Here is a 57173-nt window from a genome sequence, read left to right as displayed (position 1 = left end):
TCGGCAGGCCCGAGCCGCGCTCCGTACCGGCGAACGTGAGGGTTCCCCACGACGGGTGGTCGTCGTTGTAGCCCTCGACCACGCGCGTCCCGCCCGCACCCCGGAAGATCACCTTCTCGGTGTAGGGGGCGGACTTGCCAAGGCGTCCCGCGTAATGGGCGTAGGCCATCTCCCACAGCGGCCGGAACACTCCGCGCTGCCGGTTGGAGACGGCCGTCTTGATGTACTTGCCGGTCCGGTCGAGGTCGGGGACGAACGGCACGGCGTCGTCGCCGAGGTTGTAGCGGGCGAAATACTCGAAGTTGGCGAGGATCCGGTCCTCCGCGTGGCCGAAGAGGTCCACGCCCTGCTGCCAGGCGACCTGGGCGGCGTCCGCGAGCAGTCCGACCGCGAGCTGCTCGTGGGCCTGGTCACGGCCGGACTCCTGGCCCTGCCCGGCAGCCGTGACGATGCGGCCCAGGACGGAGCCGTTGCCGGCGCCGGCCGTCGCGAACCGCATGGCGTCCTCGAACATCACCCGGTCGTCGCAGAACACGGCGATGGCGAGGATCGTACGGAGCGCGGCGAGGTCCCAGTTGCCGTTGGCGTACAGGCAGTAGCCGGAGACGGACGGATACCACACCTCGGTGAAGGAGCGGACGCAGCGCTGCACCGATGCCTCGGGCCAGCCGTCGTAGCCGCTGTGCCGGAGGATCTCGGCGGCGTTGACGAGCTTGAAGCCCTGCAGGCCGGCGCCGAGCTGCCCGTCCGCGCCGGTGATGCCGGTGAGGGAGGCGGCCCAGGCGTCCAGGATGTCACGAGCCTTGTCGGCGTGGCGTACGTCGCCGGTGATCGCCCACATCAGGGCGTTCTGGTACGCGGCAGCCGCGTCGGAGGCGGCCTGGTTCGTGAAGTTGGTCGGACCGCGGCCCCAGGTCGTGATCTGCCCGGTGTTCTGGACGGCGTAGGTGTGCTGGGAACGGGCGTGGGCAGCCATCGCGGCGAAGCCGGACGCGATCGGGTCGCGTCCAGCCGCGACCGCGGACTTCATCCGGTCGAGATCCGCGCGGGAGTGCAGAAGACCGGGATGCGCGAAGGCGAACGCCTCATCCGCGTTCGAGGCTCCTTCCGGGTCCAGGGCCCACGCGGGCGTGGCGGAAGCGGACAGCAGCCCGCTCGCGGCCACGGCCGCGAGCCCTGCCGCACCGAGGAACGACCGCCGGTTGAGGGGAAGCACGGTCGACTCCTCGCTCATGCCGGGTGCCCGACGGTGAGGGAGAGGGACTTCGTCGCCGTGCCCACGGTGTTCGTGGCCGAGACGGTGACCGTGTACGTACCGGGGACCTGCGGGGTCCCGGAGATCAGACCGGTGTTCTTGTCGACCGTGAGCCCCTTCGGCAGACCCGCGGCGTCGAACGACGTCGGCAGCGCGGTCGCGGTGATCAGGTGGTTGACGATCTGGCGCGCGGTGGCCGTGGCCTCGCCCGCACTGGTGATCTCCGGGGCGACGGTGGACGCGGCGGTGGCGGAGTCCAGGAAGCGCAGGTCCTTCACGTGTTCGTTGACGAACATCGGGACCATGTCCTGGGTCAGGTACCAGCGCGGCTTCTGCATCGTGTCGGCGATGACCGTGCCGTTGATCGCCAGGTTCTGGAAGGTGACGTTCTTGACGGGGCGGTCCGCGTCGTAGCCGACGATGACCGACATATTCGCGTTCTTGCCGTCGTACTTCAGGTTCCGAACGTACACGTTCTCGATGCCCCGGCCCGGCGAGGCGTTGTACCTGTTGGCCATGACGCGCATGTTGATCAGCTGGCCCCAGCGGAAGTCCTCCACCCGCACGTCCTGGATGCGGACATTGCGGATGAGGTTGCTGTCGCCGGTGTTCATGGCGAAGCAGCCCTGGTAGAGGATCTGGGGCTCGCGGTGGTCGAGGACGTCGATGTTGCTGAACACGATGTTCTCGATGACCTCGGGCTTGTCCGGGTTGCCGTGCGTGCCCATGTTGACCGGGTGCGCGACGTCGGCCCAGAGGACGCAGTCACGTACGGTGACGTTGCGGGTGTCGCCGTAGTAGTCCCAGCGGTGGGCGTAGATGGCGATGCAGTCGTCGCTGTTGCGCATGAAGACGCCCTCGATCAGGACGTCCTCGCTGCTGAACACATCGATGCCGTCACCCCACTGGCCGTGGCTGTAGGAGTGCAGATTGCGGACGGTGACCTGCTTGGACTGGCCGATCGTGCAGGCGTAGCCGCTGCGCGGGTTGAGCACCATGATGCCGTCGATCTCGATGTTCTTGGAGAACGCCGCCAGGATCCCGCCGTCCGCGTTCCACAGGATGCCCCGGCCGAGCAGCCGGGCGTTCTCGACGTTGCGGAACTCCACCCGGGCCTTCAGCACCGCGCCGCCGGCAAGGTACACCGTCTTGCCGCTGGGCACCATCACCACGTTGCCGGCGACGGTGTGCAGGCCGGGGCCGAAGTAGATGACGTCGGGGTCGCCGGGCTCCGGCCGCTGCGCCTCGATCGGGTTGGCGTGCAGCTGCAGGTTGTCGAAGATCTCGCCGTTGATCTCGATGGAGAGGTTGCGGGGCTCGCTGAGGGTGAAGCGCACGGTGTCGCCGGCTACTTCGTGCTTGATGTCGTACGACAGCGGGCGGATCCGCGCGGAGCCGATGGCGCCCTTGGACGAGGTGACCTCGACCTCCACGGTGCCGTTGAAGTCGAAGGTGGCGACCGAGGTGTTCCGGACGATGCCGGAGCCCGTCTTCTCGTTGATGGTCTTGGTCTGGCCACGGAGGACAGGTACCGGTTGCCATTCGCCGTTCGGCGTGCGCGCCTTGATGGAGAAGCTCGTGTTGGTCGGGACTCCGGCCGGGATGGGGTACACGACCAGCCGGTCGGCGACCTCGGGCCTGTCGTCTGCTCTCGCGGTGCCGGCCAGCGCGCCGACCAGGGAGTACGCGGCAGCGCCAACGCCAGTGGCCTGGATGAAGGTGCGCCTGGTCAGCCCGATGCCGTGGGGGTCGGTCATTGGGGGGTTCCTCCGGGTGGGGGGTCGAATGCTCCGGGGACATAGAAATCGGTTGCTATGCCATGCGTAGATATATCGCGGATGCCGCTCGGAGGGAACCTGTTGACCGAAACTTTCGCACAGGCCGGCTTTCGCCTCTGTGCGTGAAACCCTCAGGTGCCCTGCGCCTCTGCTCGCGCTCTAGGCTCGACAGCGTCCGGGGCTTTCCAGGGCGTCGCACCAGCGCGCGATGAGCTGCCATGGCCACAACGCCCGCTTGCGCCGAGCCGCGCTGCGGGGCAAGCGGGCGTCATGGTGTCAGGGCTTCGGGATGCGGTAGCGCAGGTGGGTCACGGGCGCGGTCCCCGCCACGGGTTCCCCCACAGGGATCAGCTCGGCCCGTTCCCCAGCGAACAGCGGTGTGCCCGCCCCCAGCAGCAGGGGGACGAGGTGGAGCCATATCTCGTCGAGCAGGCCTGCCCTGAGCAGTTGCCGGGCGACGTCCGCACCCAGCACCAGGACGTCCTTGTCCCCCGCGGCGTCCTTTGCACGTCGGACTGCCGCCTCCAGCCCATCGAAGGCGAACGTCCCGCCGTTGTCGCCGAGGAGGTCGTCCCTGGTTCGGTGGGTGACCACGAAGCTCGGGACGCCGGGCCATGGCGTGCCGCCCCACGGGCCCAAGCCGAGGTCGAAGGTACGCCGTCCGATGACGGTGGCCCCTACCGCCGCGTCCACCTGCCGGCGGATACCGATGTCGACCCCGTCATCCGGCCCCTTCGCGGCCATCCACTCGTGCAGCCGTTCGCCGCCGTCCCCCATGGGTTCCGCCTCCCGGACGTTCGGTCCGGCCGTGAACCCGTCCAGGGACATCGACACATCCAGCACGACCTTGCTCATCGCGGGCCTCCTTCTGCTCCACCGGCGCCGCCCTCCGGCGCCGTCACGAGAAGGTCGGAGCCAGTCTGGCCGTCTCGACACCACCACGGGAAATCAGTGGGGGCGAGGTGAGGCGTACTCGAGCCGGGGACGGCTCCTTTGCGGTCGCGATCACTCGATCAGGTCGCAGAGACCTGGTCCCATGTCATCACCCACCATGCCCAGGGCGGTCTCGGCGCGGGAGGCAAGGACGAGAGGCGGGACCCCGGCCACCAGGTCGGCGTGCGTCAGCCGGTCGAGTGCGGCTCCCACCAGGGGTGCGGTCACCCGGAGGGCCGCCTGGAGTGCCACCCCGCCCGTCGAGCCGCCGTGCAGGACGATGTTGCGGCTGCGGTAGAGCCTGCGCAGGGAGATCTCTACATAGCGGCGCACCCGGGCGAGCACCGGGGCCGGGTCGGCGAGCAGCGCCCGCATCCGGGCGACAGCCGCGATGTCGCTCCTCCGGCGCCAGGAACGTTCCAAGGGAAGCGAATGACCCTGTGCCAGCTCAGTAGCGATCAAGATGGCGCGTTCCCGGTTGGAGGCGCACTGCTCCAGCCGTTCGGCCAGATCTCCGTCTCCTGTGCGCCGGATGCGATAGGAGAGCGCGGTCAGCTCGGCCCGCGGCCAGGAGCAGGTGACGAGCGCGGCCGCGCGTGAAGCGGCGACGACGCGCTCTCGCTCGTCGGGGTCCCGCGCCTCGGTCAACAGCGACTCCAGAGCGCTCCACCCGCCGGCGACGGCCGGGGCGAGCGGGCCGTGGTTGAGGGCCGAGGCGATCTCCAGCGCCTCGTCCACGGCGCTGCGCCGCCGGTCGGCGAGGCGCTGCGGCTCGGCTCCGACCACGTAGAGCTGACGTTCGGCGGCCAGGGACAGGACCCGGGCGCCCCGTGCGGGCATCCGGAGCGGCATCGCGCTGCCCTGGTTGAGCACGATGGCCGTGTCGAACGGCGTCACCGACCCGGTCGAGGCGAAGCGGGCGCGCGCCTGAAGGCGCTCGACCAGATCCGAGACGATCTCCAGTGCCCGCTCCGCGTCTCGTGCCTCGACCTCGTACGAAAGGGCGCCGATGACGTGAGCGGTCGGCTTCGCTCCGGCGGAGGCCATGAGCTCCGTGGCCTCACGCGCGCCGATCCAATGGGGCAGCTCCGCGGCCAGCTCTTCCCAGTTGTGCAAGGTGGCGAAGGGAACGACCACCGTCCAGCAGGTCGGCGGCAGTGTCAGCAGCCCGGCAGCCTCGCTGATCAGCTCTGTGGCCGACAGGCCGAGCCTGTCCTCACGGAGCCAGCGGTTGAGGCCGTCCATGCTGTGCCCGCTGTCGAGCAGATGAGAGGCGACCGCTCTGGCGACCTTCTCCGGCGGTGGCGGGTCGGCCTCGGCCACACACGCGGCCCAGCGGACGAGGTAGCCGGGACGGCCCAGGTCGATGAGGTGGCGCAGCTTCCTGCGGCCGTCGCTGGCGACCGTCAGTGTCGTCCGCAGGCATTCCTGGAGCTCCCGCCGGAAGGCCTTCGAGCCGAGTGCCGGGTCGTTGCCCAGAAGTCGCTCCATCTCATGCCGTTGCCAGTCGAGCGCCGACTGGGAGAGCACCCGACGGTCCACCCATGCGCCCGCCTCATGCAGTTCCTCCAGAGCCAGAAAAGAACTGACATCCCAGAGCCGGAGAGACCAGGGAGCCCTGGGCCTGCTGAAGTCCAGCATGCGTGTGGCGACATGCCGGGAGTATGACGATGAGGGATCCCGTCCGGGGGACGTGCTGTGCATCCTGCGACCTCGGGGAGCTGCGAACCTAGGGTGTTGCTTTGACTACTCAGAGCATAGGAGAGCGGCGGGATCTGTGTTTGCTGTACAATAAGAATGCCGCATAAGACGGCGCAGGCTTCTCCGGGGCTACGGCCCCCCAGAGGGCGTGATCGTAGAGATCACGCCCTCTGTTTTTTGGCCGGGCTCAGATGCCGTCGCGCCGCTACGCGGCTGAGCGCGGGGGTCGGCGAACGTCCTACTGCCGGAATGGTATTCGGGGGCCCGTCCGAACGCTCTGCTCAGATGAGCGACAGGGGAGCGGAAACGTGGGCGTAGCACAGCGGCCGGGGGTGCTGCCGGCCATAGGCTCGGATCTCAGGGTGGCGCTCGCGCTGGGTGAGCGTGCGCTGCAGGTGAACGGGGATCTGCAGACGGCGCGGCGCTGGTTCGACGCCGCCTACCGGCAGGCGGAGGTGTGCGGCGATCCGATCGCGCTCGGGGTGGCCGCCCTGGGGCTGGGCGGGGTGTGGGTGCACGAGCACCGTACGTGCGCCGAATCCGAGATGGTGCGTGCCCGCCAGCGGCACGCGTTGTCGCTGCTGGATCCCGCGTCGCCGCTGGCCTTTCGGTTACGGGTGCGGATGCGGGGCGAGGAGGACTACCGCGCAGGCGGGCACGTGGCGATCATGGGGTTGCTGCGGCAGGCCAGGGACTCCGGGGATCCGCTGGCGCTGGCGGAGGCGCTGAGCCTGGCGCACCACTGCCTGCTCGGGCCCGAGCACGGGGCGACCCGGCTGGAGCTGGCCAGGGAGCTGATCGGCCAGGCGGCGGTCACCGAGCGCAGGGGCGACCTGATGATGGGCTTGCTGTGGCGGACGGTTGATCTCTATCTGGCCGCCGATCCGCATGCCGAGCGGTGCCTGGAGGAGCTGCGCGGTCGGCTGCACGCGAACACCTATCTCGCGGCGGGGTACGTCGTCAACGCCATCGACGTCATGCTGACCATCCGGGCCGGACGGTTCGGGGAGGCGGAGCAGCTGGCGGGGGAGTGCTTCGAACGCGGCGTCGCGGCCGGCGACATGGACGCCACCGGCTGGTACGGCGGCCAGCTCGGCGCCATCCGCTGGTACCAGGGCCGGACCGCCGAGACGCTGCCCGCGCTCCAGGACCTGGTCAGCTCGCCCACGCTCAGCCCGATCGACAACTCGTACGTGGCGGCTCTTGCGCTGGCCTCGGCGACGGCGGGGGACCGGCGGTCGGCGGCCGGGCACCTGGCGCGGCTGCGCGGGCGGGATCTGGGGGACCTGCCCAGGTCGAGCAGCTGGCTGGTCGCGATGTACTGCGTCGTGGAGACCGCGCACCTGCTCCAGGACGCCGCCACCGCGGCGCAGGCGTACGCGTTGCTGAGCCCTTTCGCGGACCTCCCGGTGATCGGCAGCCTCGGCGTGGTCTGCTTCGGCTCGGTGCACCACGCCCTGGGCATGGCCGCGCTCACCATCGGTGACCTGGAGCGGGCGGTCGGGCACCTGCGGACCGCCGTGCAGACGAACCTGGCACTGGGGCACTGGCCGGCGGCCGCGCTGTCCAGGTGCCGGCTCGGGCAGGCGCTGGCGCTGCGCGACGGGCCGCGGGACGAGGCGGCGCTCGCGGAGCAGGTCGCCGCCGCGCGGGAGGCCAAAGAACTGGGCATGGTGCTGCCCGCCGTGGTGGGGCGGGCGGACGGCGGGCGGCGCGCCTGCCGCTTCCACAGGCAGGGGCGGCATTGGCAGGTCGAGCTGGGCGGGCGGGTCACGCTGGTGGAGCACAGTGTGGGCATGGCGTACCTGGCCGCGCTGGCCGGCAATCCCGGGCGCGAGATCCTGGCCGCCGACCTGGCCGCGGGGACGTGGTCGCGCGGAGCCGAGGACGTCTCGGCGCAGCCGGTGCTCGACGACCTGGCCAGGGACGCCTACCGGGAGCGGCTGGCGCAGCTGCAGACCGAGATCGACGAGCTCGAGGCCATGAACGATCTGGCGCGGGTGGCGGCGCTGCGGCTGGAACACGAGTGGCTGGTGGCCGAGCTGTCCGCGGCGACCGGCATCGGCGGGCGGTCGCGGCCGTTCGCGGGTAACGAGGAGCGCGCCAGGATCGCCGTCGGCAAGGCCATCAGGCGGGCGTTGTCGCGCATCGCGGCCGTGGATCCGGTGATGGGGGAGGAGCTGCGGGCCACCGTGCAGACGGGCCTGCGCTGCAGTTACCGTCCCCGGTGACGCCGGCGCGCGAGCCGGTGGCCGCATCCCCATGGTGGAATACAGGGTGGGCAGTGTTGGACAGGAAGAGAGCCACCCATGGAACACCGCATGTTGGGACGCACCGGACGCCAGATCGGCGTCGTCGGCCTCGGGGCCTGGCAGCTCGGCGCCGACTGGGGTGAGGTCTCCGAAGACGAGGCCTTCGCCACGCTCGAGGCCGCCGTGGACGCGGGCGTCACCTTCATCGACACCGCGGACGTGTACGGCGACGGGCGCAGTGAGCAGATTGTCGGCAGTTTCGCCAAGGGCCGCCCCGAGCTCACCGTGGCCACCAAGATGGGCCGGCGCGTGGAGCAAATCCCCTCGAACTACGTGATGTCCAACTTCCGCGCCTGGAACGAGCGCTCCCGCCAGAACCTCGGCGTGGACACGCTCGACCTGGTCCAGTTGCACTGCCCGCCGACCCCTGTGTACGCGGCGGACGCCGTGTTCGACGCCCTGGACACGCTGGTGGCCGAGGAGAAGATCGCCGCGTACGGGGTCAGCGTGGAGACCTGCGAGGAGGCGCTGACCGCGATCGCCCGGCCAGGGGTGGCGAGCGTGCAGATCATCCTGAACGCGTTCCGCCTCAAGCCCCTGGAGCAGGTGCTGCCGGCCGCGCGGGCGGCAGGGGTGGGCATCATCGCCCGGGTTCCGCTGGCCAGCGGCCTGCTGTCGGGCCGGTACGACGAGCACACCACGTTCGCGCCCGACGACCACAGGACCTATAACCGGCGCGGGGAGTCCTTCGACGTCGGCGAGACCTTCTCCGGCGTGGACTTCTCCACCGGCCTGGAGGCGGTCCGCCGCCTGGCGCCCCTGGTGCCGGAAGGCGTGACCATGGCCCAGTTCGCGCTGCGCTGGATCCTGGACCAGGAGGGCGTCTCGGTGGTCATCCCGGGGGCGCGCAACCCCGCCCAGGCAACGGCGAACGCGGCGGCGGCGTCTGTCGCGCCGCTCCCCGCCGAGACGCTCGACGCGGTGCAGGCCGTCTACGACGAGCTCATCCGCCCCCAGATCCACGACCGCTGGTAGATCAGGCTCTCGCATGGTCACCAGAGCTGACGTCGCTCGCCTCGCCGGTGTCTCGACCGGCACCGTCTCGCATGTGCTCACCGGGGCGCGGTCGATCCGCCCGGAGACCCGCCGCAAGGTGCTCGACGCCATGGAGCAGCTCGGCTACACCCCCAACGCCATGGCCAGCGCCCTCGCCGGGGGCCGCAGCCGGATCATCGCGATCGTCTTCCCCTCCCAGCCGCGCACGATCGTCGGATCGGACCTGGAGTACGTCCTGGCCGCCACCGACGCCGCCCGCGCGCGGGGCTTCCACGTGGTGCTGTGGACCTCAGGCCCGGACGACCTGCACGAGCTCCGCCAGCTGGCCAAGGCCGGGCTCGTCCAGGGGTTCCTGCTCATGCAGGTCACGCTCACGGACGAGCGGGTGAGCTTCCTCCAGTCGGCCGGCATCCCGGTCGGGCTGATCGGGCGCACCCACACGCCCGGCCACGTCCCCTACGCGGACGCCGACTTCCCGCAGATCGCGCGCATGGTGGCCGAGCATCTCGCCGGGCTCGGACACCGGACGATCGGCATGCTCAACGCGCCATACGAGCGGGGCTCGCACGGCATCGGCGCGGCCGTGCGCTTCGCCGACGACGTCCGCCGCGCCTGCGCGGACCTTGGGCTCGGCTGCACGATCGTGGCCGGCGAGCACACCGTCAGGGCGGGCCGCGCCGCGCTGCGCGAGCTGCTGGACACGGCGCCGGAGACGACGGCGATCATCTCCTACAACTGGGAGGCCACGCTGGGCGCGATGCATGAGGCGCGCGCGCTCGGGCGGCCCATTCCCGAGCGGCTGTCGCTCGTGTTGTGCTCCAACGGCGAGCCGGAGTCGACCGATCCGGAGCTGACGACGGCCACCCCGCCCGCCACGGAGATCGCCACCGCCGCTGTGGAGGCCCTCATCGACCACCTGGCCGACCCGGACAGCCCGCCGGCGCAGCGCCTGGTCCCGAGCGTGCTCGTGGAACGCCACAGCACCGCACCCGCCGTACGCTGAGGGGCATGATTCGTCCCGCAACGCCCGCTGACGTGCCCGCGATCCTCGACATGATCCGTGAGCTCGCCACATACGAGAAGGCCGCCCACGAGGTGCGCGCCACCGAGGAGGACTTGCGCACAGCGCTCTTCGGCGACTCTCCCGCCACCTTCGTCCACATCGCCGAGCAGGACGGCGAAGCCGTCGGCTTCACCCTGTGGTTCCTCACCTTCTCCACCTGGAGGGGCGTGCACGGCATCTACATGGAGGACCTCTACGTACGCCCCCAGCACCGCGGCGGCGGCCACGGCCTGGCGTTGATGGGGGAACTGGCCAGGATCTGCAAGGAGCGCGGATACCAGCGCTTCGAATGGTCGGTGCTCGACTGGAACGAGCCGAGCATCGGCTTCTACGACAAGCTCGGCGCGCTCAGGCAGGACGAGTGGCTGAAGTACCGGCTGACCGACGAGCCGCTGCGGCGTCTGGCCGAGCGGCAGGACTGAGGACCAGGCCGCGCAGGTCACGCACGGTGACGTGACCTGCGTGACATATATGCGTTAAACCCCGGCGTGCGTCCTGGGCCTGATGCGCTGGGTCTCCTCGAACCTCTCCATGCTCGGCTCCTCGACGTCACGACGCGTCTCCTCCATGCGCAGCGCGACTCCGATCGCGAAGAACGTGGGCGCCCACTCGCCGACGAAGAGCCCCCACCGGTCGGCGCGATCAAGGCCTGAGTATTCGGTGCTCCGTGAGGCCATCCAGGACGTGCAGGCCAGCCCGATCGAGCACAGCCCCGCGAGATACATGTGGTTGGACCTGATGCCCATCTTGTGCAGCGTTTTGATCATGGTTCCCCCCTTGCTGTGAGAGCTGGTACCCGGGGGGCGCGGCTGTAACCGAACATTACGATCGTGTTTCCGGTGTGACGCTTGTGCGCGGCTTGTTACAGCGGTGAATCACATGTAACGAGCGCACAGCCACGGACTGTCAAAGTGCGTAACGAGCCATTCCTACCTTGGAGATCCCCGGACGCCGAGTGTAGGAGAGATCGATGGCGCGCTGGATCGCCGACTGGCACCCCGATGACCCAGCTTTCTGGGAGAGTTCAGGCAAGCGCGTTGCGCGCCGCAACCTGATCTTCTCGATCGCTGCCGAGCACCTCGGCTTCACGGTGTGGACGCTTTGGAGCATCGTGGCCACCAAAATGGGGGTCTACGAGTTCACCACGGACCAGTTGTTCTGGCTGGTCGCCCTGCCGAACCTGATCGGGTCCGTGCTGCGGATCCCGTACACGTTCGGTCCCGCCAAGTTCGGCGGACGCAACTTCACCGTCGTCAGCGCACTGTTGCTGCTCATCCCGGCCATCGGCCTCGGGATCGCGGTCAACAACCCGACCACGCCGTACTGGTTGTTCCTCGTGATCGCGGCGCTGGCCGGGTTCGGTGGCGGCAACTTCGCCTCCAGCATGGCCAACATCACCTACTTCTACCCCCGCAGCAAGCAGGGGGTGGCGCTGGGGCTGAACGCCGCGGGCGGCAACATCGGCGTCAGCTCCGTGCAGCTCGTCATGCCGCTGGTCATCGGCACCCTCGGGCTGGCCGCCGCCGGCTGGTTCTGGCTCCCGCTCATCGTCGTGGCCGCCGTCTGCGCCTGGTTCTTCATGGACAACCTGACCAGTGCCAAGGCCAACCCACGTGAGCAGTTCGCGGTGGCCGGCAAGGCCCAGACGTGGATCATGTCCTTCCTGTACATCGGCACGTTCGGCTCGTTCATCGGCTACTCCACCGCCTTCCCGCTGCTGAGCAAGAGCCTGTTCCCCGAGGCTCCGTTCGCCGTCGTGGCCTTCGTCGGGCCGCTGGTCGGCTCGCTGGTCCGACCGGTCGGCGGCTGGCTGGCCGACAAGCTCGGCGGCGCCCCCGTCACGCTGTGGAACTTCGCCGCGATGGGCGGCGGCGTGCTGCTGGTCTGGACGGCCAGCTCCTCCGGTAACTTCTGGTTGTTCTTCCTGTCCTTCCAGCTGCTGTTCCTCACCTCCGGCATCGGCAACGGCTCCACGTACCGCATGATCCCGGCGATCTTCCAGGCCAAGGCGGTGGCCGAGCGCGGCGAGGGCGAGGAAGCCCTCCTGTACGGCAAGCGTCAGGCCTCGGCCGCCATCGGCATCATCTCGGCGGTCGGAGCGCTCGGCGGGTTCCTCATCAACCGGGCGTTCGGAATGGCGTTCGCCGCGGCCGGCACCCCCGCCCCCGCCTTCCTCGCCTTCGGCCTCTTCTACGCCTCCTGCTTCGCGCTCACCTGGTGGTGCTACACGCGCAAGGTCGGCGTCAAGGTCGTGGCCAGCCTCGCTCACGCAAGGGTCTGAACGTGACGGACGCGGTGAAGACGCACTGCCCGTACTGCGCACTGCAGTGCGGCATGGAGATCGGTCCTGAGCTGGCCATCCAGCCCAGGACCGACATCCCGGCCAACGCCTCGGGCGCGCTGTGCCAGAAGGGATGGACGTCGGGCGAGCTGCTCACCAACGGCGAGCGCCTGACCTCCCCCCTTCTGCACGGCGAGCCCGTGGAGTGGGACGTCGCGCTCGACTACGTCGCGTCCCGGTTGTCCGCCATCCGCGCCGAGCACGGCCCCGACGCCGTGGCCGTGTTCGGCGGGGGTGGCTTGACCAATGAGAAGGCTTACACGCTCGGCAAGTTCGCCAGGGTCACGCTCGGCACCAGCCAGATCGACTACAACGGCCGCTTCTGCATGTCCTCGGCGGCCGCCGCGTCGATCAAGGCGTTCGGCATGGACCGCGGGATGCCCTTCCCGATCACCGACCTGGCCGAGTCCGACATCGTGCTGCTGGCCGGCGGCAACGTCGCCGAGACCATGCCGCCGTTCGTCCGGCACCTGTCGGGCCCCCGGATGATCGTCATCGATCCGCGGCGCAGCCAGACCGCCAAGCTGGCCTGGCTGCACCTGCAGCCCACGCCCGGCACCGACCTGGCGCTCGCGCTCGGGCTCCTGCACATGGTCATCGCCGAAGGGCTCGTGGACGAGGAGTACGTCGCCGCCCGCACCACCGGGTTCGACGAGGTCCGCACCTCGCTCGCCTCCTGGTGGCCGGAACGGGTCGAGCGGGTCACCGGAGTGCCCGTCTACCGGATGCGGCAGGCGGCTCGGGCCATGGCCGCGGCGAGCAAGGCGTACATCTTGACCGGGCGCGGCGCCGAGCAGCACGCCAAGGGCACCGACACCGTCACCGCGTTCATCAACCTCGCCCTCGCGCTCGGCCTGCCGGGCCGGCACGGCTCCGGCTACGGCTGCGTGACCGGGCAGGGCAACGGGCAGGGCGGCAGGGAGCACGGCCAGAAGGCCGACCAGCTGCCCGGCTACCGCAAGATCGACGATCCGGCGGCCCGCGAGCACGTCGCCGGCGTGTGGGGCGTGCCCGCCGAGTCGCTGCCCGGGCCGGGGCGGTCGGCGTACGAGCTGCTCGACGCCCTCGGCACCCCGGGAGGCCCGCGGGCGATGCTGCTGTTCGGGTCGAACCCCGTGATCTCCGCGCCGGCCGCCGAGCACGTCGCCGAGCGCATCGCCTCCCTGGACCTGCTCGTGACGTGCGACTTCGTCATGTCGGAAACCGCCGCCATGGCCGACGTCGTGTTCCCGGTGACGCAGTGGGCCGAGGAGACCGGCACCATGACCAACCTCGAGGGCCGCGTCCTGCTGCGCAACCGGGCCGTCCCCCCGCCGGACGGTGTCAGAAGCGATCTCGACGTGCTCGCCGGCCTGGCCGAGCGGCTCGGGCACCGCTTGGAGACCGACCCGGTCAAGGTGTTCGACGAGTTGCGCCGCGCCAGCAAGGGTGGGCCCGCCGACTACTCAGGCATCACGTACGAGCGCATCACCGAGGAGAAGGGCGTGTTCTGGCCCTGCCCCTCGACCGAGCACCCGGGCACGCCCCGCCCGTTCCTGGACTCCTTCGCCACCCCGGACGGCCGCGCCAGGTTCGTGCCGGTCCAGCACCGCCCGGTGGCCGAGGAGATCGATGAGGACTATCCCGTCTACCTGAGCACGGGACGGGTGCTGGCGCACTACCAGAGCGGCGCGCAGACGCGCAGGATCGCCTCGCTCGTCAAGGCCGCGCCCGAGCCGTTCGTCGAGATCCACCCGGACCTCGCCGAGCAGCTCGACATCTCGGCCGGCGACGTGGTGCGGGTCACCAGCAAGCGCGGCGAGGCCAAGGCCGTCGCCAGGATCAGCGACGCCATCAGACGCGACACCGTGTTCATGCCCTTCCACTGGGAGGGCGCCAACCGGCTCACCAACCCGGCTCTCGACCCGACGTCGAGGATGCCGGAGTTCAAGGTCTGCGCCGTCAGGGTGGAGAGGGACTCATGAGGCTCGTCGTCGTGGGGAACGGGATGGCCGGTTCGCGGCTGGTCAGCGAGGTGCGCACCCGCGACCCCCACATGAAGATCACGATTTTCGGCGCGGAGACGTGCCAGCCGTACAACCGGGTGCTGCTGTCCAACGTGCTGGCCGGCAGCTCGCGCCCGGAGCAGGTGCGGCTGCTCGACTCCTCCTGGTACGCCGCCCACAACGTCGAGGCCGCCTTCGGCAGCTCGGTCGCCCACATCGACAGGGAGACCAGGCACGTCGTCACCGAGGACGGGCGGCGCGAGCCGTACGACCTGCTGGTGCTGGCCACCGGCAGCGACGCCATCGTGCCGCCGATCCCCGGCGTGGAGCGGGCGATCCTGTTCCGCACCCTCGACGACTGCGAGCGCATCATGCGCGTGGCCGAGCAGGCCCGCCGGGCGGTCGTCATCGGCGGCGGGCTGCTCGGCATCGAGGCCGCCCGCGGCCTGGCCGGGCGCGGCCTGCCCGTCACGCTCCTGCACCTGGCCGGACACCTCATGGAGCGCCAGCTCGACGTCGAGGCCGGCGAGGTGCTCGGCGAGACGCTGGCCGGGCTCGGCGTCGAGATCCGCACCGGCGTATCCACCTCCTCCGTGGACGCCGACGGCGTCCGGCTCGACGACGGCGAGCTGATCGAGGCCGACCTGGTGGTGCTGGCCTGTGGCGTGCGCCCCATCACGGGCCTGGCCGCCGAGGCCGGGCTGGAGGTGCGGCGCGGCGTCGTCGTGGACGACGAGCTGCGCACCGACGACCCGTCGATCTTCGCCATCGGCGAGTGCGCCGAGCACGACGGCACCGTGTACGGCCTGGTCGCGCCCGCCTGGGAGCAGGCCTCCGTGGCCGCCGACGTCATCACCGGCGGCAAGAGCCTCTACCGCGGCTCCAGGCTCGTCACCCGGCTCAAGGCCAGGAGCGTCGAGCTGGCCGCCATGGGCGAGACCCAGCTCACCGAGGAGCACGCCGAGGTCGTGCGCTTCAGCCACCGGGCCCGCGGCACCTACCGCAAGCTCGTCATCCGCGACGGCCGCCTGGTCGGCGCGATCCTGCTGGGGGAGAGCGACGCCGTCGGCACGCTCACCCAGCTCTTCGACCGCGGCGGACCGGTGCCGGGCGACCGGGCGGGGCTGCTGTTCCCGGGGCTGTCGTCGGCGCCGGTGGCTGACAGCCCGACGCTGATGCCCGACGCGGCCAAGGTCTGCCAGTGCAACAACGTGACCAAGGGCCAGATCAGGGCGTGCTGGGAAGCGGGGGCGCGGGATGTGGACGGAGTGGCGGCCGCCACCCGGGCCACGACCGGATGCGGTACCTGCCGCGACGCCGTGGAAGGCATCGTGAGCTGGCTCTGCGAGCAGGAAGGGATTTCCGTATGAGCAGGATCGTCGTCGTGGGGTACGGGCCGACGGCCCACCGGCTCGTCGAAACCCTCGTCAGCAAGGGCTTCGACGGGCAGATCACCGTGATTGGGGAGGAGCCGCGGCCCGCGTACGACCGCGTGGCCCTGACCTCCTATCTGTCGGGCACGACCGTGGAGGACCTCACCTACGACGTGCCGGCCGGCACGGTGACGAGGCTGAGCACGCGGGTCACCGGCATCGACAGGGACGCCCGTCTCGTCACCTTGTCGGACGGCGCCACCGAGCCGTATGACGTGCTCGTGCTGGCCACCGGATCGGCGCCGTTCGTGCCGCCGGTGCCCGGGGCCGAGCACGCCTTCGTCTACCGCACGATCGAGGACCTGGACGCGATCAGGGTGGCCGCCAAGGACGCGGTCGAGGGCGTCGTGGTCGGCGGCGGGCTGCTCGGCCTGGAGGCCGCCGACGCGCTGCGGGCGCTCGGGCTGAAGGCGCACATCATCGAGATGAGCCCCTGGCTGATGCCGCGGCAGGTCGACGAGGGCGGCGGCTCGGTGCTCAAGCAGCACATCGAGGGCCTCGGGCTGAGCGTGCACGCCGGCGCCGGCGTCAAGGAGATCGTCGCCGACGACAACGGCCAGGTCATCGGGCTGCGCAAGCCGGACGAGACGCTGGTGGACGCCCAGGTCGTGGTGTTCTCCGCGGGCATCAGGCCGCGGGACGAGCTGGCCAGGTCGTCGGGGCTGGAGGTCGGCGAGCGCGGCGGCATCGTGGTCGACTCCGCGATGCTCACCTCCGACCCCGCCATCTACGCGGTGGGCGAGTGCGCGCTGGCCGGCGGGATGATCTACGGGCTGGTCGGGCCGTGCAACAACATGGCCGAGGTGGCCGCCGACCGGATCATGGGCGGGTCCGCGACGTTCGAGGGCGCGGACATGTCCACGAAGCTCAAGCTGCTCGGCGTGGAGGTCGCGCAGTTCGGGTCCATGACGGGGGCGCTGGACGTCACCTACATGGACCCGGTGGCCGGGGTCTACAAGAGGCTGTTCATCAGCGACGACGCGCAGACGCTGCTCGGCGGCATCTGCGTGGGCGACGCCTCGCCGTACACGCAGCTGCGTCCCTTCGTGGGCAAGGCGCTGCCGGCCTCGCCGTCCGACCTGCTCTTCAGCGGGGCCGGGGCCAGCCTGGACCTGCCGGACGAGGCGCAGGTCTGCTCCTGCAACAACGTGTGCGCGGGCGACATCCGCACCGCCATCGCCGACAAGGGCTGCACCGACGTCCCCGGGCTCAAGGCCTGCACCCGCGCCGGCACCACCTGCGGCAGCTGCGTGCCGATGCTCAAGCAGCTGCTGGAGAAGTCGGGCGTCGAGGTCAGCAAGGCGCTGTGCGAGCACTTCACGTACTCGCGGGCCGAGCTGTTCGACATCGTCCGCGTCCGCAACATCACGACGTTCTCCCAGCTCATCACCGAGCACGGGCAGGGCCGGGGCTGCGACATCTGCAAGCCGGCCGTGGCCTCGATCCTGGCCTCGCTGCACAACGGGCACGTGCTGGAAGGCGAGCGGGCCGCGCTGCAGGACACCAACGACCACTTCCTCGCCAACATGCAGAAGAACGGCACGTACTCGGTCGTGCCGCGCATCCCCGGCGGTGAGATCACGCCGGAGAAGCTCATCGTGATCGGCGAGGTCGCCCGCGACTTCGGCCTCTACACGAAGATCACCGGTGGGCAGCGGATCGACCTGTTCGGGGCCCGCGTCGACCAGCTGCCCGAGATCTGGCGGCGGCTGGTGGAGGCCGGGTTCGAGTCCGGGCACGCCTACGGCAAGGCCCTGCGGACGGTGAAGTCCTGCGTGGGCTCGACCTGGTGCCGCTACGGCGTGCAGGATTCGGTGGGCCTGGCCATCGCGCTGGAGCTGCGCTATCGCGGCCTGCGCTCGCCGCACAAGCTCAAGTCCGCCGTCTCCGGCTGCGCCCGCGAGTGCGCCGAGGCCAGGTCGAAGGACTTCGGCATCATCGCCACCGAGAAGGGCTGGAACCTGTACGTCGCCGGCAACGGCGGCTTCAAGCCCCGCCACGCCGACCTGCTGGCCGGCGACCTGTCCACCGAAGAGCTCATCAGGACCATCGACCGGTTCCTGATGTTCTACATCCGCACCGCCGACCGGCTGCAACGTACCGCCGCCTGGCTGGAGTCCCTGGAAGGCGGGCTCGACTACCTACGGGAGGTGATCATGGAGGACTCGCTCGGGATCTGCGCCGACCTCGACGCGCAGATGGAGCACCACACCGCGACCTACGCCGACGAGTGGGCCGCCACTCTGGACGACCCGGAGAAGCTGAGCAGGTTCGTCAGCTTCGTCAACGCACCCGGCGTCCCCGACCCGTCGATCGTCTTCGAGCAGGAGCGCGGCCAGATCAAGCCGGTGATGGCCCGATGAGCTGGACGCCGATCTGCGACTACGACAAGCTGATGCCGGAGCGCGGCGTGTGCGCGCTGGTGGACGGCCGGCAGGTGGCCGTCTTCCGCACCTACGACGGCACGCTGCACGCGCTGGACAACCTCGACCCGTTCAGCGGCGCGTACGTGCTCTCGCGCGGCATCGTCGGCACCAGGAAGGGTGAGCCGACCGTGGCCTCACCGCTGCACAAGCAGGTGTTCTCGCTGGTGTCCGGGGTGTGCCTGGACGAGAAGGACGTGGCGGTGCCGGTCTATCCGGTACGGGTGGCCGGCGGGTACGTAGAGGTGAGCCTTTAGGCGTACGAAAGGATCAGGCCCAAGTCGTCCGCTCGCACGACGGCTTGGGCCTGATTCTTTGTGTGTCAGCCCTTGCTGTGCTCCACCGGCGGGTAGACGTGCGGGCTCCGGTGGGCCGCCGGCAGGACGCAGCGCCGTCCGGCCTCGACGCTGTCGCAGCGTTCGGCGTCCTCGCGCTGGGGGAGGGGCTCGGGGTTCGCCTGTGTACGTGCCACTGGACGGACGCTATCGGCGACGTCCGGTGCTCTGGTCTCGAGGCGGCAACGATCGCAGCTCTGAACGGTCTCCCTAGAACCGGTCATTTGGTCTAGTAATACCGGTCGAGGTAAAGAGGGCGTGCAAAGTGCCTAAACCGCGCATTCGGCGACGAGTGGCGCGGGCATCAAGCGGCCATGAGCAAGATTTCTCAGCGCAGGGCGCTTCTGATGGCCGCGATCATTCCCGCCATGCTGCTGGCGGGCTGCGCCGCGGGGGGCAGCGGCACGCAAGCAGCTTTGAAGGGGGCGGCGAGTCCGGCGACGCCGACCGAGGACATGATGTCGCCGGAGGAGACCGACACGGCCACGCCCACCGAGACGGACGCCACGCCGACGGAGACGGGCGGGGCCACCGAGGCGCGCTCGGCCGTCGAGGGGTTCTTCAACGCGCTCAAATCGGGGAACGTGGACCAGGTCGTCGGCGCCTTCGCCGACGACGCGGTGGTCGCCGTGAACGGCAAGGCCACGGCGGAGGGCACCGAGGCGATCCGCACGCTCTTCCAGGGCCAGGTCAACGAGATGAAGCAGGCCACCCACACCATCGAGGAGGAGCGCGCGCTCGGCACCGAGAACGCCTTCGTCACCGCGACGAGCAAGCAGGGGCAGAACAACCTTCGCGAGCTGTTCCTGCTCTCGCAGGACGGCGGGGAGTGGAAGATCTCGCACTACATGAACAACAAGGCCGGCTGAACAGGGTGGAGCGGCGCGCCGACGGTGCGCCGCATTCCTGGAACCTTGTCCTCTCAGGCGGTGTATCACCTGCGGAGGTGGTCCCATGAAGAGGATGCCGGCGATGTTCGCCGCCCTGCTGGCCGCCGTGGTGGCGGCTCTGGTCACAGGGACTGTTCCGGCTGGTGCGGCGGGGAACTGGGCGGTGACGTACATGGATCCGCTGCCGGGCCGGTTCGACGGCGGCACGCCGTATGCGCTCGGGTTCTGGGTGTTGCAACACGGCAACCACCCGTACGAGGGGCAGCTCGGGACCGTCGGGCTGCGGCTCACCCGTGAGGACGACGGGAAGAGCCTGATGTTCGAGGGCACGGCCCTTCCCGAGGCCGGGCATTACGCCACGTCGGTGGTCGTGCCGGAGGGCGTGTGGAAGGTCGAGGGCATCCAGGGAATGTTCATGCCGCACGAGGTGGGTCGGCTCAGCGTTCCCGGCGGGCTGAAGATCAAGCCCGTGCGGCAAGAGGTGATCGAGGGCTTCGTGTCGCAGCGGACGGACTATTGGGACGCCGTGCGCCCGCCCGGGTTCCCCGACCTGCCGGGAGACAAGGTGACGGCCGGGACCGGCCCCGGCTCCGGCCAGGAAGTCGCCACGGCGGCGCCCCTGGCGGCCACGGCGGCGCCTCAGAAGGTGGCGGCGGCCCAGGAGCAGGTCTCCGGCGGGATCCCCGCGTACACACTGGCTCTCGCGGCCCTCGGGGGCGCGCTGCTCGCGGTGGCGGCGCTGCGCCTGCCGGGCCGCAAGGACACGGCGTCGACCGGCGCATCTTGACGATGAACCTGCGGATCTCGCGGAGGTCGCGCAGCCTGTGCTCGTACGTCGCCCCGGCCATGGCCGCTCGTGACAGAGGCCGGTCGGGGCGGCGTCAGAGCTCGCGTTCCTGCGCGTCCAAGATGGCGACCGACACCGCGACCGCCCTCGCCGGATCCCCGTCCTCGATCGCCCGCAGCAGCTCCTCGTGCGAGGTGTCCGGCTCCAGCATCGCCTCCTCCTGATCCCGCACGCTGTCGCGCAACGCGTCGCTCATGCTCCGGTAGAGGTCGGCGAGCAGCGCGTTGTGCGCCGCGTCGGCCACCAGCACGTGGAAGGCGACGTCCGCGTCCGCGTAGCCGTCCAGATCACCCGCCTGCCCCGCCGCGTCCCGCCGGGCCAGCGTCTCGCGCAGCGCGACCAGGTCCTCCTCGCTGCGCCGGCCCGCCGCCAGCCGGGCCGCGACGAGGTCGAGCCCGCGGCGCACGTCGATGATGTCCATGGCGGCCGCCGTGTCCAGCCGACGGCGCAGCGCGACCTTGGACTCGTCGGTGGCGGTCACATAGGTGCCGTCGCCCTGCCGGGTGTGCAGCAGCCCGGCATGGGCCAGCACCCGGACCGCCTCGCGCACGGACAGCCGGCTCATGCCCAGGCTCTGGGCGAGCTGGCTCTCGGACGGGATCTTGGTGCCGACCGGCCACGCCCCGCGGGCGATCTCCCGGCGGAGCTCGTCGATGGCGGCGTCAACGAGCGAGGTCCGAGCGACGTTTCGCATGCAATCCTCTTCCCATTTCGGCTGGGGAGTCCCACCTTAAGCGGTGATCAGGCCAGCTCGGCGGCCAGGCGCTCGATCGTGTCGCGGCCTTCCAGCGGACGCAGCCAGGCGGGCGGCAGGGCGGCGGCGCCGTGCAGTGTGCCCAGCAGGTTGCCGCAGACCGAGCCGGTCGAGTCACTGTCCCCGGAGTGGTTGACCGACAGCAGCAGCGCACGCTCGACGGAGGTCTCGGCCAGGGCGCAGTAGACGCCGATGGCCAGTGCCTCCTCGGCCACCCACGCCCCGCCCAGCGACTCCACCCGCTCGGGGGAAGGCGGGCCGCCGAGCTCGAGCGCCGCTCGCAGCGCCGCCGTGGTCTCCTCGTGCGCCCGGTAGCCGGCCAGTAGCTCCAGCGTGCGGTGCACGGCGGGTTCCAGGGCCTCGCCCGCCATCAGGTACGCGATGATCGCCGCGAACGCCCCCGCCGCCAGGTAGCCGGTGGGATGGCCATGGGTGATCTGCGCGCACGCCGCCGCCGTCTCAAAGGCCGCCCGGGGGTCGGACGGCGTACGGAACAGGCCGAAGGGGGCCGAGCGCATCACGGTGCCGCAGCCCTTCGAGTCCGGGTTCACCGGCCCCGGCTCGCCAAGGGGCGACGGGCCGGGAAAGGGCCGGCGCAACCCCGACAGGCAGGCGTTGCCGGGCGCCCGGCGCGAGTACAGCCAGCCCTCCTCGCGCAGCCGCCCCGTACGGTGCGGCAGGTCGGCGGGCGGGGGAGCGTCGTGGCTCTGGGTGTCGTACCAGCGCAGGTATGCCTGCCGCACGGCCTCGACCACTTCCGCGTCGCTTGCCGCCGATGATCCGCTAGCGTGATCGGCGCGGACGAGGCCTTCGACGGTGAAGAGCGTCATCTGGGTGTCGTCGGTGATGAGACCCGTTTTGCCGCGCCAATCGGCGACATATCCGGAAACGCCATCCGGGCCGTGATGCTTGCGGATCTCCCGCAACGATGCGAACTCGATGGGCGCCCCGAGCGCGTCGCCGATCGCGCCGCCGAGGAGGCAACCCCGGACTCGATCCTGACCATCCATACCCCGGATCTTGTCAGGTCCCGAGCCGTCTGAGAGATTGCCATGTATTTTCGCTCACTCGCACGGAGGTCACGCGTGCCACAATTACGCCCGGCCCTCATCGCCGTCGCCCTCACCCTGGCGATCGCGACGCCCGCGCAGGCCACTGCCGGACCTGCCCTCACCATCGAGAACGGCCGTACGCAGCCGGTCTTCTCCTATGCGGACGCGATCCGCGAGCACGTGTACGTCGAGTCCACCGTCGACAGCGACCTGGACGGCAAGCTCGACAAAGTCCGCGTGGACATCATCAGGCCCAAGGAGTCCGGCCCCGGACTCAAGGTGCCCGTGATCATCGACGAGAGCCCGTACTACGACAACTCGGGCCGCGGCAACGAAGGCGAGCGCAAAGTTTATGACGCCGCCGGAAATGTCGTGAAATTCCCCCTCTTCTATGACAACTACTTCGTCCCCCGCGGCTACGCCGTCCTCAACGTCGACATGCTCGGCACCACCAGGTCCGAGGGCTGCCCCGACATCGGCGGCAAGGCCGACGTGCTGGGCGGCAAGGCTGTCATCGACTGGCTGAACGGCCGCGCCAAGGCGTACAAGGCCGACGGCAGCCCGGCCGTGGCCGACTGGACGACCGGCAACGCCGCCATGATCGGCAAGTCGTACGACGGCACCCTGGCCAACGCCGTCGCCGCCACCGGCGTCGAGGGTCTGAAGACCATCGTGCCGATCTCGGCGATCAGCTCCTGGTACAAGTACCAGCGCTCGAACGGCGTGATCTACAACTACGACTACGCCTCCTGGCTGGCCAACTACGTCGACACCGACCCCGAGGCCAAGTGCAAGCCGGTCCGCGACAAGATGGACGCCGAGGACGGCGACGACACCGGCAACTACAACCCGTTCTGGGCCGAGCGCGACTACATCAAGGGCCTGCTCGGCGACGCCTCCAAGGTCAAGGCCAGCGTCTTCGTCATCCACACCGTCAACGACCTCAACGTCAAGCCGGACAACTTCTCCGCCTGGTGGAAGGCCCTGGCCGACAGGGACGTGCCGCGCAAGATCTGGGTCGGCCAGACCCAGCACGTGGACCCGTTCGACTTCGAAGGCCGCAGAGGGCTCTGGGTGGACACCCTGCACCGCTGGTTCGACCGCTGGCTGCACGGCGTCGACAACGGGATCATGAGGGAGCCCCGCGCCGACGTCGAGGTCGGGCCGGCGAAGTGGATCATCCAGCGCGACTGGCCGGCGCCGTTCGCGATGAAGGCGACGCTGCGTCCCGCGCCCGACGGCTCGCTCGGGCTCAAGCCCGCGACCAAGAACAGCACCGCCTCGTTCACCGACGTCGCCATGAGCGAGACCGCCATGGTGGCCGACGTGGGCACCCCGAATCCGGGACGGGTGGCGTTCACCACCGGCGCGCTCCCGCTCGACCTGCGCCTGTCCGGCACGCCCACAGCCGACCTGCGGGTCAAGCTGGACAAGCCCAACTCTAACCTGACCGCCCTGCTCGTCGACTTCGGCGAGGACACCCGCGTCGACTGGCGCCGCGGCCAGGGCATCACCACGCTCACCGAGGAGGACTGCCACGGCGAGAGCACCGCGGCCGACGACGCCTGCTACAAGAAGGTCGTCACGAACGTGGCCACCCGTCCGCTGGAGATCGTCGCCCGCGGCTGGATAGACGTGCAGAACCGCTTCTCGCTCAGCCAGGCCGCGCCGCTGCCCGTCGGCACGTACGGCACGGTGAAGTGGCTGACGTTGCCGCAGGACTACATCTTCAAGAAGGGCCACAGGATCGGCCTGGTGATCGCGGGCACCGACTCCACCTACAGCGATGAGACCGGAACCGGCGCCGGCGTCACCGTCGACCTGGCCCAGAGCAGTGTCGTCGTGCCGTTCGCGCTGACCACGCCGCTGGCCGACGTGCCGCAGGACAAGGCCAGGTTCCACGGACCCGATCGGATCGAGCTGCCCAAGCCCGAATCCGCGTTCCAGTTCTTCTAAACCGCTCGCGGCCTCGGGCTCTGCGGAGCCCGGGGCCCCTTACCGCCAGTTGCTCCAACGCACACTCGTCAGGCCGGACTCCGCGGCGGTGGTGACCTGGGGCACCCCCGGAGCTCGGGGGTCCTCGAGCAGCACGCTCGGCTGCGAGGCGGCCCTGGTGATCGTGGCCGGGTGCTCGCGAGCGTTCAGCATCGCCCACACCAGCCCGGCCGCCAGCAGACCCACGCCCAGGATCAGCGCGAGCCTGGCCACCGCCCTGATGGGCGCCCCGGCCTCGGGGTCGTCATCGACGGAGCGGTCACGCCAGTATTCCTGCCACTGCCGGCTCTGGAGATCGGCCAGCTCGTCGCTCAGGGTGATCCCGCCGTACCGGATGATCTCGCCCTCGGGCTTGTGGAACCCGTTGCTCTCGCCCTTCAGCGCGGCGCTGTAGACCAGCTTGTCGCCGTTGACACCGCCGCGGAAGGCCCGCGTGCGGCTGGGCGGCGTGAACGGGTGCCGGCCGCGCACGGGGGGTGTGGCGGGTTGCTCCTGGTCGGCGGCAGCCGCGCCCGCCGCCGACCAGGGCTCTCCCGGAGTCGCCGTCGTGGGGTCGGCGACCGGGACGTGAGGGGTGGAGCCGGGACCGGTCTCCACCAGCGTGCGGGCCTGCACAGCAAAGCCGTCCGCCCGCCATACAGGCCCCTCGCCAGGCAGCGGGTGGGCCGAGGCCAGCCGGTTGGGAAGCGTGCCGGGCAACGTCGTGATCGGCAGCCGGCGCAGGAGCGCGCCCGCCGTCATGGTCCTGGGCGCGGCCCGGCAGGTCGCGCAGGACTGGATGTGGCGGCCGATCCTGGCCCTGGCCCGCCGCCCGGGCGCCGCGACCCACTCCGCCATCCGCGCCGTCAGATCCGGGCAGCCGCCACTGCCACGGGCGGCCATGATCGCGGCGAACCACCCCTCGAGGCCGGCCGCGGCCTGCGTCACGACGGCCCGTACCTCGGCCGCGCCGAGCTCGAAGATCACGGCCAGCTCGGCGTCGGACAGGCCGTGCCGCACCGACAGGTCGAGCAGCTCCCGCTGCGGGCGGTCCAGGGACAGCAGCGCCTCGGGCAGCAACTCCGACATGCGTCCTGGGCGTGACCAGGAGCCGATGCTCGCGGGCTTGGCCACGATCGCGCGGTGTGCCCTGGCCACCCCGTACAACCAGGGCCGGCGCAGAGCCGGGTCCATGACGCGGTCGGCGTACAGGTGCGCCGTCAGCAGCGCGCCGGCGACCGCCTGCTCGGCGTCGCCCGCGGCGAGCTCGGTGCGGCAGTAGTCATAGAGCCGGGCTCCATGTTTGTCGCACAGGTCGCGAATGGCCTGGCGAGCGTCGTCCGACAGGGTTCGCCACATCCGGCGCACCTCCTCTCACGTCTTCCCCGGCACCGTCATGTCCAGGAGGGATGCCTGCGCCAGATAGGCCCGGGTCGCGTCGGGGTCGCCGGCGATCGCCCGCAACCCCGCCATGGCCGCGGCCAGCCTGGCGCTGTCGTGCTCGCGCACGCCTGCCAGCCGCGTCTCGCCGCGCGGCACCACCCGCTGCATCAGCACCGAGCGCCGCCGCCAGGCCCACGCCTCCAACGCCGCGGGCGGGGCGAAGCCGCCCAGCACCGCCGCGATCACCTGGCCGACCTCGGCCGCGTCGTGGATTCCCGCGTTCATGTTCAGGCCGCCGACGGTGGAGGTCAGGTGCGCGGCGTCGCCGACGAACATGACCCGCCCGCACCGGTACGAGGTCAGCACGCCCCTCGACAGGCCGAACCGGTCCGCACCCGTCACATGGATCGGCCCACTGGCCCCCGGCAGGGACCGGCGCACCAGCAGCGACAGGTTCGCCGGGGACAGCGGCTCGTGCGAGTCGACGGGGATCTTGAAGATGATCCGCCAGTGGTCCGGCAGTGCGAGCAGCGTGCACGACTGCTGCACGTCCCGCACATACGTCAACGGCGCCAAGCTGGGCAGCAGCCGGTCCAGCGGCGAGTCGGTGAACACCCGCAACGCCTGCGTCGGGTACCCGGACCTGGGGAACGGCAGCCCCAGGGACCCGCGCACCGTGCTGTGCGCGCCGTCGGCGGCGATCATGTACCGGGCCCGCGCCCAGGTGTGGCCGACGCGGACCCGGATCCCTGTGCCGCCTTCCGCCACGCCGTCCACGCGAGTGCCGAACCGCACGTCGACGCCGGGGTAGACGTTGAGCGCCGCCAGCAGCAGCGGCGTGAGCGCGGTCTGGTCGGCGTGGATCCTGAACGGATGCCTGGTCAGCCCGTCCAGCCGGTTCATGCCCATCTCGGCCAGCACGATCCCCGACCGGTCCCGCCACTGCACCCGGTCGACCACGCGGCCCTTGGCGACGAGCTGCGCGGCCACGCCGAGCTCGTCGAGCAGGTCCAAGGTGGCCGGATGGAAGGTGCAGGCCCGCGGCTGCCGGATCGGCTCGCTCTCGCGTTCCAGGACGGTGACCGGGATCCCCGCCCTGGCCAGGGAGAGCGCCGCGGTCAGCCCCGCCGGCCCCGCTCCCACCACGATGACGCCGTTCATGCCGGCCGCCTCCCTTGCGCCGCCATCGGGCGGCGGTAAGGCACGCGGCCGAGCTTCACGTGCTGCCCGACGGCGTGGGACAGGGCCCACCAGGCCGTGCAGAGGTTGGAGGTGAGCAGCAGCCGGTCGTTGCCGGCGCTGAGCGGGCCGAGCACGGGCAGCGTGGCCATGCCGGTGCCGGTGAACACCAACACCGCGTCCCCCGGCACCTCGGCCAGCTCGACCTGGTTGATCAGCTCGGCCGGGGTGACCGCGTACGAGGAGTAGCCGTCCTTGGCCCGTACCTGGACCACCCGGGTGACGTTCAGGCCGGCGGTCTTCCAGAACCGCTCGGCCAGCTCGGTCAGCCACGGCTGGTACGGCGACACCAGCACGATGTCGCCCACCACGACGTGATCCAGCGCCTCACGCGTGGCCAGCGTGGCCGAGGCGAACGGCACCCCGGCCATGGCGCTCAGCTCGGCGCACTGATCGCGGTCCGCATCGGGGCCGAGCAGGTAGCGAGGTTCGCTGCAGGCCATGACCATGGCGCTGAGCGGCAGGCCGTCGAACGCGGAGACCATGAGGGGCAGGTCGTCGTTGTAACCCTCCAGCCGTTCGGCCAGGGGCAGCCTGCGCCGTACGGGAAGGCGGGCGACATGCATGTCGGCCCGCGACCCGAGCAGGCGGGTCAGCTCTGGCTCCGCCGACGGGTTCGCGGGCGCGACGATCACGCCCACCCGGCCGCGGCGCGCCGAACCGGTGCGCATAGGGGTGTCCTCCAGAGGGGGTGTCAGGAGGCGCGGTGCCGCAGCGCCTGGTCGATCTCGGTGATGGCCTGGACGGACACTTGGCGGATGCGGCGCAGCCGATGCACGGTACGCGCTGATGTCTGCTCGTCCCGGTCCTGCGGCGTGCCGGCCCGGGCACCGCGCGTGGGGACTTCGTGTGGTTGTGACCTGTGCATCTCGTCGGCGAGCATCTTCGCTCCTGTCTATCGCGGGTTGACGACTCGGGAGTCGCTTGCGGATCGTCCGCACTGCCCGGCGAGGAGCCGGCCGGACATCGCCGGCTCCTCTTCCGCCGCGCGTTGAGATCGATGACCGGTCTCACGGCCCGACGCCCCGGCGACCCGCACCAGCGCCGTGGCGGCGAGCAGAACGGCGGCCGGGAAGGCCACCAGCACAGCGGCGTGCACAGGCGCCGGCCCCTTCAGGAGCCGGCCGATCAGCACCGTGGCGCCTGTCACGCCGATCGCCCCACCTAGCACCACCCCTGTGCCGATGGCTCCGATCGTGGAGGCGCGCCGAGCCGGCGGCACGCCTCCACCCAGGGCATAAAGCCGGCCCCAGGCGCTACCCCTCGAGTTGGCCAGCACGCCAGCCGCTACCGCGCTGGCCAACAGCACCGCACCGACTAGGTCGGGCACGTGCCGCACGGTGCCGGGGGGGCGGGGAAGCGCCGGGGCCAGCGCCGAGGGCGCCGCCGCCAGTCCCGCGCAGGGGACGAGCAGACCGCGCCGGCCATGGTCAGCCGGCGGCGGCGCGTACAGCATCGCGGCACCCTGAACCGGCCGCGGCGGCCGTGCCGCCGAGGTCGAGTGCTCGCGAAGGAGGGTCGGCGTCATGGCGCCGTTCCCGCGCTCATGGCCATGTTGGGCACGCTGACGCAGACCATGCGCTCCGTCAGCCCGGCCCGTGGTCCGCTCGCGCGTGACCTGGCCGGCACCGCACCGCCGGCGACCGTCCGCGCGACCTTCGACGCGAGCGCGAGATGCGCGCCGCAGCAGCGGCCCACCTTGGCCTCCAGACCGGCCACCTGGGCCAGCCTGAGCCTCAGCGGTTCCAGCGACGACCTGCGTTCGAGGCCGTCGAGGTCGGCCAGCCGGGCAGGCCAGCGCAACGCGTCGCCGCAGCGGGCTTCCACCTCGGCCGGGAGCTCCTCCACCGGGAACCCCTGGTGACGCAGCCGGGTGGCGATCATGACGGCCATGAACGCCGTCTTGTCGAAATGGGCCAGCCGTCCCGCGAGGGCCGCGCTCAGCATCCTGGCGCGGTGGCTCAGGCACACCGAGCTCCACCCGAGCAACAGCAGCCGATCCGGGCCCGTCTCCGTGTGCCAGCCGGCCAGCCGCAATTCGCGGGCCATCCGGTGGTAGAAGCGCCAACGGTGACGAGGGCTCTCCAGCCAGACCTGGACTCCGCCCAGCGGCAGGCTCGCGACGTGCACATCCGGCCCGATCACCGGACCGGCCACGCGGGAGCAGATGCGCTGGACCACTTGTTCCTGCCCGGGGACCGGATCGCTGAGGAACCAGGAATCCATGGTCATGTCCGGCCACCTCCTCGACGGGAACTCTCCAGAACCGCCTTGCTGTTAAGCCTCAGTTACCACACGCTCCGATAGTCCGCTTCTCCATGGGACTATGTCAACTGACAGTTTCCGCATAAGTTGATACCTGCCCGCGTGGCAGAGCTTGCCCGCATGGCAGGGGACACTGGGGCTCGCGTCCCTTACGCTGGAAAAGTTCACGGGCAGTAGGAGGTGTGCCGTGGCGAACTTCGCCGAGCGGCTCGATCTCGCGCTGACCAAGCGCGGCTTCACCGGCGCGCAGGTCGCCTCCGCCCTGACGGAGGCAGGCATCCCCATCACCCGTGCCTACGTCAGCCAGTTGCGCACCGGCAAGCAGACCAACCCAACGCTCCAGGTGCTCCGCGCGCTGGCCTCCTGCCTGCAGGTGAGCGTCGGCTGGCTGGTCGGCGACGACCACCTGGAGTCGGGCGCCGTTGAGGACCTGCAGCTGCGGGCGGCGGCCATCGGATTGTCCGCCTCCGGCCTGTCGGAGAGCTCCCTGGCCGTCCTGCGCGGCGTGGTCGAGCTCGCTCGCAAGGCCGAGGGCCTGCCCGACGAGCCCGAGCCCACCGCCGACATCCCTGACGCCGCCACGCCGCTGAGCGGGCCGCAGCGCCGGGCGCTCGGCCGCCGGCTGCACGGCCTGCGCCTGTCCGCGCAGCTGTCGGAGGAGCAGGTCGAGACCGCGATCGGCAAGGGCGCGGCGGCCATCCCCGCCGTCGAGGAAGGACGCATCGCCCCCGCGCCGATCACCGTGGAGCGCCTGCTCACCCTCTATGGCATCGCCTCGCCGCCCATCCGCGAATACGTGTTGTCGCTGGCCAGGGGCGAACGCGAGGCCGCCTGGTACGACGCGCAGTCCATCCCGGTGTGGCTGGCCACCACCTACGCGCTGGAGCAGCGGGCCACGCTCATCCGCACCTTCCACACCCAGTTCGTCCCTCCGCTGCTGCAGACCGAGGACTACGCCAGGGCCGCGATCACCGCGGCCGGACCCGCGACTTTGGGACAGCCGACGGTCGAGGAGGCGCTGGCCCTCGTGCTGGCCCGGCAGGAGGCCGTGGCCAGGGACACCGGGGTCGTGGTGTGGGCGGTGATCGACGAGAGCGTGCTGATGCGCTCGATCGTCGGCGGGCACGTGCAGCTACGGCAGCTGGAGGTGTTGCTGGAGCACGCCAAGCGGCCCAACGTCTCGCTGCACGTGGTGCCGATGGAAGACCCGGCCTACGTGCCGCGCACCGGCCCGTTCACGCTCTGGCGCTTCGCCGAGGCGTTCGAGCCCGACATCGCGTGCAGGCACGGCATCGAGGGCGACGAGCTGGTCACCGACACCGGCGCGGTGGAGGCCTACCATCAGGCGTTCACGAGGTTGTCGGTGACGACGACCACCCGCGAGGAGACCGTCGAGGTCTTGAATTGCCACCGCGAAAGGCTCTCGCGTTCACTCGGAAAGTGATCTCTTTCCCTCGTGAATGATCGTTATGCGCGAACGCCGGTGACGCACATATACCCAAAACTAATGGCTTTTCGTGTTGTGTTCTCGTGAGTAGCGAGGATCATATGGTCTGGGTCATCGAGTGGGGTCCGCAAGGATCAGCTTTTCCCGAGATAGTGGGCGAGGGGAAAGGGGCAACACTCAATGCGTCAGCGTGCCATCCGAAACCTGGCGAAGCTGGAGATGACCCAAGCAAGTGTCACCCGGATTCTCGACGCCGCGGCGGGTGGAAAGAACAACTTCGTAGCGGACAGAGAGGTGATGCGCCGCTACGATCAGGCCGCCCCCATCACGACGACGGCCGCACGGGCCGTGCTCCAATATCTCTGCCGTGTGGTCCGTCACCTGGCGACCGAGGGTGTGGATCAGTTCGTGATCGTCGGCAGTGGCGTCCCCAGCGGCCTGCCCGCGGGCGGGCAACTGCATGACGTGGCCCGTGACGCCCTGGGCGCCTCCGCGCCCCGGGTGGTCCCGCGAGTCGTTTACGTGGAGAGCGACCCCATGGTGCTGGCAGGGGCGCGGGCGACCATCGAGCCCGTCACCGACCTCGTACGCGTCGTAGAGGGCGACGTGCGCGAGATCGACGACGTTCTCGACGACAGGGTCGTCCAGACGTTCCTGGAGTGGGACCGGCCCATGGCGGTGCTGCTGCTGTCGGCCCACAGCCTCAACGACGACGAGTATTTCCATTACGTGATCAAGCGGATCAGGCAGGCAGTGCCGGAAGGAAGCTACCTGTCATTACTGCAGACCACGTTCGACGCCATTCCCCCGGAGTTGTTGCCGGCCATTCACGACCTGCTGGCGATGACGCTGCCCGGGCAGGCGATTCGCACCCGGGAGGAGGTTGAAGCGTTGCTCGAGGGTCTGGTGCTGGTGGATCCGGGATTGGTGTGGGTTCCGGAATGGCAGCCGAACGGCCACGACACCGCATGCCTTGAAGATCCGGGCTCGTCCGGCAATTACGGCGCCGTGGCCTGCATTCCGTGAATCGGGTCAGGTCGCTGCAGGGAGTTCGGCCGGCTCGCCGGCCGGGCTCTGCGCCGGCTCGACGCCGAACGCCAGCACCGCCGGCACGGCCAGCACGAGGGGCACCGCCCCCAGCAACGCGGTCGTGCCGATGGAGGGCGCTGCGGCGCCTGCGACCAGCACGCCGGTGACGGCCACGCCGCCGAACTTGCCGACGCCCGCGGACAGCCCCGAGCCGCGCGAGCGGACCCGGGTCGGGTAGATCTCCGAGCTGTAAGCGGCCAGCACCGCCGCGATCGCCGCCGTTCCCACGATCGGGCCCGCCAGCACCACGTACAGCCAGGTGCGGTCCTGCGCCAGGGTCTCGCCCGAGAACGACAGCACCAGCAGGGCCGCGCCGACCAGCGCCGAGAGCGTAATGATCGTCTTCTTGGCGCTCCACATGCCGTACATCGCGGCCGAGATGAAGATCAGCGGCAGGCCGAGCAGCGTCGAGTCGCGCAGCGCGCGGTCGGCGGTCTGCTGGTCGAGGCCGAGCCGCTGCAGGTTCGACGGGATCCACAACTGGAAGCCGTAGGTGACCAGGCCGATGCTCAGGCCGAGGATCACCACGGCCACCGTGAGGCCGGTGAACGGGCGGCGGAACAGCCGCGAGTAGCCGCCGTCGTGCTCGTCCGCGACCCGCTCGACCTCCTCGGCGGAGACCGCGGCCGCCCCATACCTGGTCATGATCGCCCGGGCCTCGTCGTCGCGGCCGTGCGCGAACAGGAAGCGCGGCGACTCGGGGATGAAGCGGTTGAGCAGGATCAGGAAGACGCCGGTCGGCAGGCCGGCCAGCCACAACACCCGCCAGGAGTATTCGGGCACCAGCGTGGCCGACAGCCAGCTCGCCGCCAGGTAGGCGACCGCCAGGTTGCCGCCGATCAGCACCATCACCCAGCCCTTGTGCCGGGGCGGGATCGTCTCGGCCAGCAGCGAGAACGTGATCGGCAACATGCCCCCCGCGCCCAGTCCCATGGCCAGGCACATGGCCAGGTTCCACTCGAAGTCCGGCATGACGCCGCAGATGGCGGTCCCGATGAACAGCACGCCGGCGAACAGGATCGACGGCTTGCGACCGATCTTGTCGCCCATCCACCCCCACAGCAGCGAGCCGAGCACGGTCCCGGTAAGGCCGGCCAGCGGCAGCAGCGCGACAGGCAGCTCGCCGCCCGGGTTGAGCGCGGACTTCAGCCCGTACTCCTTGGCCATGCCGGGGGCGACGAAGCCGAGCGTGATCGGCTTCATGGCGTCGATCACCACGGCGACGGACATGACGACGATGAGCCCGATGTGGGCCGGGCGCATCCGCGCGTCGTCCAGCGCGCGCACCCGCACCTCACCCGCCGGCTTGGCCTTGAACGCGCCCGGCGGGACCAGCCCGTACGCGGTGACGACCAGGCCCGCCACGATCAGCACCATGCCGATCGTCATCGGCAGGTCCATCGGCATCCCGGCCAGCTTGTAGTGCATCTCCGCGCCGTGCAGGTACATCGGCAGATGCAGCACGACCCCCGCCACCGTGGCCAGCGTGCCCAGCCAGAAGTACAGCGGCCGGGCTAATGCGACGCCGCCCATGAGTTCCCCCTTCGATCGATCACACCAGGCGACCCCCCCGAAGCCGCCACTTGACGAACAGCACCCGCATGGGCCCGTTCACGAACAGCCACTGGCCCAGCCAGACGAACGCGAACATCACCGCGAACGCCCACCAGGACACCGGCCCCTGGACGCCCGGGACCAGCCCGCCGTCCAGCAGCATCCACATGACCAGACCTTCCGGCACGGCCGTGAGCAGGCCGAACATCGTCGGCCAGTCCTTGTCCCAGCGGAACTGCATGAGCAGGTGGTAGAGCAGCTCCCAGCCGACCCCGGTGACGGCGACGGCCAGCAGCACGAGATAGGCTTCTGGGAAGGACATCGGCAGCAACGGCGTGATCAGCGCGGTCAGCACCGCGCCCACCGTGGCCAGCACGAACAGGCGGGTCTGCACCCGCCCGGCCAGTGTGGGGATCAAGCGAGCCTCCTGTTCGCCGCCCACTTCACCCACTGGGACACCGACCTGAGCGGGCCGAGCCCCTCGCAGAACCCGCGCCTGGTCAGGTCGTCGGCGATGTCGAGGGCGGCGGTCTGCAGGCCGAGGAAGCTGTCCACGGCCAGGAAGTGGTTGCCGGCGGTGGCCGCGCCCGAGGCGTAGAGCGCGCCGTGACCGCTTTCCGCGCCGAGCACCTCGAAGTTCCGGCCCACGGTCAGCCGCCCCGCCTTGTTGGGCTGCGCGCCGCCGTGCTTGAGCAGGTCGTCGAGTACCCGGTGCTCGGGCATGTCGGCCTCGAGCCCGGTGCAGTCGATGATGAAGTCGGAGACGTGCTGCATGCCCGCCGAGTTCGCGCTGCGCGTGTAGGTGACCAGGCGGCCGTCGGGCTGCTGGTCGATGCGGTCGACCACGCCTTGGACGGGGTGATACCAGCGGCCCTGCCTGGCGCGGTGCATCTGGTCCTGCCAGCGGGCGAGCTTGGGGGTGGTGGTGCCGGCGACCAGCGCGGCCAGCTGGGCCCGCCGCTCGGGGGAGGCCTTGCGGAACTGGGCCTTCAGCTGCCCGCCGAACGCCGACTTCGGCATGGTGAACGCCTGGTAGGCCCAGCCGTCGCCGCCCTTACGCCGCATGAACACATGCGGCCCGTGCGGCCCGGTGACGTAGGTGCGGAGCAGGTGGACGATCTGCGTCCCCAGGTTGTAGCGCTCCCTGTCGTCCATGAGCCGCTGCAGCACGCGCGAGGCCACGATCCCGGCGCCGCGCACGACCACCACGCCGGGCCGCTTCCGCAGCTGGTCATAGACGTGCTCGTGCGGCTCGTAGGCGTTGACGACGCGATAGCGCTCTCCCTGCCGCTGCCGGAACTCCTGCAGGTCGTCCAGGAACTTCAACCCCGGATAGCCGACGGCCAGGTGCACGTAATGGGAGCGCAGCGCCACCCGCTTCGTCTGCGCGGTGCCCGACGGCGGCGTCAGCACGGTGAAATAGCCGCCGCCCAGCCGCTTCCTGACCATGCGTACCTGGCCTTTGGCCAGCATCTCCCAGTAGCCGATGCGGTCGGCCTCACGCCGCACGCTCGCTATGACCGTCCCGGCCTTCGGCGCGTAGAAGTCGGCCAGGACCGGCTCGATGAGGACCTGGAGCAACGGCTTGACCGAGCGCTCTGTCCACGCCTCCTGCACCGCGTACGACGGGAAGCCCCAGACGTTGTCGGGCCGCGCGCCCGCGTCGGATCGGATGCGCTCGTGGGCCGGCAGCTGCGAGACACGGGTGAGGTATTCCCAGGTCTGCCAGGGCGCGTCGCTGGTCGACAACACCCGCATGGCCGCGGCAGCGACACCGCGGATGCGCAGCACGTCCACCAGTGTGAACGAGCCCAGCCCACCGCCTACGGACACCAGCGGCATGTCATAGACAGGGATGCCCGCCGACTCCACCAGCCCGTCGGCCCAGACGGAGGAGTGGAGTAACTCCGGCGTCAGATCTCCCCAGGACACGAAAGCTAAAGGTAGCGTAAAACACGATATTCAGTCCCACCAGAAGGACCAGGCGTGTCCGCCGATGATCTGCTCGGCGTAGCCTTGGAGATCGCCGGGTCCTTGGACGACGTTGTCGGGGCAGAACGCCCAGTGCTCGGCCGCCACGTGTAACGCGTGCTCGAGGTCGACCGGCGGCGCGGCCACGCTCATTTCCAGTGTGTTGAACCCGACGCACACCACGCGCGCCCCGAACCTGTCCTCCCAGCTGCGCACCACGGCGGCCATCGGCACCATCCACTCGTTGTGGTGCAGCGCGCCCTGCCAGCCCATGACCGCCAGCGCGTCGGCGCCCCTCGCGGCCGCGACCAGGCCGAGCGGCATGCCTCTGGCGGCCAGCTCGCCCGCGTACCAGTCGGCGACCGCCGCAGGGTCGGCCTTCGGCACGCCGGGTGGCGCGAGGCCCGGGCAGATCGCGCCGTACGGCTCCAGCTCGGCCAGCGCGTCCTGCGGCATCCGCGCCACCCACTCCTGCCACACCTCGGTCATGAAACCCTCGGCGGTGAAGTGGTCGATCTGGCGTGGATCGTCCGGCACGACCTGCCCGACCGCCCAGGGCTGCGCCGACTCGTCCAGCAACACCGGCCACAACCCGCTGTGCGGATGCCACTCCCGCAGGCGCGCCCAGTCCGCGCCGCCGACCGGCTCAGCGCTCATCCAGAACGCCGGCCTGGGCGCCTCGCCCTGCCGCGCATACCCGGGATCGGGCCAGACCACGTCGCCCGCGGGCAGGGTGGCGGGCAGCACGCGGTCCCTGCCGCCGTCGGGGAACAGCTGGCACAGCTCACGTGGCAGCCGGTGATCGTTCATGCCCTACCGTTCCGATACCGAATCCTGTCTCGGAGATGGTAGTGCGGCCGATCGCCCCGGCACCGTCAGCAGTACACGAAACATTCGGTGCTGCGAGAATGTGGGGCTGTGATCCCCTTTGCCGCGGTTCTGACTGACCTCGATGGCGTGCTGCGCCACTTCGACCACGCCGTCCAGGCCGACATCGAGGCCCGCTACGGACTGCCTCTCATGAAAACCGCTTTCGACCCCGAGCTGATCCTGCCTCCCACCCTCGGCCAGGCCACCGAGGCGCAGTGGGCGGAGGCGATCGTCGCCGCCCTCGGCGGGGACGATCGCGCACGTCAGGCCGTCGCCGAGTTCATGGAGGTGCCGTTCTGGGTGGACGAGCAGGTCAAGGAACTGCTGGCCAGGGCCCAGCAGCACGTCCCCGTGATCATCGTGACGAACGCCATGGACACGGTGGAGGAGCACCTCGACCGGCTGGGGCTCACCTACTTCGCCGACGACCTGGTCAGCAGCGCCAGGGTCGGCGTGGCCAAGCCGGACCGGCGGATCTACGAGATCGCCGCGGAGCGCGCCGGCGTTGCGGCCGAGCGCTGCCTGTTCGTCGACGACCGGCTCCCGAACGTGGAGGCGGCCAGGGCGCTCGGCATGACCGGCGTCCACTACCGGACGATTCAGGACCTGGCGGCGGTGCTGGGCTGACGCGATGAGCACGTGGTTGTTTCCGGCGCGGCTCGCGCCAACCGCGCCGGAAACGTCGGGTGGACCGCCGCCCCCGGCCTGCTGTCGGCGAGCTGCGCTCCTCGCCTGGCCGGGGGCGGCGGCGCGAGAGCGCCGGTCAGTACCCGCCGTACGGATTGTTCTGGGAGGGCGGCTGAGTAGCTGGGGCGCTCGACTTGTGGCCGGCCGGGTGCGTCGGCGAGGCCGACGGGCTGGCTCCGGTTCCCGTCCCGGTGGACGTCGGCTTCGTGCCCTGCGGGGCGATGACGCCGATCAGGCCGTGCTTGGTGCCGTCGATGCCGGCGGAGAACCACAGGGACTTCTCGCCGCCGGTGGCCGCGGTGCCCGGCTCCAGGTCCCACAGGCCCGGCAGCACGATCGGCTTGCCGCTGGAGTCGCGCAACGAGCCCAGGTGCCGGCCCTGCTTGTACGCGTGCACGGTGCCGTCGCCGAAGTTGCCGACCAGCAGCGAGCCGGCGTACGGGCCCCAGCCCTGCGGCGCGGCCGTCAGGCCCCAGGGGGCGTTGAGCCCGGTGCGGGAGATGCGGCCGGTCAGGCGGCCGGAGGCGTTGAAGCGGCTGACGAAGCCCTTGCCCCTGCCGAAGACCGGCTTGCCGGTGGCCGGGTCGCGCAGCGCGTAGGACACCCAGATGTTGCCGTTGGCCACCGCGACGTTGTACGGGTGGTAGCCGTCGGGGAGATCCCCGTCCTGGAACTGCCAGCGGGCCAGGCGGATGCGCCGGAAGTCCTCGTCGAAGGCGTGGATGCGGCCGCCGGCGAAGTCGGGGGCCAGCAGGAATGCCTCGTCCTCGGTCTGGACGAGCTCCAGGCCCTTGTAGTCGGCCCCGCGGCTGAACGCCGCTATGATCGCGTTCTTCGGGTCGACCTCGGCGTTCCATCCGGTGATGGCGCCGCTCGGGCTGGAGAAGATGAACGTGGCGGGCTTGCCCTTCACGGTGAAGCCCTCGCCGGGGTTGAACACCTGGCCGGTGGGGGCTCCGCCGGGGATCCACACCTCGGTCTGCTCCTTCTTGCCGGTGCCGGAGTAGACGGTGGCGGTGCCGGTGCCCGTGTTGGAAACCCACAGAGTCTTGCCCATGGCCAGGCCCCACGGGTTGACGACCTTGGGGTCGGTGACCGGGGCTTTGCCCTGAACATCCGACACAAGGTTGATGACGTCGAAACGAGTCCTGGTGGTGGCGTGTGCGGGAGTGGTGAGAGTCGCTCCCAAGACGACCGCAACAGCGCAGAGTGTGATGATGCGTGGCCGCATCCGTTGCCTCCTAGTTAGCGCTTGTGACGCGAGATACGCGGAGGGCGGGAGGCCGGTTCAGCCGGGTGTCGGAAATATCGGTACACGAGTTTCCCCGCGTCCTGCGGGGGAGAGGGAAAAGCATGAACGTGTTGGGCATCGACATCGGCGGCTCGGGCATCAAGGGCGCCCCCGTGGACACCGAGGCGGGCCGGCTGGTCGAGGAGCGTCTGCGCATCCCAACGCCGCAGCCGTCCAAGCCCGATGACGTGGCTCATGTGGTGTCGTCGATCGTCGAGCATTTCCACTGGAGCGGTCCTGTCGGCGTGACGTTCCCCGGCGTCGTCGTGGACGGCGTCGTGCGTTCGGCCGCCAACGTGGCCCGTTCCTGGATCGGCGTGGACGCGGCCGCGTTGTTCGGCGGCGCGACCGTGCTCAACGACGCCGACGCGGCCGGCATGGCCGAGATGACCTTCGGCGAGGGCCGCGGGAAGCGGGGGACCGTGCTCGTGCTGACGTTCGGCACGGGGATCGGCAGCGCGCTGTTCACCGACGGGACGCTGGTGCGCAACACCGAGCTGGGGCACCTGGAGCTGCACGGCAAGGACGCCGAGCACCGGGCCTCGGACCGGGCCCGCCAGGAGCACGACCTGAGCTGGGAGCATTGGGCCGAGCGGGTGCAGCAATACCTGGAGCACGTCGAGATGCTCTTCTCGCCGTCGCTGATCGTGATCGGCGGGGGAGCGAGCAAGAAGGCGGAAAGGTTCCTGCCGCACATCACGCTCGACACGCCCGTGGTGCCCGCCGCGCTCCAGAACGAGGCGGGCATCATCGGGGCGGCTCTCGCGGCGGCCTCCTGACCGGTTCAGTCCTCGGACGGCTCGGCAGCCGGCTTGGCCGGGGCGACCCACGCGAAGTCCTTCGCCACGTCAGGCAGCTCGTCGCCTCGGTCAGGAGGCTGGAAGGTGGGGAACTTCCTGGCGTCGATCTTCACGTGGGCGAAGTCCACGTCCCGCAGCCTCGCGCTGGGCACGCCGTCGGGGTAGTGGAAGTCGGCCAGCTGATCCAGCTGCCGCTGCTCCCACTTCATGATGCCGATCGCGGCCAGCTGCGCCCCGGCGGACGCCCAGAGCGCCCCGATCATCACGGTCACCGCCTTGTCCGCGGCGTACGCCAGCCACCTCAGCGACGCATGGGCCTGCGCGGCGGTCGCGGGCACCAGCGCCATCGGGACGAGGGCTGTGATCGGCGGGATGAGCACAGCGCCGAGGGCCACCATCGCCCCTTTGAAGAGCCGGAAGGCGAACGCCACGCCTTCGAGGCTGTCTCCCACCTTGTCGAGCGAGTCGCGCAGGGCCTCGGTGCTGGCGTGCATGTCGCCCGTCACCCGGGAGAACTCCCGCTGGTCGTCGGCGATCCAGCCCTGCCTCGACGCGGCGGGAAGGCGGTCAAGCAGCTCGACGGGGGTGTCGAGGTCTCTGGCCAGTTGCTTCCAGACCTTGGCGACCTCCGAGACCTTGTCGTCGTCCATCCCGAGGGTCAACAGGTACATGAGCCCCACCATGGGAACGCCTCCCAACACCTCCAGGTGCCTGAGTGTCATGAGGGTCTGCGGGGGCACGCCGGCCATTACCGGTAGTCCACGATGCTGGCCTGCTCGGCCGTGCGCCAGTTATGGGCGCAGGTGGCCAGGCCCTCGGAGATGCCCTGAGAGGCGATGGCGCCGTCCCGAAGGGCATCCTGGCAGCCCATCTGCGCCTTGTAGTAAGTCTGGGAGAGTATTTCCCGGAACATCTCGCCGAACGCTTCGATGAGGTCGGTGTCCCAGGCGCGGTCAGCGCTCCTCTTGAAGTCGTCCCAGATGTCCTTGTAGTGCTCGCTCATCGTGTCGATGGTGCGAGAGGTGATGAACCGTGTGTCCTGCGGGCTGGACATGTCGCTCCTTCAGCAATATTGCGTCGAAAGCCATCTTTGTCGCCGAAAGGGCGATGATCGTCGGGTTCATCGGATGTTCACCGGCGAGAAACCATTCGCTGGCGGCCGGTTCAGTGAGTCTTGATCGACTTCCAGGTCATATCGACGAACAGGGGAGGTCATGGCATGTCCGACTTCGATCCGGCCGCTGTCACGCCAGAGGAGCTGGAGAAGCTCGCCCGGCGCGCGGACGAGGCCATGGCGACGTTGGTGCAGGCGATGAACGGGCTCGAAGAGGTCACCGGGGAGGGAACGTCCGCCGGTGGGAAGATCCGGGCCGCGGTGGAGTCCGACGGTCTCCTGCGCGAGATCCGCCTGGATCCGCGCCTGCTGCGCACGATGGGCAGCGACGAGCTGGCCGAGGCGGTCGTGGCGGCGGTGCGTGCGGCCCAGCTCTCGGCCCGCGGGCAACTGGAGGAGCGGCTCGCGGCGGCCGAGGGCGGGGTGCGGCCCTCCTTCGACATCCGCGACGTCGGCCGTGGCCTGGACGCCATCCAGTCGGCGTTCCTCTCCTCCCTCCCGCCGCGCTGATCCGGGGAGGTCCCTGACCGGCTGATCGGCGCGCCGACGGGATATTGGGATGCGCGCGGGCGGCGCGATCGGGCAGCATGGGCGGTTGGCTCCGGGGAAGCCGGGCTCAAATATCCTGAAAGCAGTATGGGAACGCCTTCCTTGTCCTCGTCCTCTCCACTCGCCGAGCTTCAGTCCCGCCTGCCCGAGCTCATGCCGCGCGACCAGCGGCGGCTGCGGCGCAGGCTCGACGGCATGCGCCGGGTGCGCTCCCGCGACACCCGCGACAAGATCGCCGCGGAGATCCTCGCCGACGTGGAGCGGGCCGAGCAGCGACTGATACGCCGCCGCGAAGCCGTGCCGCAGGTGAGATATCCGGAAAACCTGCCGGTCTCACAGCGTAAGGACGACATCCTCGCGGCCATCCGCGACCATCAGGTCGTGATCATCGCCGGTGAAACGGGGTCCGGCAAGACCACCCAGATCCCCAAGATCTGCCTGGAGCTGGGCCGGGGCGTACGCGGGCTGATCGGCCACACCCAGCCCCGCCGCATCGCCGCCCGCACGGTCGCCGAGCGCATCGCCGAAGAGCTCGGCACCGGCCTGGGCGAGGTGGTCGGCTACAAGGTCCGCTTCACCGACCAGGCGAGCGAGCGCACCCTGGTCAAGCTGATGACCGACGGCATCCTTCTGGCCGAGCTGCAGAACGACCGCATGCTCGACCAATATGACACGCTGATCATCGACGAGGCCCACGAGCGCAGCCTCAACATCGACTTCATCCTCGGCTACCTGAAACAGCTCCTGCCCCAACGGCCGGACCTCAAGGTCATCATCACCAGCGCCACGATCGACCCCGAGCGGTTCTCCCGCCACTTCGGCGACGCGCCGATCGTCGAGGTCTCCGGCCGCACCTATCCCGTCGAGGTGCGTTACCGGCCGCTCGACGAGGACGACGACCAGACGCAGGGCATCGTGACCGCCTGTCAGGAGCTCATCTCCGAGGGCCCCGGCGACATCCTCGTGTTCCTCTCCGGCGAGCGGGAGATCCGCGACGCCGCCGACGCCCTGACCAAGGCCGACTTCCGCAACACCGAGATCCTCCCGCTCTACGCCCGCCTCAGCGCCGCCGAGCAGCACCGCGTCTTCCAGCGCCACACCGGCCGGCGCATCGTCCTGGCCACCAACGTGGCCGAGACCTCGCTCACGGTCCCCGGCATCAAATACGTCGTCGATCCGGGTTACGCGCGCATCTCCCGCTACAGTCACCGCACCAAGGTGCAGCGCCTCCCCATCGAGGCCATCTCCCAGGCCAGCGCCAACCAGCGCAAGGGCCGCTCCGGGCGCACCTCCGACGGCATCTGCATCCGGCTCTACGAGGAGGAGGACTTCCTCAGCCGGGCCGAGTTCACCGACCCGGAGATCCTGCGAACCAACCTGGCCTCCGTCATCCTGCAGATGACCTCCATCGGGCTCGGCGACATCGAGGCGTTCCCGTTCGTCGAGCCGCCGGACCGCCGCCAGGTCAAGGACGGCGTCAATCTGCTGCATGAGCTGGGCGCCTTCGACGCGCACAGCAAGCTCACCCCCGTCGGCCGCAAGCTGGCGAACCTGCCGGTGGACCCCCGCCTGGGCCGCATGGTGCTGGAGGCGGAGAAGAACGGCTGCCTGCGCGAGGTCATGGTGATCGCCGCCGCCCTGTCCATCCAGGACCCGCGCGAGCGCCCTGCCGACAAGCAGCAGCAGGCCGACGAGAAGCACCGCCGCTTCGCCGACCCCGAGTCGGACTTCCTGGCCTACCTCAACCTGTGGAACTACCTGCGCGACAAGCAGAAGGAGCTGTCCTCCAGCGCCTTCAGGCGGCTCTGCAAGGCGGAGTTCCTCAACTACCTGCGCGTGCGCGAGTGGCAGGACATCTACAGCCAGCTGCGCCAGACGCTGGGCGCCCAGCTCAACAGCGGCCCGGCCGACCCTCACCACGTGCACGCGTCCCTGCTGGTCGGGCTGCTGTCGCACATTGGCGTCAAGGACGTCATGGAAAAGCGCGGCGCCGACGGCCGCCGTCCGATCCAGGAATACATCGGCGCCCGCAACGCCCGCTTCGCCATCTTCCCCGGCTCCACGCTGGCCAAGAAGCAGCCGCAGTGGGTCATGTCGGCCGAGCTGGTCGAGACCTCCCGCCTCTGGGCCAGGGTCAACGCCAAGATCGAGCCCGACTGGGTCGAGCCGCTCGCCCAGCACCTGGTCAAACGCACCTACTCCGAGCCGCACTGGGAGAAGAACCAGGGCGCGGTGATCGCGCTGGAGAAGGTCACCCTCTACGGCGTGCCGCTCGTCGTCGGCCGCAAGGTCAACTACGGCCGCATCGACCCCGACCTGTCGCGCGAGCTGTTCATCCGGCACGCGCTGGTCGAGGGCGACTGGGACACCCACCACCGCTTCCTCAAGGACAACCGCAGGCTCCTGGAGGAGGTCGAGGAGCTGGAAAACCGCGCCCGCCGCCGGGACATCATGGTGGACGACGAGGCGCTGTTCGACTTCTACGACCAGCGGGTGCCCGCCGACGTGGTCTCCGCCCGGCACTTCGACTCCTGGTGGAAGAAGGCCGGGCGGGAGACGCCGGACCTGCTGACGTTCTCGCCGGAGATGCTGGTCAACGAGGGCGCCGACGTCAGCGCCCGCGACTACCCCGACACCTGGAAACAACTGGGCCAGCGGATGAAGCTGACCTACCAGTTCGAGCCGGGAGCCAACGCTGACGGCGTGACCGTGCACGTGCCGCTCCAGGTGCTCAACCAGGTCAACTCCGACGGCTTCGACTGGCAGATCCCGGGACTGCGCGAAGAGCTGATCACCGCGCTGATCCGGTCGCTGCCGAAGAACCTGCGCCGCAACTTCGTGCCCGCCCCCAACTACGCCAAGCAGGTGCTGGCCGGGGTCCAGCAGGGCGGGGAGCCGCTGCTGGCGGCCGTGGAGCGCGAGCTGCTGCGGCTCACGGGCGTACGCGTGCCGCGCGAGGCCTGGCAGCTGGACCAGGTGCCGGACCACCTGCGCATCACGTACCGGGTGATCGACGAGCGCAAGCGCACGGTGGCCGAGGACAAGGACCTCGATGCGCTCAAGCGCCGCCTCGCCCCGCGCCTGCGCCAGACGTTGTCCCAGGCCGGCGACGACCTGGAGCAGACGGGCCTGCACACGTGGAGCTTCGGCCGCCTGCCGAAGGTCTTCGAGCAGGGCCGGATGAAGGGCTATCCGGCGCTGGTGGACGCGGGCGACTCGGTCTCGATCAAGATCTTCGAGACGGAGGCCGAGCAGCGCCGCTCCCACTGGCCCGGCGTCCGCCGCCTGCTGCTCCTCAACGTCACCAACCCGGCCAAGTCCCTGCTCGGCGGCCTGTCCAACCAGGCCAAGCTGGCCCTGTCACGCAGCCCGCACGGCGGGGCGGTGGCGCTGTTCGACGACGTGATCAACGCGGCCGTGGACAAGCTCATGCTCGACGTCGGCGGCCCCGCCTGGGACCCGGTCGCCTTCGACCGCCTCTACCAGCATGTGCGCGCTCATGTGTACGACGCGTCAGCGGACGTGCTCGGCAGGGTGGAGCAGATCCTGGCGGTCTGGCACGAGGCCGGCGCCCGGCTCGACGCGTTGCGCGCGAGTGCCTCCACCGACGACATCCGGGACCAGTTGGGCAAGCTCGTCTACCCGGGTTTCGTCACGGCCACCGGCTACCGGCGGCTCTCCGACCTCCTCCGCTACATCCGAGCCATCGACCGCCGCCTGACCAAGCTCCCCGAGGAGCCTTGGCGTGATCAGGAATGGATGGATCGGGTGCACAAGGTCGAGGACGACTACCACGACCTGCTGGAAAAGCTGCATCCGGCGCGGCGGGGGGATCCGGACGTGGTGGAGATCCGGTGGATGATCGAGGAGCTGAGGGTGAGCTTCTTCGCGCAGACGCTGGGGACGCCTACGCCGGTGTCGGAGAAGCGGATCACTAAAGCGATGGAGAAGCTCACACCATGAAGATCGAGGTGTCGAGCTCGAAGCCGGCGGCCATCGACGATCGCCTCCGATAGATCGCGTGCCGTGCGCGGGCCGTAAGCCCGCGCCACGGATTTCACGCCGGCACGCTGAACACGTCCCGCGCGTAGAAGCGATGCCCCGCCACCGCCTCCGCGAACTCCTTCGCGATGTCGTTCCCATCCCCCATCACGACCCCGACCTCGTTGGGCAGGTGCGCCGCCTCGATGAGCAGGCGGCCCGAGCCCACCGCCCCGATGGCCTTCTTGTGCCTGAACGCCTCCTTGACGAAGAACTGCGCCCGCCCGACCGTGGCCAGGTTCGCCCCGTCGGCGGCCACCACCGCGTCGTACAGCACCGAGTTCGCCGCGCTGAGCTGCCGGTCCACCGGCAGGCCGCCGACGCTCCCCTCGAAGGGGGCCACCACCTCGCAGATCGCCCCCTGATCCTCGAGCTCCCGCCGCAGGCTCGTGACCGCCGCCGCGTCCGTGCCGTCGGCCATGAGGATGGCGATCTTGCGGGTGGCGACGCTGCGCGGCTGGTTCGTCATGCTGAGAGCGGGGGAGGCGTTGGCGTGGACCGCGGACACGGCGGGCGCGGGGAGGCCGAGGCCGTCGGCGACCTGGGTGGCCAGGTCCGGGTGGATCTTGCCCAGATGGTTCACCACGGCTTCCTTGATGGGGGAGCGCTCCACGTGGCCCAGCTCGAACAGGAAGGCCGCCACGATGTGCTGCTTCTCCCAGCCGGCCATACTGTTCCAGAACAGGGTGGCCTGGCTGTAGTGGTCCTGGAAGCTGGGGCTGCGCATCCGGATCTTGCCGCCTTCCACCTTCTCCTGGTAGTGCCGATAGCCGTCCGCGGCGCCCGGGTGGCCGCCGCTGATGGAGTTCGGCGCGTAGCTCGTCTGGGACTCGTGGATCATGTGCTGGTGGAAGCCGTCGCGCTGGTCGTTGCGGACCGCGGCCAGAGGACGGTTGATGGGGATCTGCGGGAAGTTGGGCCCGGCCAGCCGCAGGAGCTGGGTGTCGAGGTAGGAGAAGTTCCTGGCCTGCAGCAGCGGGTCGTTGCTGAAGTCGATGCCGGGCACGACGTTGGCGGTGTGGAAGGCGACCTGCTCGGTCTCGGCGAAGAAGTTCTGCGGGTTGCGGTTGAGCGTCATCTTGCCGATGGGCCGCAGCGGCACCACCTCCTCAGGAATGATCTTGGTGGGGTCGAGCAGGTCGAAGTCGAAGTCGTGCTCGCGCGACTCGGGGACGAGCTGCACGCACAGCTCGTACTCGGGATAGGCGCCGCGCTCGATCGCCTCCCACAGGTCGCGGCGGTTGTAGTCGGGGTCGTTGCCCTGGATGCGCAGCACCTCGTCCCACACCAGCGAGTACGTCCCCAGCACCGGCCGCCAGTGAAACTTGACGAACGTGCCCTGCCCCGAGGCGTTCACCAGCCGGAACGTATGCACCCCGAACCCCTGCATCATCCGGAAGCTGCGCGGGATCGCCCGATCGGACATCAGCCACATGACCATGTGCAGCGACTCGGGCTGGAGCTGCACGAAGTCCCAGAACGTGTCGTGCGCCGACTGCGCCTGCGGGATCTCGTTGTGCGGCTCGGGCTTGACCGCGTGCACGAAGTCGGGGAACTTGACGCCGTCCTGGATGAAGAAGACCGGGAAGTTGTTGCCGACGAGGTCGTAGTTGCCCTGTGTGGTGTAGAACTTGGTGGCGAATCCGCGCACGTCCCTGACGGTATCGGCCGAGCCGCGCGAGCCGGCCACGGTGGAGAAGCGCACGAAGGTCGGCGTCCTGGCCGAGGTGTCGTTGAGGAACGCGGCCGTGGTCAGGTCGCCGAGCGGCTCGTACAGCTCGAAGATCCCATACGCGCCGGCGCCTCTGGCGTGGACCACGCGCTCGGGGATGCGCTCGTGGTCGAAGCGGGTGATCTTCTCCCGGAAGTGGAAGTCCTCCATGAGCGTGGGGCCGCGGGTGCCCGCCTTCAGCGAGTTGTCCGTGTCGTCGACCGGGATGCCCTGGTCCGTGGTCAGATTGCGGTCGTCCAGCGGCACACGGGTGGCGTCGAGCTGGCGGTCCTTCGCGTCACGCTCCGGTCGCATGAAAAATCCCCCTTAAGGTTGTTTTGTCGGGCCTTCACCAAGTGCCCGGATGACTGAGCTGAAACAGGGTCGAGCGGGGGGATTGATGATCAAGGCTGTGGTGTTCGACGTCGGGGAGACACTCATCGACGAGACGCGCATCTGGTCGCGCTGGGCCGAGCGGCTGGGTGTGAGCAGCTTTGTGCTCATGGGCGCGCTCGGCGGCATGGCCGCGCTCGACCGCCCGCACGCCGAGGCGTTCCAGCTCATCCGGCCCGGCTTCGACCTGGACGCGGAGGAGGCCGCCTGGGAGCGTGACGACCCCGACGGCCTGCGTAACCACTTCGACGCCGACGACCTCTATCCCGACGTGCGCGAGGCGCTGGCCGCTCTTCAGACTGCCGGTTACCAGGTGATCATCGCGGGCAACCAGCCGCGCCGGGCTTACGGGGCGCTGCTCGCGATGGACCTGCCGGCCGACTCCGTGCACACCTCTGAGGGCTGGGGCGTGGAGAAGCCCCAGCCGGAGTTCTTCGCCAAGGTGGCCGCGGTCGCGGGCAGGGGGCCCGGTGAGATCCTGTACGTGGGGGACCGCATCGACAACGACGTGCTCCCGGCGGCGCAGGCGGGCATGCGCACCGCGTTGCTGCGTCGCGGCCCGTGGGGCTATCTGCACGCCGCGCGCCCGGAAGCGGCGGCCGCCGACCTGGTCGTCGACGACCTGCACGCCGTCCTGCCCGCCGCGCGCCGGCTCACCTGAGGCCTTCGCCGGGATCGATGCGGACCGCCCGCTCCTCGGCCGACAGGTCCGAGTCGTCATCGCCCCAGTCCTCGCCGAGCTCCTCGTCCTCCGTGTCCGGCTCCAAGCCCTCGTCCGGCTGGGTCAGCCGGTGTTTGGGACGGGGCTCATGGAGCCGTTCGGGGGCCTCCCTGCGCAGCCGCTCGTCGAGCGTGTCCCTGCGCCGCGGGTCGTCCTCCACGACCTCGTGATGGAGCCCGAGATCGTCGGTCCACTCACTGACCTCGATCGCCTGCTCATCGCTCATGCCGTGCCGGTTCGGAGGTTTTTCGGTCATACGCGCCCCCTACCCAAGGAGCGGCCCGGAATCCTCTGACTTGGCGGGCCTTAGGGCGTCGGCCAACTCTTCCTTGACGGGATGCGCCGAGGCGCGCGCGCCCTGAGGTCAGGCCTGCTCGAGGCGGGGGCGCAGCCGGGCGGCCTGCCTGATCGTCCGGCCGGAGAGCCTGGCCAGCGCCATGGCCGCGAGCAGCGCCGCCGCCACGCAGGCCACGCCGCCGAGCTCCAGCGCGAGCCGCGGCCCGAGCGTGTCGCTGAGCCGGCCCAGCAGCGGCCCGCCGAGCGCGCCCGAGCCCGCGCTGACGATGGACAGCGCGGCGATGACCCGGCCGCGCATCGGCTCGGGGCTGTCGAGTTGCGCGCGGGCCGAGACGGTGGTGTCGACGGCCACCGCGCCCGCCGCGATCGGCACCATCAACGCCGCGAACGACCACAGCTCCGGCATCAGCCCGCTCAGCGCCTGCGCCACCCCGATCGCGAACGTGGTGATCAGCAGCAGCCGGATCGTCAGCTCCGGCCGGGCGGCGACCAGGAAGCCGCCGAGCACCGTGCCGACGGCGAACGCCGTGGACAGCAGGCCGTACCCGCCGGCGCCCGCCTCCAGGGGGCCGGCGCTCATGGCGGCCATGGTGACCTGGTAGTTGCGGCCGACGCTGCCCGAGACGAACCACAGGGCCAGTACGACGAGCAGCCAGGGGGTGCGCATGACGTACCGCAGCCCTTCGAGCACGGCGCCCCGCTGCCGCTCGGCGGCGGCGAGCCGGTGGAACTCCGAGCGCCGCATGGCCGCCACCGCCGCGATCACGACGAAGAAGCTGGCCGCGTTGATGACGAACAGGCCGGCGTTCCCCGTGACCGGCAGCAGCACGCCCGCCAGGCTCATGCCGAGGATGCGCCCGGCCGAGCTCAGGAGGGAGCCGAGCGCCATCGCGTTCGACAGGTCGGCGGGGGGCACGACCTGGGCTCCGAACCGGCCGAGCGCCGGGCCGCCCAGCGCGGTCACCACGCCGCCGGCCAGCGCCACTGCGTAGATCGGCAGCACGGAGTCGACGCCCGTCACGACGATGGTCGCGAGCACGGCCGCCAGCGCCGCCTGCGCGAGCTGCGCGGCGACCACGACAGGGCGGCTGGGCAGCCGGTCCGCCAGCGCCCCGCCCCACATGCCCAGCAGCAACGTCGGCAGTGCCTGCATGACGAGGCTCAGTCCCACGCTCGCGGCCGAGCCCGTCATCTCGAGGATGAGCCAGTTGAGACCGAGCACCTGCATCCAGGTGCCGGTCACCGAGATGAGGTCCGCTCCCGCCCAAAGCCGGTAATTGTGATGCCGCAGGGCTCTGATCGTGGAGGAAGTCAGAGACAAAACATGTCCTTGCCTTGAAGATTCGCCGGGGAATCCAACACGGCCTTCCGGCGAAGCGATTCCGGACTGGCCGGAATGTGAGGCAACACACGTTTAAAACGACATCAAACCACTTCTACGGGATGGTCCCTGCTCACCAGCGCCGCGTAGTGGCCTCCGCGTGCCATCAGCTCGTCGTGAGTGCCGCGCTCGACGATGCTCCCGTGGTCGAGCACCACGATCTGGTCCGCGTCGCGCACGGTGGACAGGCGGTGCGCGATCGTGATCGTGGTACGGCCCCGCGCCAGCGCGTCGAGCGCCTCCTGCACGGCCCGCTCCGTCTGCGTGTCCAGCGCGCTGGTGGCCTCGTCGAGGATCAGCACCGGCGGATCGCGCAGCAGCGTGCGCGCGATGGCCAGGCGTTGCTTCTCGCCGCCGGAGAACCGGTAGCCGCGCTCGCCCACCACCGTGTCGTAGCCGTCGGGCAGCGCGGCGATGTGATCGTGGATGCGCGCGGCCCGCGCCGCCGCCTCCAGCTCCTCGTCCGTGGCCTCGGGGCGGGCGAAGCGCAGGTTGTCCGCGATCGAGGCGTGGAACAGGTACGTCTCCTGCGAGACCACGCCGACCGTCGCGCTCAGCGTCTCGAACGTCAGCTCCCGCACGTCCACGCCGTCGATCGTCACCCGCCCGCCCGTGACGTCGTAGAGCCGCGGCGGCAGATAGCTGAGCGTGGTCTTGCCCGCGCCCGTCTCGCCCACGACGGCCAGGCTGGTGCCCGCGGGGACCACGAGGTTGACGCCGGTCAGCGTGGGAGTCTCGCCGTAGGAGAAGCCGACCTCCTCAAAGCGCACCTCGCCACGGACGCGCTCGAGCGTACGGGTGCCGGGGTGGATGTCGACCGGCAGGTCGAGATACTCGAAGATGCGGCCGAACAAGGCCAACGAGGTCTGCACCTCGACGCCGAGCCGCAGCAGCGACACCGCCGGCCGGAACAGGCTCGTCTGCAACGTCGTGAACGCCACCAGCGTGCCGACCGAGATCGTGCCCGTGTGCCCGACGGCCCAGTAGATCATCGCGGGCATCGCGGCCATGACGATCTGGATGGACGACTGCCGCCAGCGCCCCGCCATGCTCATGCGCACCCCGAGGTCGGCCAGCTCGTCCGAGGCCCGGCCGAAGCGCTCGGTCAGGCCGGCGGCCTGGCCCATCGTCCGGCCCAGCAGGATGCCGCTGATCGACAGCGACTCCTGCACCATCGAAGCGATCTTCGCCAGCTTGCGCTGCCGCTCGGTGGTGATGCGCTTGCGTTCCGTGCCCACCTTGCGGCTGATCCACACGAACACCGGCAGCAGCAGGAGCGAGATCACGGTCAGCCGCCAGTCGAGCGCGACCATGGCGGCGATCGTGGCGATCACGGTGGTGAGGTTGGAGACGAGAGAGGAGGCGGTCGAGGTGACGACCTGCTGCATGCCGCCGATGTCGTTGGCGATGCGCGACTGCACCTCGCCAGTCTTGGTGTGGGTGAAGAAGGCCAGTGACATGCGCTGCAGGTGCGTGTACACCGAGATGCGCAGATCGTGCATGACCCGCTGGCCGATCGTGGTGGAGATCAGAGTCTGCACCACGTCGAAGACGCTGGTCGTGACCGCGACCGCGATCATGCCGAGGGCGAGCAGCGCCAGCAGCCCGGCGTCCCTGGCCGGGATCGCCACGTCCAGCACCTCGCGCAGCAGGAACGGCTGGGCGAGCGACACGAGCGAGGCGAGCAGGATGAGTGAGCCCACGAGAGCCAGACGGCCACGGTAGGCGCGGAACAGCGTGATGATGCGCCGCAGCGGCGCCCGTGGTTCCTCCGCCAAGTGGGTGCTCCTCTCAGATGTCCACTCAAACAGAGGTTAACTCATATTTGTTCCGGCTAAGCTTAAGGTATGGCGGAAAAGGAGCTCGCGGAGCTCTTGCACCTGGTCAGCCGGCGGCTGCGGCATGGATACGTGCGGCGGCTGGTCCCGCTCGGGCTCAGCCCGAGCCAGGCGCGGGCCTTGCGTGTGCTCGCCGACGCCGACCCCGAGCGGCCGCTGCGGATGGTCCAACTGGCCGAGGAGCTGCGGATCGTGCCGCGCTCGCTCACGCCCGTCGTGGACGCGCTGGAGGAGGCGGGGCTGGTGCGCAGGCAGGTCGATCCCGGCAACCGCCGCTCGACGCTGGTCGTCGTCACCCCCGAGGGACGCGCCGCCGCCGGGCAGGCGCGCGAGGCTCGCCGACAGGCCGGCGAGGAGCTGTTCGCGGTGTTGTCGGAGGAGCAGCGCGAGCAGCTGGGGGAGCTGCTGAGCGTCGTGGACGGCCAGTTCAGGTGACAGCGGCGGCGTGGGGCGCGCCTTCAGCGTTCCACGCCGCCGACGACCGTCCCGATGCAGGGCGGCCCGGCGACGAGCGCGGCGTACGGATAGCGGCCGCGTGCGTCGAAAACCGCGAAATCGGCGCGGGCGCCGGGGCTCAGAGACCCGATCCGGCCCGGCCCGCGATCCATGCCCAGTGCCCTGGCGCCGCCCAGCGTGGCCGCCTCGACCAGCTTGCGATCCAGCCCCCGGGGCCGTAGTCCGAGCTCACGCGCGTGCCGCTTGATGGCCGTCGCCAGCCCGAGCGGCCCGGCGGCGGACGCCTCGCGGCCGGTGCCGAGGGCGAGGGAGTTGCCCTCGTCCAGCAGGGCGAGGGCGTCGGTCACGGGCGGCGGCACCGACGGGCACAGGGCGACCGTGGTCTCGCGCAGCCGCAGCAGCTTGCGCTCGCCGGGATCGAGCGACCGCGTGCAGGTGACGTGGCACAGCGGCCCCAGCACCCCGGCCTCGTCGAGTGCGGCGGGTGAGTGCCGGTCCAGGTCGGCCAGCAGCCGCAGCCCGAAGGTCCTGGCCAGCACGGCCACGTCCTCCAGCACCTGAGGGTTCCTGGTACGTGCCGCGATTCCCACCGCGAACGGCCGGTCGATCTCCCGGATCGCCGTGATGACGGCGTCGCGCTCGCGTTCCTCCCAGTCTTCCTCGCTGTCGGCGTTCACCTCGATGTAGGTGATGCCGGGCATCCCCGCGGGTTCGGCCAGGTGGCACACCACGCTCGCCCGCGCGGTCACCCCACGTGCCGCCGACGGCGGGATCGAGCAGGCGTCGACCGGCCCTGCCACGATCATCCCCGGCCACCGGCGCTCCTCGCTGACGGGAAAACACGAGAGCAGCTCGGCCCGCGAGCCCACCTGGAGCACCCGATCGCCCCTGATCACCACGGCGCCGTCGCGGAGGGGATCGTCGCAGACGGGCAGGACCAGCGGCGCGGAGTGGAGCACGATCGGCACGGGGGAGCGCCGCCCTGGGATCGGCCGGGCAGGCCGTCTTGCCGTCGGTCCAGCACGCGTCGCAGCAGAGGGCATCAGCACTCCCGTCGGATTTACCTTTCAGGGAATTAAACGTGAGCTACGCTAGGGAATCAATCAATCAGGTCGAACCAGGCAAATCCCTAGGTAAGTAGCGTCCGGAGAGCCGGGCCAGCTTCAGGCTCAGGTGCAGGGCCAGCCGCTCGCCGCCGTCCTTCAGGTCCGTACGGGCGAGTTCCTCCACCCGCTGTAACCGGTAGTACAACGACGTGCGGTGCAGTCGCAGCGCCCGGGACGTGGCGACCGCGCTCCCGGCCAGGTCCAGATACGTCTCCAGCGTTTCCAGCAGCGGCAGGTACTGCGCGTCCCCGAGCAGGTCCTCGAGCCCCGGATGCAGCTCCTGGTCGGGCAGGTGGGTGAGCAGGCGGTACACGCCCAGCCGCGCCCACTCGGCGGTTCCCCCGAGCCCCGGCACGCGGGCGGCCACCTCGGCCGCGTGCCTGGCCTCCTGATACGACGCCACCGCCGCCGCCAGGGTGGGCTTGGCCCGCCCAACCCCGACCACCACCGGGACCGGCATGGCCGCGTGCAGCTCGTCCGGCGAGACCGGCGCCCCGGCCGTGAGCAGCACGGCGTGGTCGTAGCGGACCAGGTGCAGCGGATGATGACCGCTGAGCCGCCGCCGCAGCGCCAGCAGCCCCTGCTCCAGCGCCAGCCGGAGCGGGTCGGACGGCTCGGTCACCAGCGGCCTGGCCACCTGCACGGTCACGGCCTCCGCCTGCGGGAACGCGCCTGCCTCGATCAGCTGCCTGGCCGCGTCCGGCTCGCCGAGCAGCACCCCGGTGACCGCCTCCAGCTCGCGGTGCGAGGCGAGACCGCTGGCCAGGCTCTCGTGGAACAACGCCAGCGCCAGGCCCGGGGCGGCGGCCGCGGCCTCGGCGACCTGCGCCTCCGACATGGCCGGCTCGGCGTCGATGAACCACAGGAAGCCGAGCAGCCCGTCGGCGTGCCGCACCGGCACGCACACGCGCGGCAGCAGCCCCAGGTGCGGCGCGCCCAGGGTGCGGATGGGACCCGGCGCCTCGTGCACGCCGGCCGCGCGTAACCACTGGCGCACCTCGGGAGTGGTGTGCCTGCGCAGGATCGAGTCGCGGCGGATGTCGTCCATGGCGCCGTTCTGCTCGCTGTAGGCCACGACACGTTGCACGCGGTCCTCGAGTAACAGGGGTCGGCCGAGACGGGCGGCGAGCTCGTCAACGGTCCGCTGAAGATCCGCCACAACCACCCCCTTACATGCATATTTCAACATTTGTAGGACAGGCCGCTACAGGTCTTCCCTACAACTGTTCGGTGATCTCCGTCAACAACGTCTATACCGTCGATCCGTGAACCTCCCGAAGAAGCTGCTGAAGGGGTTACTCGCGGCCATCGTGCTCATCCCGGTGAGCCTCGTGGCGACCCCCGCTTCCGCAGCACCCCCCACCGATCCGGAACACCCATGGCGGCGCGACCACTGGCCGCGAACGCAGCCCTGGCAGAGCGACACACCCCTCGACGCCCAGACGCTGCGCGGCCGCCCCGCGGGCGGCACCCAGCCCATCGACCCCCAGAACTGGGAAAATCCCGACAACATGACCTGGGCGGACTACAAGAAGCCGCCCGGCACCAAGTGGAACGACCCCGCGGTGAAGGGGTCGAAGCGCACCTTCAAGGGCGCTCTCATCCTGCTCGACTACCCCAACCAGCAGTTCGTCGTCACCCAGCCCAAGGGCTCGACGATCTACGCCAACCCGAGCGCCGAGGCCCACGACATCCCGCGTGACCAGGTCGCGAAGTTCTACCAGGACTTCCTCAACACCCCGAACGACCTCAACAAGGGCCACACCATCCATGAGTACTGGATGGAGGACTCGGGCGGCCGCTTCGGTGTGGAGCTCACGGGATTCGGCCCGTACACGATGCCGGGCAAGGACCACGAGTACTCCATGGAGTACCAGCGGGACGCCTGCCCGGCCGGTGACACCTGCACCAGGAACCTGCGCACCGACGGCAACGCCGCCTGGCTGGCCGCCGTCGGCCCGGACGTGGCCGCGCAGTTCGACTTCGTCTTCTACCTGAGCGCCGGCCAGGACGAGTCGTCCACGTGGCAGGAGTTCGGGATGATGAAGTTCCCGACGAAGGAGGACGTGACCGACGAGTGGGGCCCGCCCGATCCCAACCTGACCAACTGGTCCAGGACCCGCTACGTCGAGTGGACCTCCTGGCAGGCCGGCTCCAACTTCTGGCCCAACGCCCGCTTCGGCGTCGACTCGGTCCAGGCGGAGAGCTCCGGCATGGCGGTCTACGCCCATGAGCTGAGCCACATCATGGGCGTCGCCGACAACTACAACAATCCGTACGCCGTGCCGCCCAAACGGGCGTTCACCGGCATCTGGGAGATGCTCAGCCGCGGCAGCTTCAACGGCCCCGGCGGCCCGCACTCGCGCTGGCTGATCCCGCCCACCGCGGGCGCGTCCATGGGCGCCCAGCACATGCTGCGCAACAAGATCAAGCTGGAGATGGTCGACGAGCAGAACGTCCTGCGGCTGTCCCGCGAGGCGCTGGACGAGTCCGGCCTGGTCACCGCCAAGGTCCTCGCCCGGGCCGTGCAGCCGGGCCAGGACGAGCTGGCCGGGATCAACATCTCCTTCGACACCGGAGACAAGAGCTCGTGCGACTCGGCCGATCCGCTGTGCGACGGCGGCGGCTACGAGAACTACACGGTCGAGGTCGTGGACCGCATGGGCACCGACTCCTTCACCCCCGACTCCGGCGTGCTCCTGGCCAAGACCAAGAACCAGGACCGGGCCCCGTTCGAGTGGGTGGTCGACGCCAACCCGCAGGACATCGGCATGACCGACTACGTGCTGCCGGACGGCACCAAGGTGCCGATCACGATCGGCGACTACCGGCAGTTGTCCGACGCCCTCTTCCATGCGGGCACCGACTCGGGCAGCGAGTACGAGTTCCTCGACGAGGCCAACCGCCTGCACTTCTACGTCACCGACCTGAAGCGCAACCGTGAGGGCGAGCTGTCCTACACGGTCGCCGTGCGCTCGCTCGACGGCGCGGGACCGCAGCAGCGCGGAGTCAAACTGCTCCCCGGGGCCGGCGTCCCGGCCGGCAAGAACATCTCCTCCTGCACCTTCCCGCTGTTCAACACCGGCAAGGCGGCCCCGGCGCAGGGCCAGCATCCGGAGGACGTCAGCGCCTACCTGGGCTCCGACGTCTACCGGCTCAAGGCCGAGGTCCAGGGGAAGGGCTGGACCACTCAGGTGCCGAACGCGCTCGCCTCCGTCGCGTTCGGCAAGCAGGCGCTCGTGACCGTGAACGCGGTCCGCGAGGCCGGCGGCGACCGGCTGGCCAGGGTCAAGCTCACCGCCACCTCGGAGAGCGACCCGGCCAAGACCATGACCGCCACCTGCCACGTGATCGGCTTGTAGCGGAAAGCCGTGGGGTACGGCTGGCGCGGGCCGTACCCCATTCGGTTGAATCACCCCCGTAGAGGGGGTGTTCATTGACCGGGGACCTGCCCGACAAGACAGACAATCTTCCAGAAAAGCCGCGAAGACGTCGAAGAAAGGTGCCATGGGCGGCATCCGTCTCCGCGGGCCTGGCGGCGGCCGCGGCGAGCGTCCTGGCGGCATCGGTGGAGTGGGAGATCCCGCCGCTCGCCAAGGTCGGCGTGACCCTGGGGGCGGCCATCCTCGTCGGGCTCACCACGTGGGCCACCACCGAGTCGCGGCCCAGACGCCCGGAGATCAGCGGCAGCACCGGCGGCGTCGCGCCCGATCAGTGGCCGCCCGTCCCCGAGCACTTCACCGGCCGCGCCGAAGCCCTGGCCGAGCTGCGTGACGTCTTCGCCTCTCGCCGCAAGGCCACGGACCTCTCACCGCCCCTCGTCGTCTCCGTGTACGGTCGCGGCGGCGTCGGCAAGTCGGCGCTCATGACCCGGTTCGGGCAGGAGGTCGCCGACTGGTTCCCCGACGGCCGGCTCTACGCCGACCTGCGCGGCGGCGTCGACGCCCCGGTGCGCCCTGACGAGGTCCTCATCGGCTTCCTGCGCGCGCTGGACGTGCGCCTGACGACCGACCCCGGCGGCCTGGACGAATTACGCAAACTCTGGCTGACCTGGACCAAGGGCCGCAGGATCCTCATCGGCCTGGACAACGCCCACGACGCCGACCAGGTCAAACCCCTGATCCCGGCCGAGCCGGGGTGCGCGGTGCTGGTGACGTCGCGCGCGCCGCTGTTCCTGAACGGCACCCACGACACGCGGCTCGGCGTCTTCAGCGAGGCGCACGGCGTGGAGCTGCTGGCCAGGCTCAGCGGCGGCGCCAGGATCGTCGACGACCTCGACTCCGCCAAGGAGATCGTCCGGCTGTGCGACTACCTGCCGCTGGCGATCAACATCTGCGGCGGCCGGCTCGCCACCCGCGAGCAGTGGACGCTGCGCGAGATGGCCGGCCGGCTGGCCGACACGCGCCGCATCCTCGACCAGCTGGAGCTGGCCCCGACCGTCGACAAGAGCGTGCGCGCCTCGGTGCAGCTCAGCTACGACGACTGCACCGGCATGCAGCGCCGGCTGCTGCGCCTGCTCAGCGCGCTGCCCGCGCCCGACGTGCCGGGCTGGGTGGCCGGCGAGCTGCTCGACATCTCCGGCCTCGACGGCGCCGACCAGCTGGAGGCGCTCATCGACGCCCAGCTCGCCGAGTGCTCGGGCACCGACCAGACCGGCGCCATGCGCTACCGGCTGCACGACCTGGTCCGGGTCTTCGCCGCGGAGCTGACCGAGCAGGACGAGGGCGAGCGGCGCAGAGCCGCGATCGAGCGGGTGCTCTACGGTTACCGCCGCCGCGCCGTCCAGGCATTCGAGGAGCTGGAGGACCGGTGGTGGATGGCGCGGAGCCTGCGTTACCTGGGCGAGGCGCACCTGGAGGCCGGCGGGCGCCAGGCGGCCGTGGCGCCGCTGGAGCAGG

General features: G+C 70.2%; 48 protein-coding genes and 1 pseudogene (1 of these 49 running past the window's edge). 22 read left to right on the top strand and 27 right to left on the bottom strand.

The features are described from left to right. The 4 genes from ACTWQA_RS10515 to ACTWQA_RS10500 form a co-directional block, all read right to left on the bottom strand. Window positions 1–1216: the start of a putative Ig domain-containing protein gene (locus tag ACTWQA_RS10515; RefSeq protein ID WP_443159065.1), read on the bottom strand. 2153 nt of this gene lie to the left of the window's left edge; 1216 of the gene's 3369 nt are visible here — the first part of the coding sequence; the start codon lies at window positions 1214–1216; its stop codon lies off the left edge, out of view. Between the two features lie 14 nt (window positions 1217–1230). After that, window positions 1231–3012, bottom strand: coding sequence for a putative Ig domain-containing protein (locus tag ACTWQA_RS10510; protein ID WP_443159064.1), 1782 nt, complete (start codon window positions 3010–3012; stop codon window positions 1231–1233). Window positions 3013–3309: 297 nt separating this feature from the next. Next, entirely contained in the window at window positions 3310–3888 is a 579-nt protein-coding gene (locus tag ACTWQA_RS10505) for a dihydrofolate reductase family protein (protein WP_443159063.1), read from the bottom strand. 150 nt (window positions 3889–4038) lie between these two features. Beyond that, entirely contained in the window at window positions 4039–5508 is a 1470-nt protein-coding gene (locus ACTWQA_RS10500) for a hypothetical protein (protein ID WP_443159062.1), read from the bottom strand. Window positions 5509–5975: 467 nt separating this feature from the next. On the opposite strand from ACTWQA_RS10500, the gene ACTWQA_RS10495 reads away from it, so the two are divergent. The 4 genes from ACTWQA_RS10495 to ACTWQA_RS10480 all read left to right on the top strand — a co-directional run bounded on the left by ACTWQA_RS10495 (window position 5976) and on the right by ACTWQA_RS10480 (window position 10460). Beyond that, on the top strand, window positions 5976–7898 hold the full coding sequence (locus tag ACTWQA_RS10495; RefSeq protein ID WP_443159061.1) for a hypothetical protein: 1923 nt from the start codon (window positions 5976–5978) through the stop codon (window positions 7896–7898). Between the two features lie 78 nt (window positions 7899–7976). Continuing rightward, complete coding sequence (locus tag ACTWQA_RS10490; RefSeq protein WP_443159060.1) at window positions 7977–8954, top strand: aldo/keto reductase; 978 nt, start codon at window positions 7977–7979, stop codon at window positions 8952–8954. A gap of 13 nt (window positions 8955–8967) precedes the next feature. After that, entirely contained in the window at window positions 8968–9978 is a 1011-nt protein-coding gene (locus tag ACTWQA_RS10485) for a LacI family DNA-binding transcriptional regulator (RefSeq protein WP_443159059.1), read from the top strand. Between the two features lie 5 nt (window positions 9979–9983). Next, window positions 9984–10460, top strand: a complete 477-nt coding sequence (locus ACTWQA_RS10480) for a GNAT family N-acetyltransferase (RefSeq protein ID WP_327590336.1) — start codon at window positions 9984–9986, stop codon at window positions 10458–10460. 54 nt (window positions 10461–10514) lie between these two features. Here ACTWQA_RS10480 and ACTWQA_RS10475 read toward each other — a convergent pair whose 3' ends face one another. Further along, on the bottom strand, window positions 10515–10805 hold the full coding sequence (locus ACTWQA_RS10475; protein WP_443159058.1) for a hypothetical protein: 291 nt from the start codon (window positions 10803–10805) through the stop codon (window positions 10515–10517). Window positions 10806–11008: 203 nt separating this feature from the next. Between ACTWQA_RS10475 and ACTWQA_RS10470 the strand changes: the two genes are divergently transcribed. From ACTWQA_RS10470 to nirD, 5 genes are read left to right on the top strand one after another with little or no spacing between them, the layout of a single operon-like run. Next, complete coding sequence (locus ACTWQA_RS10470; protein ID WP_443159057.1) at window positions 11009–12319, top strand: MFS transporter; 1311 nt, start codon at window positions 11009–11011, stop codon at window positions 12317–12319. A 2-nt stretch (window positions 12320–12321) separates the two neighbouring features. Further along, window positions 12322–14343 (top strand): molybdopterin oxidoreductase family protein, encoded by a 2022-nt coding sequence (locus tag ACTWQA_RS10465; RefSeq protein WP_443159056.1) that lies wholly within the window; start codon window positions 12322–12324, stop codon window positions 14341–14343. Further along, a complete protein-coding gene (locus ACTWQA_RS10460) occupies window positions 14340–15734 on the top strand; it encodes an FAD-dependent oxidoreductase (protein WP_443159055.1) in 1395 nt (464 codons plus the stop codon). The genes ACTWQA_RS10465 and ACTWQA_RS10460 overlap by 4 nt, the downstream gene beginning before the upstream one ends. Then, window positions 15731–18160: a nitrite reductase large subunit NirB gene (gene nirB / locus ACTWQA_RS10455; RefSeq protein WP_327590340.1), complete on the top strand. Its 2430-nt coding sequence runs from the start codon at window positions 15731–15733 to the stop codon at window positions 18158–18160. Before ACTWQA_RS10460 ends, nirB begins: the two co-directional genes overlap by 4 nt. Further along, entirely contained in the window at window positions 18157–18477 is a 321-nt protein-coding gene (nirD, locus tag ACTWQA_RS10450) for a nitrite reductase small subunit NirD (protein ID WP_443159054.1), read from the top strand. Before nirB ends, nirD begins: the two co-directional genes overlap by 4 nt. A gap of 65 nt (window positions 18478–18542) precedes the next feature. On the opposite strand, the gene ACTWQA_RS10445 is transcribed toward nirD, so the two are convergent. Further along, window positions 18543–18692, bottom strand: a complete 150-nt coding sequence (locus ACTWQA_RS10445; RefSeq protein WP_443159053.1) for a hypothetical protein — start codon at window positions 18690–18692, stop codon at window positions 18543–18545. A gap of 177 nt (window positions 18693–18869) precedes the next feature. Here ACTWQA_RS10445 and ACTWQA_RS10440 point away from each other — a divergent pair, with 177 nt between their 5' ends. Together ACTWQA_RS10440 and ACTWQA_RS10435 are read left to right on the top strand one after the other, a co-directional pair. Then, the gene (locus tag ACTWQA_RS10440) at window positions 18870–19424 is read left to right on the top strand and encodes a YybH family protein (protein ID WP_443159052.1); all 555 of its coding nucleotides are present in this window, start codon (window positions 18870–18872) and stop codon (window positions 19422–19424) included. An 85-nt stretch (window positions 19425–19509) separates the two neighbouring features. Further along, window positions 19510–20232: a hypothetical protein gene (locus ACTWQA_RS10435; protein WP_443159051.1), complete on the top strand. Its 723-nt coding sequence runs from the start codon at window positions 19510–19512 to the stop codon at window positions 20230–20232. Window positions 20233–20326: 94 nt separating this feature from the next. On the opposite strand, the gene ACTWQA_RS10430 is transcribed toward ACTWQA_RS10435, so the two are convergent. After that, on the bottom strand, window positions 20327–20986 hold the full coding sequence (locus ACTWQA_RS10430; RefSeq protein ID WP_443159050.1) for a FadR/GntR family transcriptional regulator: 660 nt from the start codon (window positions 20984–20986) through the stop codon (window positions 20327–20329). Window positions 20987–21033: 47 nt separating this feature from the next. Beyond that, entirely contained in the window at window positions 21034–22056 is a 1023-nt protein-coding gene (locus ACTWQA_RS10425) for an ADP-ribosylglycohydrolase family protein (RefSeq protein ID WP_443159049.1), read from the bottom strand. Window positions 22057–22131: 75 nt separating this feature from the next. Between ACTWQA_RS10425 and ACTWQA_RS10420 the strand changes: the two genes are divergently transcribed. Further along, window positions 22132–24054: a Xaa-Pro dipeptidyl-peptidase gene (locus ACTWQA_RS10420; RefSeq protein WP_443159048.1), complete on the top strand. Its 1923-nt coding sequence runs from the start codon at window positions 22132–22134 to the stop codon at window positions 24052–24054. Between the two features lie 39 nt (window positions 24055–24093). On the opposite strand, the gene ACTWQA_RS10415 is transcribed toward ACTWQA_RS10420, so the two are convergent. Genes ACTWQA_RS10415 through ACTWQA_RS10390 form a run of 6 tightly spaced genes read right to left on the bottom strand, consistent with a single transcriptional unit; the run spans window position 24094 to window position 28926 of the window. Next, the gene (locus ACTWQA_RS10415) at window positions 24094–25431 is read right to left on the bottom strand and encodes an RNA polymerase sigma factor (protein WP_443159047.1); all 1338 of its coding nucleotides are present in this window, start codon (window positions 25429–25431) and stop codon (window positions 24094–24096) included. A gap of 15 nt (window positions 25432–25446) precedes the next feature. After that, entirely contained in the window at window positions 25447–26616 is a 1170-nt protein-coding gene (locus ACTWQA_RS10410) for an FAD-dependent oxidoreductase (RefSeq protein ID WP_305922267.1), read from the bottom strand. Next, a complete protein-coding gene (locus ACTWQA_RS10405; RefSeq protein ID WP_443159046.1) occupies window positions 26613–27365 on the bottom strand; it encodes a maleate cis-trans isomerase family protein in 753 nt (250 codons plus the stop codon). Before ACTWQA_RS10405 ends, ACTWQA_RS10410 begins: the two co-directional genes overlap by 4 nt. A 23-nt stretch (window positions 27366–27388) precedes the next feature. After that, the gene (locus ACTWQA_RS10400) at window positions 27389–27577 is read right to left on the bottom strand and encodes a hypothetical protein (protein ID WP_327590349.1); all 189 of its coding nucleotides are present in this window, start codon (window positions 27575–27577) and stop codon (window positions 27389–27391) included. Window positions 27578–27589: 12 nt separating this feature from the next. Further along, the gene (locus tag ACTWQA_RS10395) at window positions 27590–28222 is read right to left on the bottom strand and encodes a hypothetical protein (RefSeq protein ID WP_443159045.1); all 633 of its coding nucleotides are present in this window, start codon (window positions 28220–28222) and stop codon (window positions 27590–27592) included. Then, a complete protein-coding gene (locus ACTWQA_RS10390) occupies window positions 28219–28926 on the bottom strand; it encodes a hypothetical protein (RefSeq protein ID WP_305922271.1) in 708 nt (235 codons plus the stop codon). Before ACTWQA_RS10390 ends, ACTWQA_RS10395 begins: the two co-directional genes overlap by 4 nt. Before the next feature lie 220 nt (window positions 28927–29146). Here ACTWQA_RS10390 and ACTWQA_RS10385 point away from each other — a divergent pair, with 220 nt between their 5' ends. Next, a complete protein-coding gene (locus ACTWQA_RS10385) occupies window positions 29147–30403 on the top strand; it encodes a Scr1 family TA system antitoxin-like transcriptional regulator (protein ID WP_443159044.1) in 1257 nt (418 codons plus the stop codon). Window positions 30404–30625: 222 nt separating this feature from the next. Then, window positions 30626–31432, top strand: coding sequence for an SAM-dependent methyltransferase (locus tag ACTWQA_RS10380; RefSeq protein WP_443159043.1), 807 nt, complete (start codon window positions 30626–30628; stop codon window positions 31430–31432). Between the two features lie 6 nt (window positions 31433–31438). Here ACTWQA_RS10380 and ACTWQA_RS10375 read toward each other — a convergent pair whose 3' ends face one another. From ACTWQA_RS10375 to ACTWQA_RS10360, 4 genes are read right to left on the bottom strand one after another with little or no spacing between them, the layout of a single operon-like run. Next, the gene (locus ACTWQA_RS10375; RefSeq protein ID WP_443159042.1) at window positions 31439–33028 is read right to left on the bottom strand and encodes an MFS transporter; all 1590 of its coding nucleotides are present in this window, start codon (window positions 33026–33028) and stop codon (window positions 31439–31441) included. Window positions 33029–33047: 19 nt separating this feature from the next. Beyond that, complete coding sequence (locus ACTWQA_RS10370) at window positions 33048–33467, bottom strand: hypothetical protein (protein ID WP_305922276.1); 420 nt, start codon at window positions 33465–33467, stop codon at window positions 33048–33050. Continuing rightward, window positions 33464–34981 carry a hypothetical protein gene (locus ACTWQA_RS10365; RefSeq protein WP_443159041.1) on the bottom strand — a complete coding sequence of 506 codons (1518 nt, stop codon included), beginning with the start codon at window positions 34979–34981 and terminating at the stop codon, window positions 33464–33466. Before ACTWQA_RS10365 ends, ACTWQA_RS10370 begins: the two co-directional genes overlap by 4 nt. 30 nt (window positions 34982–35011) lie before the next feature. Beyond that, entirely contained in the window at window positions 35012–35830 is an 819-nt protein-coding gene (locus ACTWQA_RS10360) for a DUF4253 domain-containing protein (RefSeq protein WP_443159040.1), read from the bottom strand. 108 nt (window positions 35831–35938) lie between these two features. Here ACTWQA_RS10360 and ACTWQA_RS10355 point away from each other — a divergent pair, with 108 nt between their 5' ends. Next, on the top strand, window positions 35939–36517 hold the full coding sequence (locus ACTWQA_RS10355) for an HAD family hydrolase (RefSeq protein WP_327590356.1): 579 nt from the start codon (window positions 35939–35941) through the stop codon (window positions 36515–36517). 136 nt (window positions 36518–36653) lie between these two features. On the opposite strand, the gene ACTWQA_RS10350 is transcribed toward ACTWQA_RS10355, so the two are convergent. Further along, complete coding sequence (locus ACTWQA_RS10350) at window positions 36654–37808, bottom strand: TIGR03118 family protein (protein WP_443159039.1); 1155 nt, start codon at window positions 37806–37808, stop codon at window positions 36654–36656. 122 nt (window positions 37809–37930) lie between these two features. Between ACTWQA_RS10350 and ppgK the strand changes: the two genes are divergently transcribed. Further along, the gene (gene ppgK / locus ACTWQA_RS10345; protein ID WP_443159038.1) at window positions 37931–38647 is read left to right on the top strand and encodes a polyphosphate--glucose phosphotransferase; all 717 of its coding nucleotides are present in this window, start codon (window positions 37931–37933) and stop codon (window positions 38645–38647) included. 5 nt (window positions 38648–38652) lie between these two features. Here the strand turns inward: ppgK and ACTWQA_RS10340 are convergent, their stop codons facing one another. After that, window positions 38653–39339 carry a WXG100-like domain-containing protein gene (locus ACTWQA_RS10340; RefSeq protein ID WP_443159037.1) on the bottom strand — a complete coding sequence of 229 codons (687 nt, stop codon included), beginning with the start codon at window positions 39337–39339 and terminating at the stop codon, window positions 38653–38655. A gap of 77 nt (window positions 39340–39416) precedes the next feature. Further along, window positions 39417–39722, bottom strand: a complete 306-nt coding sequence (locus tag ACTWQA_RS10335; protein ID WP_443159036.1) for a hypothetical protein — start codon at window positions 39720–39722, stop codon at window positions 39417–39419. A 165-nt stretch (window positions 39723–39887) separates the two neighbouring features. Between ACTWQA_RS10335 and ACTWQA_RS10330 the strand changes: the two genes are divergently transcribed. Both ACTWQA_RS10330 and hrpA read left to right on the top strand, forming a co-directional pair. Beyond that, complete coding sequence (locus ACTWQA_RS10330; protein WP_443159035.1) at window positions 39888–40292, top strand: YbaB/EbfC family nucleoid-associated protein; 405 nt, start codon at window positions 39888–39890, stop codon at window positions 40290–40292. Window positions 40293–40418: 126 nt separating this feature from the next. Then, complete coding sequence (gene hrpA / locus ACTWQA_RS10325; RefSeq protein ID WP_443159034.1) at window positions 40419–44294, top strand: ATP-dependent RNA helicase HrpA; 3876 nt, start codon at window positions 40419–40421, stop codon at window positions 44292–44294. A 94-nt stretch (window positions 44295–44388) separates the two neighbouring features. Here hrpA and ACTWQA_RS10320 read toward each other — a convergent pair whose 3' ends face one another. Continuing rightward, window positions 44389–46398 carry a catalase gene (locus ACTWQA_RS10320; RefSeq protein ID WP_443159033.1) on the bottom strand — a complete coding sequence of 670 codons (2010 nt, stop codon included), beginning with the start codon at window positions 46396–46398 and terminating at the stop codon, window positions 44389–44391. A gap of 85 nt (window positions 46399–46483) precedes the next feature. Between ACTWQA_RS10320 and ACTWQA_RS10315 the strand changes: the two genes are divergently transcribed. Next, entirely contained in the window at window positions 46484–47137 is a 654-nt protein-coding gene (locus ACTWQA_RS10315; RefSeq protein ID WP_443159032.1) for an HAD family hydrolase, read from the top strand. Here ACTWQA_RS10315 and ACTWQA_RS10310 read toward each other — a convergent pair. The 3 genes from ACTWQA_RS10310 to ACTWQA_RS10300 all read right to left on the bottom strand — a co-directional run bounded on the left by ACTWQA_RS10310 (window position 47130) and on the right by ACTWQA_RS10300 (window position 50653). Next, window positions 47130–47453: a DUF5709 domain-containing protein gene (locus tag ACTWQA_RS10310; RefSeq protein WP_305922288.1), complete on the bottom strand. Its 324-nt coding sequence runs from the start codon at window positions 47451–47453 to the stop codon at window positions 47130–47132. The two genes, ACTWQA_RS10315 and ACTWQA_RS10310, sit on opposite strands and share 8 nt — an antisense overlap. 108 nt (window positions 47454–47561) lie before the next feature. Then, complete coding sequence (locus tag ACTWQA_RS10305) at window positions 47562–48815, bottom strand: MFS transporter (protein WP_443159031.1); 1254 nt, start codon at window positions 48813–48815, stop codon at window positions 47562–47564. A gap of 104 nt (window positions 48816–48919) precedes the next feature. Next, window positions 48920–50653, bottom strand: coding sequence for an ABC transporter ATP-binding protein (locus ACTWQA_RS10300; RefSeq protein WP_443159030.1), 1734 nt, complete (start codon window positions 50651–50653; stop codon window positions 48920–48922). A 69-nt stretch (window positions 50654–50722) separates the two neighbouring features. Here ACTWQA_RS10300 and ACTWQA_RS10295 point away from each other — a divergent pair, with 69 nt between their 5' ends. Next, window positions 50723–51148: a MarR family winged helix-turn-helix transcriptional regulator gene (locus ACTWQA_RS10295; RefSeq protein WP_443159029.1), complete on the top strand. Its 426-nt coding sequence runs from the start codon at window positions 50723–50725 to the stop codon at window positions 51146–51148. Between the two features lie 23 nt (window positions 51149–51171). Here the strand turns inward: ACTWQA_RS10295 and ACTWQA_RS10290 are convergent, their stop codons facing one another. Both ACTWQA_RS10290 and ACTWQA_RS10285 read right to left on the bottom strand, forming a co-directional pair. Beyond that, window positions 51172–52137 (bottom strand): amidohydrolase family protein, encoded by a 966-nt coding sequence (locus ACTWQA_RS10290; protein ID WP_443159028.1) that lies wholly within the window; start codon window positions 52135–52137, stop codon window positions 51172–51174. Window positions 52138–52276: 139 nt separating this feature from the next. Next, window positions 52277–53434: a PucR family transcriptional regulator gene (locus ACTWQA_RS10285; protein ID WP_443159027.1), complete on the bottom strand. Its 1158-nt coding sequence runs from the start codon at window positions 53432–53434 to the stop codon at window positions 52277–52279. 106 nt (window positions 53435–53540) lie between these two features. Here ACTWQA_RS10285 and ACTWQA_RS10280 point away from each other — a divergent pair, with 106 nt between their 5' ends. After that, the gene (locus tag ACTWQA_RS10280) at window positions 53541–55637 is read left to right on the top strand and encodes a M6 family metalloprotease domain-containing protein (protein WP_443159026.1); all 2097 of its coding nucleotides are present in this window, start codon (window positions 53541–53543) and stop codon (window positions 55635–55637) included. A 140-nt stretch (window positions 55638–55777) separates the two neighbouring features. Then, window positions 55778–57173, top strand: a pseudogene (locus ACTWQA_RS10275) (hypothetical protein); the annotation flags it as partial.

The organism is Nonomuraea sp. 10N515B (assembly GCF_052245915.1).
In the GTDB taxonomy this organism is placed as follows: Bacteria; Actinomycetota; Actinomycetes; order Streptosporangiales; family Streptosporangiaceae; genus Nonomuraea.
The sequence above is the reverse complement of the archived record's forward strand: the minus strand, read 5'-3'. Positions and strand labels throughout refer to the sequence as shown.

What these genes read in the sequence shown, in the direction of transcription:
- ACTWQA_RS10510 (WP_443159064.1), bottom strand. Translation starts at nt 3,012, where the DNA reads ATGACCGACCCCCACGGCATCGGGCTGACCAGGCGCACCTTCATCCAG.
- ACTWQA_RS10505 (WP_443159063.1), bottom strand. Translation starts at nt 3,888, where the DNA reads ATGAGCAAGGTCGTGCTGGATGTGTCGATGTCCCTGGACGGGTTCACG.
- ACTWQA_RS10490 (WP_443159060.1), top strand. Translation starts at nt 7,977, where the DNA reads ATGGAACACCGCATGTTGGGACGCACCGGACGCCAGATCGGCGTCGTC.
- ACTWQA_RS10485 (WP_443159059.1), top strand. Translation starts at nt 8,968, where the DNA reads ATGGTCACCAGAGCTGACGTCGCTCGCCTCGCCGGTGTCTCGACCGGC.
- ACTWQA_RS10480 (WP_327590336.1), top strand. Translation starts at nt 9,984, where the DNA reads ATGATTCGTCCCGCAACGCCCGCTGACGTGCCCGCGATCCTCGACATG.
- ACTWQA_RS10475 (WP_443159058.1), bottom strand. Translation starts at nt 10,805, where the DNA reads ATGATCAAAACGCTGCACAAGATGGGCATCAGGTCCAACCACATGTAT.
- ACTWQA_RS10470 (WP_443159057.1), top strand. Translation starts at nt 11,009, where the DNA reads ATGGCGCGCTGGATCGCCGACTGGCACCCCGATGACCCAGCTTTCTGG.
- ACTWQA_RS10460 (WP_443159055.1), top strand. Translation starts at nt 14,340, where the DNA reads ATGAGGCTCGTCGTCGTGGGGAACGGGATGGCCGGTTCGCGGCTGGTC.
- nirB (WP_327590340.1), top strand. Translation starts at nt 15,731, where the DNA reads ATGAGCAGGATCGTCGTCGTGGGGTACGGGCCGACGGCCCACCGGCTC.
- nirD (WP_443159054.1), top strand. Translation starts at nt 18,157, where the DNA reads ATGAGCTGGACGCCGATCTGCGACTACGACAAGCTGATGCCGGAGCGC.
- ACTWQA_RS10440 (WP_443159052.1), top strand. Translation starts at nt 18,870, where the DNA reads ATGAGCAAGATTTCTCAGCGCAGGGCGCTTCTGATGGCCGCGATCATT.
- ACTWQA_RS10435 (WP_443159051.1), top strand. Translation starts at nt 19,510, where the DNA reads ATGAAGAGGATGCCGGCGATGTTCGCCGCCCTGCTGGCCGCCGTGGTG.
- ACTWQA_RS10430 (WP_443159050.1), bottom strand. Translation starts at nt 20,986, where the DNA reads ATGCGAAACGTCGCTCGGACCTCGCTCGTTGACGCCGCCATCGACGAG.
- ACTWQA_RS10425 (WP_443159049.1), bottom strand. Translation starts at nt 22,056, where the DNA reads ATGGATGGTCAGGATCGAGTCCGGGGTTGCCTCCTCGGCGGCGCGATC.
- ACTWQA_RS10415 (WP_443159047.1), bottom strand. Translation starts at nt 25,431, where the DNA reads ATGTGGCGAACCCTGTCGGACGACGCTCGCCAGGCCATTCGCGACCTG.
- ACTWQA_RS10410 (WP_305922267.1), bottom strand. Translation starts at nt 26,616, where the DNA reads ATGAACGGCGTCATCGTGGTGGGAGCGGGGCCGGCGGGGCTGACCGCG.
- ACTWQA_RS10405 (WP_443159046.1), bottom strand. Translation starts at nt 27,365, where the DNA reads ATGCGCACCGGTTCGGCGCGCCGCGGCCGGGTGGGCGTGATCGTCGCG.
- ACTWQA_RS10400 (WP_327590349.1), bottom strand. Translation starts at nt 27,577, where the DNA reads ATGCTCGCCGACGAGATGCACAGGTCACAACCACACGAAGTCCCCACG.
- ACTWQA_RS10395 (WP_443159045.1), bottom strand. Translation starts at nt 28,222, where the DNA reads ATGACGCCGACCCTCCTTCGCGAGCACTCGACCTCGGCGGCACGGCCG.
- ACTWQA_RS10390 (WP_305922271.1), bottom strand. Translation starts at nt 28,926, where the DNA reads ATGACCATGGATTCCTGGTTCCTCAGCGATCCGGTCCCCGGGCAGGAA.
- ACTWQA_RS10380 (WP_443159043.1), top strand. Translation starts at nt 30,626, where the DNA reads ATGACCCAAGCAAGTGTCACCCGGATTCTCGACGCCGCGGCGGGTGGA.
- ACTWQA_RS10375 (WP_443159042.1), bottom strand. Translation starts at nt 33,028, where the DNA reads ATGGGCGGCGTCGCATTAGCCCGGCCGCTGTACTTCTGGCTGGGCACG.
- ACTWQA_RS10360 (WP_443159040.1), bottom strand. Translation starts at nt 35,830, where the DNA reads ATGAACGATCACCGGCTGCCACGTGAGCTGTGCCAGCTGTTCCCCGAC.
- ACTWQA_RS10350 (WP_443159039.1), bottom strand. Translation starts at nt 37,808, where the DNA reads ATGCGGCCACGCATCATCACACTCTGCGCTGTTGCGGTCGTCTTGGGA.
- ppgK (WP_443159038.1), top strand. Translation starts at nt 37,931, where the DNA reads ATGAACGTGTTGGGCATCGACATCGGCGGCTCGGGCATCAAGGGCGCC.
- ACTWQA_RS10340 (WP_443159037.1), bottom strand. Translation starts at nt 39,339, where the DNA reads ATGTACCTGTTGACCCTCGGGATGGACGACGACAAGGTCTCGGAGGTC.
- ACTWQA_RS10335 (WP_443159036.1), bottom strand. Translation starts at nt 39,722, where the DNA reads ATGTCCAGCCCGCAGGACACACGGTTCATCACCTCTCGCACCATCGAC.
- ACTWQA_RS10330 (WP_443159035.1), top strand. Translation starts at nt 39,888, where the DNA reads ATGTCCGACTTCGATCCGGCCGCTGTCACGCCAGAGGAGCTGGAGAAG.
- hrpA (WP_443159034.1), top strand. Translation starts at nt 40,419, where the DNA reads ATGGGAACGCCTTCCTTGTCCTCGTCCTCTCCACTCGCCGAGCTTCAG.
- ACTWQA_RS10320 (WP_443159033.1), bottom strand. Translation starts at nt 46,398, where the DNA reads ATGCGACCGGAGCGTGACGCGAAGGACCGCCAGCTCGACGCCACCCGT.
- ACTWQA_RS10315 (WP_443159032.1), top strand. Translation starts at nt 46,484, where the DNA reads ATGATCAAGGCTGTGGTGTTCGACGTCGGGGAGACACTCATCGACGAG.
- ACTWQA_RS10310 (WP_305922288.1), bottom strand. Translation starts at nt 47,453, where the DNA reads ATGACCGAAAAACCTCCGAACCGGCACGGCATGAGCGATGAGCAGGCG.
- ACTWQA_RS10295 (WP_443159029.1), top strand. Translation starts at nt 50,723, where the DNA reads ATGGCGGAAAAGGAGCTCGCGGAGCTCTTGCACCTGGTCAGCCGGCGG.